The following is a 50,954-nucleotide window of genomic DNA, read 5'->3' on the forward strand; positions in this document are numbered from 1 at the left end:
CGTCTTGACGAGCTGACTCGGCGGATTTTGCGTCAGGAAGGGCCGACTCGGCGTCTCAGGAGTCGGTGGGGGTCTCGCCGGTGACCACGAAGACGACCCGGTTGGCCACCGTGACGGCGTGGTCGGCGATGCGCTCGTAGTAGCGCCCCAGGAGGGCCACGTCGACGGCGGGCTCGACGCCGTGGGTCCATTCCTGGCCCAGCAGCTCGGCGAACGACTTGCGCCGCAGCCGGTCCATCTCGTCGTCGTCGGCGACCAGGTCGGCAGCGGCCGAGACATCGCGGCTGCGCAGGATCTCGCAGGTGCGCTCGACCATCTGCTGGGCGATCTCGGCCATCTTGGCGATGGTCTGCTGGGCCAGCTCGGGAACAGCCTTGTTCGGCATACGCAGCCTGGCGATCTTGGCAACGTGGACCGAGAGGTCGCCCATCCGCTCGAGGTCGGAGATCATCCGCAGTGCGGCCACGACGACGCGGAGGTCGCCGGCCACCGGGGACTGCAGACCGAGCAGCTCGAGGGCGTTCTCCTCGATGCGCTCGCGGGCGTCGTCGATCTCGACATCCTTGTCGATCACCTGCTCGGCGAGGTCGTTGCGGGCCTCGAGAAGAGCGATGGTGGCGTCGCGTACGGCCACCGACACCAGCTCACAGACACTGGTCAGATCGGTGAAGATGGCATCGAGGTCGTCGTGGAAAGCAGCGCGCATGAACCTGATCCTAGACACCCGACATGTACGGATCTTCATCGCGAGTGAACCCATGGTGAACGTTCGGCGCGAAGGCGTCCACAGGCGTAGTTTGGGTGTTTGATGGGATTACCCTGATCGTGTGGACTCGACGACGCAGGCTTTTCTTGCTGCGCTCCTCGGCGCCGTCGTCGCTGGAGCGGCGGTGCTTGCGTGGGCGATGAGCGAGCGTTCCCGGCAGCGGACCCCGGAGGTGGAGCCTCCCAAGGTTCCCTCCGAGGTGGCGGCTGTCCTCTCCGTGCTGCGCAGCAGCGCGGTCGTGGTGGACGAGGACGACACCGTCCTGAAGGCCAGCGCCCCGGCGTACGCCCTGGGCCTGGTTCGCGGCACCTCCCTGGTCTCCCCCGAGCTCACCGAGCTCGTCCACGGCGTGCGTCGTGACGGCCAGATCCGGGAGACGGAGCTGGTGATCTCGCGAGCCAACGGGGCCTCGCGCCACGTCACCGCCCGCGTCGCCCCGCTCGGCACCCACCTGACCCTCGCCCTGGTCGAGGACCGCACCCGCGAGCGCCGCGTCGAGGCCGTACGCCGCGACTTCGTCGCCAACGTCAGCCATGAGCTCAAGACCCCGGTCGGCGCCATCCGAGTGCTCGCCGACGCGGTCACCGAGGCCTCCGACGACCCCGAGGCCGTACGCCGCTTCTCCAACCGGATGATCACCGAGTCCGAGCGCCTGACCGAGCTCGTCCAGCAGATCATCGAGCTCTCCCGGCTCCAGGGCGACGAGCCGCTGGAGGCACCGGTCGCCGTCGACGTCGACAAGGTCATCGTCTCCGCGATCGACAGCTCGACCGTCGATGCCGACGCCAAGAACATCAACGTGGTCGGCGCCGGCACCGCCGGGCTGCACGTCTTCGGCAACGAGGAGCAGGTCTCGACCGCGGTCACCAACCTGGTCTCCAACGCGGTCGCCTACTCAGACCCCGGCTCGACCGTGACCGTCTCGACCCGCGCGACCGACGGCTCGGTCGAGATCTCCGTCGTCGACCAGGGCATCGGCATCCCGTCGACGGAGATCGACCGGATCTTCGAGCGCTTCTACCGCGTCGACCCGGCCCGCCACCGCTCCACCGGCGGCACCGGTCTCGGCCTTTCGATCGTCAAACACGTCGCCGCCACACATGGTGGCGAGGTCAAGGTGTGGTCGCAGGAGGGTCAGGGGTCCACCTTCACCCTCACCCTGCCCCAGCACCTACCAACTGCCGGGCAGTCCGGCACAAGCAAGGAGGAACGCCCGTGACCCGGGTACTCGTCGTCGAAGATGAAGCCAGCTACAGCGAGGCGCTGTCCTACATGCTCCGCAAGGAGGGCTTCGAGGTCGCCGTCGCCGAGGACGGCACCGACGCTCTGAAGGAGTTCGACCGCAACGGGGCAGACATCGTGCTGCTCGACCTGATGCTTCCCGGTCTCTCCGGGACCGAGGTGTGCCGGCAGATCCGGGCCACCTCGTCGGTCCCGGTCATCATGGTGACCGCCAAGGACGACGAGGTCGACAAGGTGGTCGGCCTCGAGCTCGGTGCCGACGACTACGTCACCAAGCCCTACTCGCCGCGCGAGCTCGTCGCCCGCATCCGCGCCGTCCTACGCCGTGGCACCGAGCCCGACGCCGCCCCTGCCACGCTCGAGGCCGGACCGGTCCGGATGGACGTGGAGCGCCACGTCGTGACCGTCGACGGCAACGAGCAGCGCCTGCCGCTCAAGGAGTTCGAGCTCCTCGAGATGTTCCTGCGCAACCCCGGCCGGGTGCTCACCCGCGGCCAGCTCATCGACCGCGTCTGGGGATCCGACTACGTCGGTGACACCAAGACCCTCGACGTACACGTCAAGCGTCTGCGCGCCAAGCTCGAGCCGGACCCGTCCGAGCCGAAGTTCCTGGTCACGGTGCGAGGGCTGGGCTACAAGCTCGATCTGTGAGGCCGGGTGGATGTTCGTCTAGGTATGCAGCCGAACCGTCGCTTCCCACGCGGAACTCCGCTTGGGAAGCGACGGTTTCTCTACATACCTTGCTGAACCGCGGCCGGCGCCCGCGGCACGACCAGCGACATCAGCGCGGCAGCGGCGCACATCGCGCCGGCGGCGTACCAGACCAGGTCGTAGGACCCGGTGACATCGCGTACGACGCCGCCGACCCAGGCGACCAGACCGGCGCCGACCTGGTGGGAGGCGAGGACCCAGCCGAAGACGATCGGGGCGTCCTCCGGCCAGATCTCGCGGCAGAGGGCGAGCGTGGGCGGCACGGTGGCGACCCAGTCGAGGCCGTAGAAGACGATGAAGAACACCATCGGGATGTGCACCTCGGGCGCGAGCAGCATCGGCAGGAAGATCAGCGAGATCCCGCGCAGCGAGTAGTAGACGCCGAGCAGCACCACCGGGTTGAAGCGGTCGGTGAGCCAGCCGGAGAAGATCGTGCCGGCGACGTCGAAGATGCCGATCACGGCGAGCAGCGAGGCAGCCGCGACCGTGGCCATGCCGTGGTCGTGTGCGGCAGGCACGAAGTGGGTCCTGATCAGCCCGTTCGTGGTGATGCCGCAGATCGCGAAGGCGCCGGCGAGGAGCCAGAAGGCCTTCGTACGCATCGCCATCCCGAGCACTCGCACGGTCCGTAGCGCGGCGCCGGTCGCAGGCGCGGGCCGCGGCACGATCTGCGAGGCGCCGTAGGGCGCCCGGCCGACGTCGGCCGGGTAGTCGCGGAGCAGCAGGAGCACGAACGGGATGACGGCGGCGGCGACCAGGGCGATCGTGACCGAGGCGGCCCGCCAGCCGAACTCCCCGATCAGCACCGCCAGCACCGGCAGGAAGATCAGCTGTCCCGAGGCGCCGCCGGCCGTCAGCAGGCCGCTGACCAAACCCTGCCGCTTGTCGAACCATCGGGTGGTGATCGTGGCGCCGAAGGCGAGCGCCATACAGCCGCTGCCCCCGCCGACCAGTACGCCCCAGCCGAGCACGAACTGCCACGACTCGCTCATCCAGACCGTGCCGAGCGAGCCGAGGGTGATCATGGTGAGCGCGACGGCGACCACCGGACGGATGCCGAAGCGGTCCATCAGCGCCGCGGCGAACGGCGCGGTCAGGCCGTAGAGCGCGAGCTGCAGCGTGATCCCGGCCCCGATCATCCCGCGCGACCAGCCGAACTCCTCGTGCAGCGGACCGACCAGGAGTCCGGGGGCCGCGGTGAAGGCCGCGGCTCCGACGATGGTCACGAACGCGATGCCGGCCACCCACCAGGCGGGGTGGATCCGGGGGCGGCGTGCAGAAGTACGGCCGGCAGGCGGCGGGGTCGTCGTCTGGGCATCGCCCTGAGCCTGTCGAAGGGTCATGGAGATGATCCTCCTCGGCGCGCGTCCAGACTGACAGTGGCCTGATTGACATCTATCGGTAAGATCCAGCCATGGGTGACGTACTGGTTCCTTCTCCGCACCGGGTCGCGGTGCTGATCCAGGACGGGTTCATCCCGTTCGAGATCGGCATCCCGCACCGGATCTTCGGCAAGGCTCGCGACAGCCAGGACCGGCTGCTCTACGAGGTCGTCACCTGCACCACCGACGGGCCCGGACCCGTGCAGTCCGACTCCGACCTGGTGGTCCTCGCCCCGCACGGACCCGAGGCCCTCGCCGAGGCCGACACCGTGGTGATCCCGAAGTTCGGCCGCGACTACCCGACGGTCTCCGACGGGGTGCTGACGGCGCCGCTGAAGGAGGCGCTGGACATGATCCGCCCCGGCACCCGGATCATGTCGATCTGCACCGGCGCCTTCGCACTCGCCGCCGCGGGACTCCTCGACGGTCGTCCCGCGACCACCCACTGGGCGCACACCGACGACTTCCGGGCCCTGTTTCCGCAGGTCAAGCTGGACCCTGACGTACTCTTCGTCGACGACGGCGACATCCTCACCTCGGCCGGCGTGGCCTCCGGCGTGGACCTCTGCCTGCATGTCGTACGCAGCGACCACGGCGCCGCCGTCGCCAACCGCGTCGCCCGCGTGACGGTCGTGCCTCCGCACCGCGACGGCGGCCAGGCGCAGTTCATCCGGCACCCCGCGCCTGCGCCGGGCAGCACCGGCATCTCGGCGGCGACCGCCTGGGCACTCGCTCATCTCGACCAGCCGCTCACCCTGGAGGCGCTGGCGTCCCAGGTCTCGATGTCGGTGCGTACCTTCACCAGGCGGTTCCGCGACGAGACCGGCGACTCCCCCGGTCGCTGGCTCCAACGCCAGCGCATCGAGCTCGCTCGCACCCTCCTCGAGACCACCGACCTGAGCATGGAGCAGGTTGCCGCCCGCTGCGGCCTCAACACCGCCCAGTCCCTCCGCCTCCACTTCCACGCCGCCCTCGGCATCACCCCGTCGGCGTACAGACGGACCTTCCGCGGCTGACACCCACCCGGGGCGTCACCCCCGTCGGCCGAGGCGTCACCCCGGTCGGCCGAGTGGGCGGCATCGGACGTCTCGGCCGACGCACTTGACGTCTCGGCCGACGCACCTGACGCCTCGGCGGGGACGAGATGGCGGGATGTCGGACATCGTTGGCCGATATCCGCTCGCCCGAATGCGCATGTGTCTCTAGCCTTTTACCGTGACGACGACGATCGACCCGGCCCCGGCCACGACCACACCGCTCTGGAAGCCGCTGGTGGCGTGCGGGGTCACGCTGGTGCTGTGGGCCTCGGCATTCGTCGGGATCCGGCACCTGGGCGACACCGTTCCGCCGGGAAGCCTGTCGCTGGGACGGCTGATCGTGATGGTCGCGGCGCTCGGTGCCTACCTCGCGCTGAAGGGCGGGTTCCGGCTGCCCACCAAGAAGGAGTGGCCGCTGATCGCGCTCGGCGGCGCGTCGTGGCTGGGCATCTACAACCTCGCGCTCAACGAGTCCGAGCGGCGCATCGACGCCGCCACCGCCGCCCTGATCATCCAGGTCGGACCGATCGTGGTCGCGCTCCTGGCCGGGCTCGTCCTCAAGGAGCGGATCCACCGCTGGATCCTGATCGGCACCGGCGTCGGGTTCGCGGGGGTCGTCCTGATCGGGCGCGCCTCGGCCAACGGCGACACCGGCGACTGGATCGGCGTCGTCCTCTCCCTGGTCGCGGCGATGACCTTCGCCGTCGGGGTGCTGACGCAGAAGAAGCTGCTGCCGACGATGAGCGCGCTGCTGCTGACGTTCTGGTACGCCGTCGCCGGCCTCGTCGTCTGCCTGCCCTGGTCGGGCGAGCTGGTCACCACGATCCCCGACATCAGCGTCGCCAACCTCGGCTGGATCGTCTACCTCGGCCTCTTCCCGAGCGCCCTGGCCTTCGTGACCTGGGCCTACGCGCTCTCGCACTCCGACGCGGGCAAGTTCGCGCAGTCGACGTTCCTGGTGCCGTTCATCACCGCGCTGATGGCGTGGCTGGTGCTCGGCGAGGTGCCGCCCGCGCTCGCCTTCGTCGGCGGCGCGATGTGCATCGCGGGTGTGCTGATCACCCGCCGCCAGCCGCGTTAGTCCTTCGCCTGATCCTCGCCGTCCTCGAGCCAGCCACGGAACGCCTCGAGGTTGGCGGTGGACTCACCGCGCAGCTTGCGCCACTCCCACTCCTTGCGGATCGAGGAGGCGAAGCCGAGCTCGAGGATGGTGTTGAAGGACTCGTCCGCGTACGTCAGGACCGAGCCGAGCAACCGGTCGAGCTCCGCGCTCGAGACCATCGCCAGCGGCAGCCGGCCGTCGAGATAGATGTCGCCGAGCCGGTCGATCCCGAAGGCGACCCCGTAGAGCCGCAGATTGCGCTCGAGCAGCCAGCGGTAGACGTTCTCGAAGTTCTCGTCGGGACGGCGGCAGACGAAGGCGTGCACGCCCAACGCGTGCTGGCCCAGGTCGAGCCGGACCGGCGTCTGCAGCTTGCGCTCCCCCGGGAGCGAGAACGAGAAGACCAGGTCCCCGCTCGGCAGCGCCGTCTCGTCCCAGGTCAGGTCGTTCGACTTCAGCCAGCCGCGTACGACATCTTCGCGTTCACCCTGCGCACCACTCACGCTGTCAGCTCCTCACGCATCAGCATCTTGGCCTCTTCGTAGACCTCGAGCGTATTGCGTGCGGTGAGATCCCAGGAGAAGTCCTGGGCGTGTTCGCGCGCGCCGTCGGCCAGCGCCGACCAGCGCGAGTGGGAGGCGACGGCGTTGGTGAGCGCGTCGGCCCACCGGGCCGGGTCGTGCCCGTCGACCAGGAGCCCGCTGCGACCGTGGTGCACCGCCGTGGTCAGGCCGCCGACCGCGGCCGCGACGACCGGGGTGCCGCAGGCCTGGGCCTCGACGGCGACCAGACCGAAGGACTCGTTGTAGGAGGGGACGGCGACGACGGAGGCGGCGGAGTACCAGAGCGCGAGCTCGTCCTGGCGCACCGGCGGGACGAACCGGACCACGTCGGATATCCCCAGCTCAGCGGCGAGATCGGCCAGCCCGGTCGGGTGCTCCAGCCCGGAGCCGGAGGGACCCCCGACGATCGGCACCACCAGCGAACGGCGCAGCGACGGGTCGCGGGCGAGCATGACGGCGGCCGCCCGCAGGAGTACGTCGGGAGCCTTGAGCGGCTGGATGCGACCGGCGAAGAGGAGCACGTGAGCCCGGGCCGGCAGTCCGAGCGCGGACCGCGCGGCGGCGCGCCCGCGCGGACGGAAGACGCGCAGATCGACCCCGGGATGGACGACGGCGACGCGACCTGGCTCCGCGTCGTACATGTTGATCAGCTGCTTTGCCTCGAGGTCGGTGTTGGCGATCAGCATGTCGGCCGCCTCGACGACCTGCTCCTCGCCGATCACCCGGGCCTCCGGCTCGGGGCTGTCGCCCTCGGCGAGCGCGTCGTTCTTCACCTTGGCCATGGTGTGCATCGAGTGGACCAGCGGCACACCCCAGCGGTCGCGGGAGAGCGCCCCGACCTGACCGGAGAGCCAGTAGTGGGAGTGCACGGCGTCGAAGTAGCCGGGCGGGTTGGACGCCTCGGCACGCAGCACCTCGCGCGCGAACGTGCACAGCTGCCCCGGCAGGTCGCCCTTGGCGAGTCCCTCGAAGGGACCGGCGTGGACGTGATGGACCGCCACCCCGTCGTACGCCTCCACGACCTGCGGCAGGCGCGAGGAGGTCGCGCGCGTGAAGATGTCGACGGCGATGCCCTGCGTGGCCAGCCGCCGGGAGAGCTCGAGGACGTAGACGTTCATGCCCCCGGCGTCGCCGGTGCCCGGCTGGTCCAGCGGAGAGGTGTGCAGACTGACCATCGCCACGCGGTGGATCATCCCTGCCCCTTTGTGTGTACGCCTGTGGTCTGGTCTCTCAACACGCGAGAGTCGGACATCATTCCCGGCGGCGGGAATCATCTTCGATCGTGGGACCCGGTGCCCGATGCCGAGCGACCCACGGGAGAATGGCTGCGTGCCTTCCAAGAACGCCGTCTCCAAGAACGCTGTCGTCACCGGCGCTTCGAGCGGGATCGGGGCCGCCACCGCCCGCCGGCTCGCCAAGGAGGGCTACCACGTCTTCCTCGCTGCTCGCCGGACCGACCGGATCGAGGCCCTGGCCGCGGAGATCGGCGGCACCGCGGTGGCGACGGACGTCACCTCCGAGGAGTCCGTCGCCGCGCTGGCCGAAGCGGTCGGTGACCGTCTCGACCTGTTGGTCAACAACGCCGGCGGCGCCTTCGGCGTGGACCAGGTGGCCGAGGCCGATCTGACCAAGTGGCAGGCGATGTTCGAGGTCAACGTGATCGGCCTGACCCGGGTGACCAAGGCGCTGCTCCCGGCACTGATCGCATCCGGTGCCGGAGCGGTCATCAACGTCGGCTCGATCGCCGGCCGACGCGCCTACGAGGGCGGTGCGGGCTACAACGCGGCCAAGTTCGGCACCCGTGCGGTCACCGAGGCGCTGCGTCTGGAGATCGTCGACAAGCCGGTGCGGATCATGGAGATCGCGCCAGGAATGGTCCAGACCGAGGAGTTCTCGCTCGTACGTCTCGGGGGCGACCAGGCCGCGGCCGACGCCGTCTACCGGGGCGTCACGGACCCGCTGGTGGCCGAGGACATCGCTGACGCGATCGTCTGGATGGCGACCCGCCCGGCTCACGTCAACATCGACGAGCTGGTCATCAAGCCGCGTGCCCAGGCCGCCCCGCACAAGGTGCACCGCGAGAGCTGAGCCCGACCTCCGATCCGGCCTCTGACCTGGTCTGGACCAGGTCAGAGGGGTGCCGAGGATTCAGTACGCGGCAGCCGACGGTGTCACACTCGAACAGTGCAGACGATCGGACTCATCGGCGGCATGAGCTGGGAAAGCACTGCCGCTTACTACGAGGGACTCAACAAGGGTGTCCAGGAGCGGCTCGGCGGCCTTCACTCCGCCAAGATCGTGCTGGCCTCTGTCGACCTGGCCGAGCTGACGGCGCTGCAGGAGAAGGAGGCCTGGGACCAGGTCGCCGACATCCTCGTCGCCGCTGCGCGCAGCGTCGTGGCAGGTGGCGCCGACTTCATCCTGCTGTGCACCACCACCTTCCACAAGGTCTACGACGAGGTGGCGGCCGCCGTCGACGTACCGGTGCTGCACCTGGCCGACGTGCTCGCCGCGAAGGCCAAGGAGCTCGGCATCACCAAGGCCGGCTTCCTCGCCACCCGTTACACCGTGGAGAACGACTTCTTCGCGCAGCGGATCTCCGACCACGGCGTCGACGTGAACCTGCCCGACACCCTCCACGTGGAGCTGCTCGACTCGATCATCTACGAGGAGCTCGTCCACCGGAACGTGGTGTCCGGGTCGCGCAAGCGGGTTCTCGAGGTCGTCCACGAACTGTGGGACGCCGGGTCCGACGGCGTCATCCTCGGTGCCTCCGAGCTCAGCCTTCTGGTGCGGCCCAGCGATGTCGACGTACCCATCCTCGACGCCATCACCGTGCACGTCGAGGCGGCCCTCAACCAGGCCCTCGGCGAGTAGCTCCGCCGGTCTACTGCTCGAGCATCCGGTTGGCGAGCTCGCGCAGCTCGGGAGTCATGTCTCCCTCGTGCACGACCGTACGCCGGCCGTCCACCTCGAACTCGTAGATGTAGCGGTCCGCGCCCTTCGGCTTCGACGGGACGGCGTTGGCCAGCAGGTCACGCACCGTGGCCGCCTGCGCGTCGCCGGGCGCAAGCTCGGCGACCCCCTCCTGCGTACGTCCGATGAAACCGCCGCTGCGGCGTAGCTTCACCACGGTCGGTGCCTCACCGCCGGGCGCGGGCGCGCCGGACGCCGGGGTGACCCCGACCTCGGACCAAGCCGTCGTGACCGCGTCCACGTGGTCGCCGGCCTCGGCGACGGTGGCCGCCGCGAACCCGGCGAAGTCGGTGTCGGTGGTGACGGAGCCGTTGGTGAGCGCGGCGTACCAGATCTTGCCGGCGCCCTCCCACGAGCTGCCGCCGATCGCCTTGGCGGCGAGGGCGAAGGCCCGGTTGGGGATGCCGGAGTTGATGTGGACTCCGCCGTTGTCGTCGGTGCCGTCGTAGATGTCGTCCATGTGGGCCGGCTGCGGGTCCTTGCCCAGCTCGGGGTCGTCGTAGGCGGTGCCTGGCTCGAGCATGTGCCGCAGGCCGACGCCCTGGACCGACTCGGTGAAGAGACCCTCGCCGATGATCCAGTCGGCCTCCTCGACGCTCTGACCGAGGAGACGCTGCTTGAGACAGGAGCCGAACACGTCCGACATCGACTCGTTGAGCGCGCCCGGCTGGCCCTGGTAGACGAGGCCGGCGGTGTGCTCGGTGACCGCGTGGGAGAGCTCGTGCCCGATCACGTCGACGGCCTTGGTGAACCGTTGGAAGACCTTGCCGTCACCGTCGCCGAAGACCAGCTGGGTGCCGTCCCAGAAGGCGTTGGCGTAGTCGCGGTCGTAGTGGACCGTCATCACGACCTCGATGCCCTGCCCGTCGTAGGAGTCGCGGCCGTAGACCTCCTCGAAGAGAGCCAGCGAGCCGGTGATGCCGACCGCGGCCTCGTCGACGCTCTCGTCGCCGGACTCGGGCTCGCCCGCGGCCCGGACCTTCTCGCCGGGGAGGTAGGTGCCGTTGCCGGCCGAGTAGACGGTCCAGTCGCCGGCCTCGGCGGCCGTGCTGCTCGCCTCCGGTGCGGGAAGCTCGGCGAGGACCCTGGTCAGGTGCTCGGCCCGAGCAGCTCGGAAACCGTTGTCCTGGTCGAGACGACCGGGATCGAGCCGCCGCATCAGGTAGGGGGGCACGATGTGGCAGACGTGATTCCGAGAGGTCATGGGTTCAGCCAACCGTCATCTCCGGATGCGGGTCAAGGAGGTCGCGGCGGATAAGATCAGGCGTCCCGTCCCGCGCCAGAAATCGAGCCGCTTCGCACATGTCCGAGATCCTCAAGGCCAATCTCCGCAACGTCGCCATCGTTGCGCACGTCGACCACGGCAAGACCACGCTGGTCGACGCCATGCTGAAGCAGGCCGGTGCCTTCTCCGAGCACGCCATGGAGTCGGTCGAGGACCGCGTCATGGACTCCGGTGACCTGGAGCGCGAGAAGGGCATCACCATCCTCGCGAAGAACACCGCCATCCACTACAACGGGCCGTCCGCGCCCGAGGGGATGACGATCAACATCATCGACACCCCCGGCCACGCCGACTTCGGTGGCGAGGTCGAGCGCGGCCTGTCGATGGTCGACGGGATCGTGCTGCTGGTGGACGCCTCCGAGGGCCCGCTCCCGCAGACCCGGTTCGTGCTGCGCAAGGCGCTCAACGCCGACATGCCGGTCGTGCTGGTGGTCAACAAGGTCGACCGTCCCGACGCCCGCATCGAGGAGGTCGTCGACGAGACGTACGAGCTCTTCATGGACCTGCTCGACGACTCCCACAGCCAGGACGCCCTCGACTTCCCGGTGATCTACGCCTCCGGCAAGGCGGGCGTGGCGAGCCTCGAGCAGCCGGAGAACGGCACCCTGCCCGACTCCAAGGACCTCGAGCCGCTCTTCTCCACGATCCTCGAGACCATCCCCGCCCCGACCTACGAGGCCGACGCGCCGCTGCAGGCCCACGTCACCAACCTCGACGCCTCCCCGTTCCTGGGCCGCCTCGCGCTGGTCCGCATCCACCAGGGCACCCTGAAGAAGGGCCAGAACGTCGCCTGGATGCAGCGCAACGGAGAGACCAAGAACGTACGCATCACCGAGCTGCTCATCACCGACGGCCTCGAGCGCAAGCCCGGCGAGGAGGCCGGCCCCGGTGACATCGTCGCCGTCGCAGGCATCCCGGAGATCATGATCGGCGAGACGCTGGCAGACCCGGAGAACCCGGTCGCGCTGCCGCTGATCCACGTCGACGACCCGGCCATCTCGATGACCATCGGCACCAACACCTCCCCGCTCGTGGGCAAGGTCAAGGGCGCCAAGGTGACCGCGCGCATGGTCAAGGACCGCCTCGACCAGGAGCTGATCGGCAACGTGTCGCTGCGCGTGCTGCCGACCGACCGCCCCGACGCCTGGGAGGTCCAGGGCCGCGGTGAGCTGGCGCTGGCGATCCTGGTCGAGCAGATGCGTCGCGAGGGCTACGAGCTGACCGTCGGCAAGCCGCAGGTGGTCACCCGCGAGGTCGACGGCAAGCTCCACGAGCCGTTCGAGCGCCTCACCATCGACGCCCCGGAAGAGTTCCTCGGCACGATCACCGAGCTGCTCGCCAACCGCAAGGGCCGCATGGAGGGCATGACCAACCACGGCACCGGCTGGGTCCGGATGGAGTTCATCGTCCCCTCCCGTGGCCTGATCGGCTTCCGCACCGACTTCCTCACCGAGACCCGCGGCACCGGTATCGCCCACCACATCTCCGAGGGCTACTTCCCGTGGGCCGGCGAGATCCGCTCGCGCAACAACGGCTCGCTGGTCGCCGACCGCGCCGGTGCTGCCTCGGCCTACGCGATGACCTCGCTCCAGGAGCGTGGCGTCCTCTTCGTCGAGCCCACCACCGAGGTCTACGAGGGCATGATCGTCGGCGAGAACTCCCGCCAGGACGACATGGACGTCAACATCACCAAGGAGAAGCAGCAGACCAACATCCGGTCCGCCACCTCCGACAACTTCGAGAAGCTGATCCCGCCGAAGAAGCTGTCCCTCGAGCAGTGCCTGGAGTTCTGCCGCGAGGACGAGTGCGTCGAGATCACCCCGGACCAGATCCGCATCCGCAAGGTCATCCTCGACCAGAACGAGCGGGCGAAGATCGCGAGCCGAGCGCGCAAGGCCAACAAGTAACAACGGCTCGTCCGACGGCCGCCGCCCCTCCGGGTCGGCGGCCGTTTCGTCGTGTTCAGCCTGCGACACTTCCACCATGATGCGTACGCAGGTCGCCGCACCGTCGAGCGTCCACAGGAGAGCCGAGTGACTCTCACGACCACCGCCGCGCTCATCGGCTCGGCCTATCAGGAGGGCGGCGGAGTCGCCGCCTTCAACGCGATCAACCTGGAGACCGTCGAGGCCATCGCGGCCGGGGCGGAGACAGCGAACCGGCCGGTGATCGTGCAGATCAGCGAGAACGCGGTGCGCTACCACGGTGGCCTGGCGCCGCTGGCGCAGGCTGCGATCGCCGTCGCCTCCGGCTCGACGATGCCGATCTCGCTCCACCTGGATCACGCGACCGATGAGCGCCTGGTCGGGATCGCGGTCGATCTCGGCTTCTCCTCGGTGATGTACGACGCCTCCCAGCTCACCTACGAGGAGAACCTCACCCGCACCGCCGCCGTCGTGCGCCGCTGCCACGACCGTGGCGCCCACGTCGAGGCCGAGCTGGGCGAGGTCGGCGGCAAGAGCGGCGTCCACGCACCCGGCGTACGCACCGACCCGGACGAGGCGGCCGCGTACGTCGCCGGCACGGGGGTCGACGCCCTCGCCGTCGCGGTCGGCTCGAGCCACAAGATGACCACCCGCGACGCCATTCTGGACGAGACGCTGATCTCGGCGATCCGGCGCACGGTCGACGTACCGCTGGTCCTGCACGGCTCCTCCGGAGTCAGCGACGACGGGCTCCGCACGGCCATCGCGGCCGGTATGACGAAGATCAACGTCGCCACCCAGCTCAACAAGGCCTTCACCGCCGCCGTGCGGGAGACCCTTGGCGCCGACCCTGCTCTGGTCGACCAACGGCGCTACCTCGGCGCGGGCCGAGACGCCATGGCCGCCGAGACCGCCCGCCTGCTGACGGTGATTTCTCACTAATAAAGTGGAAGCGCTCCCACCACAACAAAATCGTTACTCACGCGCCTCTTGACAGAGAGTTGTGAGCACACTCACACTCTCCCTAGTCCCGAGAGTGGAAGCGCTCTCACTCCCCACACAGACGTGCAGGAGCACTCCCGTGTCCAACAACTCCAAGCCCTGGCACCGCCGGCCCAGAACCGCCCTGGCCGCATGCGCCGTCGCCTCTCTCGTCGCCGGCCTGACGGCCTGCGGTGGCGGCGACGGCGACGAGCAGTCCTCTCTCGGTAAGGACGACACGCTCACCATCACCACCTTCAGCGAGTTCGGCTACGACGAGCAGATCGAGAAGTGGAACGCCGACCCCGAGCGTCCCTTCAAGATCAAGCAGACCAAGATCGCCGAATGGGACACCTGGAAGGAGTCGATGACCAAGGCCCTCCAGGCGGGCACCGAGCTGCCCGACGTGATCGCGGTCGAGGGCGACGCCATGGCGGCGCTGCTCGCCGAGGGCGCGAACGAGCAGTTCGCCGACATCTCCGACCCCGAGCTCGACGGCCGCTGGGTCGAATACGCCTACAAGGCCGGCCAGACCACCGACGGGAAGCAGATCGGCTACCCGACCGACATCGGCCCCGAGGCGATGTGCTACCGCGCCGACCTCTTCGAGAAGGCCGGCCTCCCCAGCGACCCGGCCGATGCCGCAGCCCTCTTCAAGGACTGGGACACCTACTTCAAGACCGGCGAGCAGTTCACCAAGAAGCTCCCCGAGACGAAGTGGTACGACGCCTCGGGCTCGGTCGCGCAGGCCATGCTCAACCAGGTCGAGTTCCCGTTCCAGACCGAGGACCAGAAGGTCAACGTCGAGAACGACGAGCTGAAGGCGGTCTACGACACGGTCACGAAGTACTCCCCGACCCTGTCCACCAAGGTCGTCCAGTGGGGCGAGGACTGGCAGGCGAACTTCACCAACGACGGTTTCGCGACGATGCCGTGCCCGGGCTGGATGTTCGCCAACATCAAGTCCTCCGCGCCGGATGTGAAGGGCTGGGCGATCGCTGACGCCTTCCCGGGTGGCGGCGGCAACTGGGGCGGCTCGTTCCTCGCCGTCCCGGCCAGCGGCGAGCACACCGAGGAGGCTCAGGAGGTCGCCGACTACCTGACCAACGCCGAGTCGCAGGTCTCCGCGTCCAAGGCCGCCGGCAACTTCCCGGGCAACCTCGAGGCGCAGAAGACCCTCCAGGCCGAGAACGCCGAGGACCCCTACTTCGGCAACGCCAAGACCACCGAGATCCTGACCAACCGGGCCGCCGCGGTCACCCCGGGCGTCCCGTTCAAGGGTGACAAGTACTCCGACGTACTCGGCCTCTTCCAGACCGCGATCCAGCGTGTCGACGAGGGTGAGGACCCGGAGAAGTCCTGGACGACCTTCGTCGGGGCCGTGGGCAACCTCTGATCTGAAGATGCACAACACATCTCCCCTGGCGAGCCGCTCGTCGCAGGGCCCCTCGGCCCTGCGGCAGCGGCTCAGCCGCTGGGACGTGAAGTACGCGCCGTACCTCTTCGTCGCGCCGTTCTTCATCGTCTTCGCGGCGATCGGCCTCTACCCGCTGCTCTACACGGGCTACCTGTCCTTCTTCTCCTGGCCACGCTTCGGCGGCTCTGTCGGTGACCCGGTCGGCTGGGCGAACTACGTCCACGTCATCACCGACCCGGTCTTCCACAAGGCCCTGGTCAACACCGTCGGGATCTTCCTGCTCTCCTCGGTGCCGCAGGTGATCGTCGCGACACTCATCGCGGCGCTCCTCGACACCAACCTGCGCGGACGCTCCTGGTGGCGGATGTCGGTCCTGCTGCCGTACGTCGTCGCCCCCGCCGCGGCCGCGCTCATCTGGAGCGCGATCTTCGCCGACAAGTCCGGGCTCGCCAACCAGCTGCTCGGCGCGATCGGGATCGACCCGATCGGCTGGCACACCGACCGATTCGCCAGCTGGACGGCGATCGCGACGATGGTCAACTGGCGCTGGACCGGCTACAACACGCTGATCATCCTGGCGGCGATGCAGGCGGTCCCCCGCGACCTCTACGAGTCGGCCTCCCTCGACGGGGCCAGCAGCACACGCCAGTTCTGGAACATCACGCTCCCGTCGATCCGCCCGACGATGATCTTCGTGATCGTCACCTCGACGATGGGCGGTCTGCAGATCTTCACCGAGCCGCGGCTCTTCGACACCAACCTGCAGCACCAGGGCGGAGCGAACTACCAGTTCCAGACCCTGACGATGTACGTCTTCAACACCGCCAACAGCGCGACCGACCCCTATCCCCGGGCGGCCGCCGCGGCCTGGCTGCTGTTCCTGCTCATCGTCGGGATCGCCCTGCTCAACTTCCTGGTCACCCGCGCGATCCAGAACAGAGGTGCCCGATGAGTGCCCGCACCAAGACGCACAGCATCAACAAGCCGGGTTTCCTGGTCTACGCGCTGCTCGCCGCGTTCGTCCTCGGCTCGCTCTTCCCCCTCTACTGGTCGTACGTCATGGGCACGGTCACCAAGGAGCGGACCCTCCAGTCGCCGCCCCCGCTGGTGCCCGGCGGTCACTTCATCGACAACGCCAAGCGGGTCTTCGACCAGATCGACTTCTGGTCGGCGCTGCTCAACTCGGTCATCGTCTCGAGCATCGGCGCGCTCTCGGTGGTGGCCTTCTCGACACTGGCGGGATACGCGTTCGCGAAGCTCCGCTTCAAGGGGTCCAACACGCTGATGGCGTTCATCGTCATGACGCTGGCGGTCCCGACCCAGCTGGCGCTGGTGCCGATGCTGAAGCAGTTCAGCAACCTCGGTCTCGACGGTACCCTCGCGGCGGTCACCCTGCCGTGGCTGGTGACCGCGTTCGGGGTGTTCTTCATGCGGCAGTACCTCGTCGACGCGATCCCCGACGAGCTGATCGACGCGGCCCGCGTCGACGGCTGCTCTCAGATTCGCATCGCCTGGACCGTTGCCGTCCCGGCAGCACGTCCGGCGATGGCGATCTTGGCGCTGTTCACGTTCATGAGCGTCTGGACGGACTTCATGTGGCCCCTGCTGGTGCTGCAGAACTCCGACGTCCAGACCCTCCAGACCGCGCTCGACAAGCTCAAGATCGCACCCGGGCAGGGGCTGAGCGACCTCGCTCTGCTCCAGGCCGGGACCATCATGGCGACGATCCCGTTGCTGCTGTTGTTCATCGCCACCGGCCGCCACCTGGTGTCCGGCATCATGCAAGGAGCCGTCAAGGGATGACCCTCTCGACAAACCCCGCCCGCACCTTCCCCGAGAACTTCCTCTGGGGCGCTGCCACCGCGTCCTACCAGATCGAGGGAGCGGTCGACGAGGACGGACGTACACCGAGCAACTGGGACACCTTCTCCAGGGTTCCCGGAGCGATCCTCAACGGCGACACCGGCGATGTGGCCTGCGACCACTACCACCGGATGCCCGAGGACGTCGCGCTGATGAAGCGCCTCAATCTGGCCTCGTACCGGTTCTCGACGGCGTGGCCGCGGATCCGGCCCGACGGAGGCAAGGTCAACGAGGCGGGGCTCGACTTCTACAGCCGTCTCGTCGACGAGCTGCTCGAGGCCGAGATCGCGCCGTGGATCACGCTCTACCACTGGGACCTGCCGCAGGCTCTGGAGGACCAGGGCGGCTGGACCAACCGGGACACCGCCTACCGGTTCGTGGAGTACGCCACGACCGTCTACGACGCGCTCTCCGACCGGGTCGACAACTGGACGACGCTGAACGAGCCGTGGTGCTCGGCGTTCCTCGGCTACTCCGGTGGCCAGCACGCGCCGGGCCGCCAGGAGGGTGTCGCCGGCATCGTCGCTGCGCACCACCTCATGCTCGGCCACGGCCTCGTCGTCAACGAGCTGCGCAGCCGCGGCGCGACGCCGGAGAACGGGAAGTCCCTCGGCATCACCCTCAACCCGACGGTCGTCGACCCCTACGACGCCGACCGTCCCGAGGACGTCGACATGACCCGGCGGATCGACGGCCTGCACAACCGGGTGTTCTTCGAGCCGCTGTTCCGAGGCAAGTACGCCGACGACCTCGCCGGCGACACCGACGGGCTGACCTTCCAGGGCCGTCCGTGGCAGGACTGGGTGCTCGAGGGCGACCTCGAGGTCATCTCCGCGCCGCTCGACGTGCTGGGGATCAACTTCTACTTCGGCAACGCCATCGCGGCAGAGCCGTTCGAGATCGACCCCGACGAGGTGCTGGGCAGCCGGCTCGTCCACTCCGACATGCCGCGCGGAAACCCCTACCCCGGCGCCGAGTTCGTCACCCCGCGCACAGGTCGCGCCACGACCGCCCGCGACTGGGAGATCGACCCGGTCTGGCTGACCCGGCTGCTGACCCGGCTCAGCGACGAATACGGTGCCCCGCCGATCTACATCACCGAGAACGGCGCCTACTATGACGACGTGGTCGAGGACGGGGCAGTGCACGACATCGCCCGTCTCGACTACATCGACGAGCACCTGCGTGCGACCCTCGACGCGATCGAGCAGGGTGCCGACGTACGCGGCTACTTCGCCTGGTCCCTGCTCGACAACTTCGAGTGGAGCTACGGCTACGCGCACCGCTTCGGGATCGTGCACGTGGACTTCGAGACCCAGGTGCGCACCCTGAAGGACAGTGGCCTCTGGTTCGCCGACGTCGCCGCCAACAACCGGGTGCCGGCCCGCCCGTGAACATGCCCACGCTCGACGAGGTCGCCCGGCTGGCTGGTGTCAGCCGGGCGACCGCGTCGCGCGCCATCAACGGCGGCTCGCGTGTCTCGGCGAAGGCCGCCCGGGCCGTGGCCGAGGCCGTGCAGACGCTGGGCTACGTCCCCAACCCGGCCGCCCGCTCCCTGGTGACGCGACGGACCGAGACCGTCGCGATGGTCGTGCCCGAGTCGGACGAGCGCGTCTTCGCCGACCCGTTCTTCGCCCGAACCCTGCACGTCGTGACCCGGGCTCTCGCCCAGCGCGACCTGCAGGTCGTGCTGCTGATCGCCCAGCCGGGGGACGAGATGCAGCGGACGCTGCGCTACCTGCGTGGTGGACACGTCGACGGCGCGATCGTCGTCTCCCACCACCGCAACGATGCGCTCGCCGACCACCTCGCGGCCATCGGGCTGCCGGTCGCGTTCATCGGCCGGCCGTTGACGGGCGCGGAGAAGGTCTTCTACACCGATCCCGACAACGTCGCCGGTGCCCGCGAGGTCACCAACATCCTGATCGAGCGCGGCTGCCGCCGCATCGGCACCATCACCGGCCCCATCGACATGAGCGCCGGCACCGACCGGGCCGCCGGATGGCGAGCCGCACTCGAGGCTGCCGGGCTCGCCACCGACGCGGTCGTCGAGGGCGACTTCACCGAGGACGGTGGCGAGGCCGCCTGCGAGATCCTGCTTCGAGACCATCCGGACATCGACGGCCTGATGGTCGCCTCCGACCTGATGGCCGCGGGCGCGCTCCGCGTGCTCGGCCGGGCCGGCCGCCGCGTACCCGAGGACATCGCGGTCGTCGGCTACGACGACCTCGGCATCGCCGAGCGCACCACTCCCCCGCTCACCACGGTCAAGAACCCGATAGGAGACATGGCGAGGGAGGCCGTCCGGCTCCTCCTCGCCCAGCTCGACGGCGGCACCACCATCCCGCGGCGGGTCGTCTTCGCGCCCGAGCTGGTGCGGCGTACGTCTGCCTGATCCGGCCCTGCGATCGGCTCGGTCAGGCCTTCCCCACGATCCGTCCACGCGCCTCGCCGAAGCCGATCCGGGCGCCGTCGGCGCCGGGCGCGGTGGCGCTCAGGACGATCTCGTCGCCGTCCTCCAGGAACGTGCGCGCGACGCCGTTGACGTCGACCGGCTCGGCGCCGCCCCAGGTCAGCTCGATGAACGCGCCTCGCTGGTCCCGCTCCGGGCCGGAGATCGTCCCGGAGGCGAACAGGTCACCGGTACGGCTGGGCGCGCCGTTGACGGTCTGGTGAGCGAGCATCTGAGCGGGCGACCAGTACATCGCTGCGTACGGCGGCCGGGACACGACCTGGCCGTTCCAGTCCACCTCGAACTCGATGTCCAGGCCCCACGGACGTCGCATCTGCAGGTAGGGCAGGACGGCGGGATCCTGCCCGGGTGTCGGGACCCGCGCGGCGTCCAGCGCGAGGAGTGGAACGACCCACGGCGAGACTGTCGAGGCGAAGGACTTGCCGAGGTTCGGGCCGAGCGGGACGTACTCCCAGGCCTGGATGTCGCGTGCGGACCAGTCGTTGAACAGAACCACACCGAAGATGTGCCGCTCGGCATCCTCGGCGGGGATGCTGGTCCCCATCGCGTTCCCGGTGCCGACGACGAATCCCAGCTCGGCCTCGATGTCGAGGCGGACGGACGGGCCGAAGACCGGGACCTCGTCGCCGGGACCCTTCCGCTGACCGGACGGGCGCACGATCTCGGTGCCGGAGACGACGATCGAGGAGGACCTACCGTGGTAGCCGACGGGCAGGTGCTTCCAGTTCGGCATCAGCGGCTCGGCGGCCTCCGGGCGGAACAGCCGGCCGAGGTTGGAGGCGTGATGCTCAGAGGCGTAGAAGTCGACGTAGTCCGCGACCTCGAACGGAAGGTGGAGCGTGACCGCCCCGAGGTCATGCACCGCCGCATCCGGCACGTCGCCCTGGATCCTCTCCGTGATCGACGCGCGGACCTCGACCCAGCGCTCGTGACCCTGCGCCATGAACGGGTTGAGACTGCCGGTGGCGAAGACGTCGTCGCCGAGCAGGAGCGCCAGGTCGACCACGTGGTCGCCCAGCCGGACACCGACCCGCGGGTCCTGTCCGGCGACGGAGTAGACGCCGTAGGGGAGGTTGGCCAGGCCGTAGAGCGAGCCCTCCGGAATGCTGATGGTGGTCACACGAGATCCTTGGGGTGTCGGGTGTCGAACAGGGACGCGGGGCAGCTCACCGGTTGCGCTCCCACGAGTAGGCGTAGGTGCCGTCATCGGTCGCGCGGCCGGCCTCACCCAGGAGGAGCGGCCGGAAGGTGTCGACCATGACGGCGAGCTCGTCGAAGAACTCGGCACCGATGCTGCGCTCGTACGCACCCGGCTGCGGGCCGTGCGGATGGCCGCCCGGGTGCAACGAGATCGAGCCCTGCCCGATGCCGGAGCCCTTGCGCGCCTCGTAGTCGCCGCCGCAGTAGAACATCACCTCGTCGGAGTCGACGTTGGAGTGGTAGTAGGGCACCGGGATCGCGAGCGGGTGGTAGTCGACCTTGCGCGGCACGAAGTTGCAGATGACGAAGTTGTTGCCCTCGAAGACCTGGTGCACGGGCGGCGGCTGGTGGATCCGGCCGGTGATCGGCTCGAAGTCGCGGATGTTGAACACGTACGGGTACAGGCAGCCGTCCCAACCGACCACGTCGAACGGGTGGTGCGGCAGCACGTGCACGGTCCCGGCGATCCCATGCGGTCCGCGGTGCTTGATGTAGACCTCGACGTCCTCGCCCTCGACCACCTTCGGCCCCTCCGGCAGCCGGAAGTCCCGTTCGCAGAAAGGAGCGTGCTCGAGGAGCTGCCCGTGCTTCGAGAGGTAGTTGCGCGCCGGACCGATGTGGGAGTTGGCCTCGATGGCGTAGATCCGCAGCACACCGTCCGGAACGACGCGGTATGTGGTCGCCCGAGGAATGATCACGTAGTCGCCGTCCGCCACCTCGAGGTCGCCGAACACGGTCTCGACCCGGCCGGCGCCGGCCTCGACGTAGAGGCACTCGTCGCCGAGCGCGTTGCGGTAGTAGGGGCTCACCGCGTCGGCCACGACATAGGCCAGCCGTACGTCGTCGTTGCCGAGCAGCAGGCGACGACCGGTCACGGCGTCGATGCCGGTGGCACCCTCCGCGAAGATCTTGTGCGTCGACAGGTGCCGCGGGATGAGCGGGTGGTTGGGCACGAGGGACTGGTCGTTCAGCTCCCAGGTGCGGTACTCGCGCACGGCCGACGGGATGTTCTGGTGGTAGAGCAGCGAGGAGTCGGAGGAGAAGCCCTCCTCCCCCATGAGCTCCTCGAAGTAGAGGTTCCCGGCCTCGTCGCGGTGCTGGGTGTGCCGCTTCGGGGGAACGGCGCCGACGGAGTGGTAGTACGGCATGAGTGCTCCTTGTGCGTTGAACGCACATTTATGTGCGCTCCAAGCGCAAAAGTAAGACGTCGGCCGACTCGCCGTCAAGCATGCGCCGACTCAGCCGACGCCGAGGTCGGCCAGCCGCCGAGCGGCGGCATCCACCAGCGGCCCGACCTCGGCCGGGTCGATGTCGTCCATCGTGACGATGCCGACGGACGCCCGCAGGTGCCCGGGCGCCTCGAAGCCGACGGCGATCCCCACAGCGCCGCGCTGCAGCTCGCCCGCAGTGTGGCTGTATCCGAGCTCGCGGGCCTCCCGCACCGCCGATGAGTCCCCCGGCTGCGGCTCGGCGAGCGCAAGGATCGCGATCCCGCTCGCACCCCTGTCCAACGGGTAGCGCAACCCGATCCGGTAACCCACGCGCACCGGCCCCTGCCCCATCTTCGGGTCGGCCTCCAGCACCGGGACGCACTCGTCCTCGCCATGAGCGACCGTCAGGAACGCCGGAGCCCCCACCTCGTCGGCGAGATCCTGCAGGGACGGCTCGGCCGCCTGGATCAGCTGCGACGAGAAGCGGCCGGCCATCGCGATCACGCCGGCGCCGAGACGCAGCCTCTTGTTGCGCCCCTGGGTGACAAGTGCACGAGCCTCGAGCGTGGCGACGATGCGATAGGCGATCGCGCGGTCGACGCCGAGATGAGCAGCGACGTCGGCCACCGTGACGCCGGCCGGGTTCTGGGAGACGAAATCCAGCGCCGCCAACCCACGATCCAAGCCCTGCAGCGTGGCCATCCTCATCCTCTCCATCAGGTCGTCAACTGAGCACATCAGCCCCAGCCGCACACTAGAGCACGCCCCCGCGCACAACCATCGCCGCCGACCCCGAGCGCCGACGTCGAGCGCCGACGTCGAGCGCCGACGTCGAGTGCCGACGTCGAGTGCCGAGCAGGGACGCCGATCCACCGAAGGGTGTTGCGCCCATCACACATTGATGGTTATCGTGACGCATAATTGAACGCTTCGTTCGTTATTTGAACGTCCGAGAGGCAAAGATGACCCACTCCGTCACCACAGGCAGCAGCCCGTCCGGGACCAGCCGCCCCACCCAGTCCACCGTCAAAGTGATCCGGGCCGCCGTGCTCGGCACCGTCGTCGAGTACTACGACTTCGCGATCTACGGCTACATGGCGACGATGATCGCCAGCCACTTCTTCATCGAGAGCGACCCGACCACCGCGCTGCTGAACACCTTCGCCGCCTTCGCGGTCGCGTTCTTCCTGCGCGTGCCGGGCGGGATCTTCTTCGGGCACATCGGTGACAAGTACGGCCGCAAGCGCTCCCTGACCTACACGATCCTGCTGATGGCGATCGCCACGGCGGGAATCGGCATCCTGCCGACGTACGCCACGCTCGGCATCTGGGCGACCGCCGTCCTCGTGCTGTGTCGCTGCCTGCAGGGCTTCGCCGCCGGGGGCGAGCTCAGCGGCGCCAACGCCTTCGTCGCGGAGAACGCACCGGCCAGGCACCGCGCCTTCCAGACTTCGTTCGTCAACACGGGCACCTACCTCGGATCGCTGCTGGCGGCGCTCGTCGCCCTGGGGGTCAACGCGGCCTTCAGCGAGGAGACCGTCAGCGAGTGGGCCTGGCGGGTGCCGTTCCTGATCAGCCTGGTGATCGGCCTGATCGGCCTCTACATCCGTAGCCAGCTCCACGAGACGGACCAGTTCGAGGCCGTCCAGGAGTCCGAAGAGATCGAGCAGTCGAACTACCCGATCACCGATGTGCTCCGGCACGCGTGGCGCCAGGTTCTCCTCGTGGTCGGGCTCGGCGCGCTGATCGTGGGCGGCTACTACATCTGCTCCGTCTACGCCGCCAGCTACCTGCAGACCGAGGGCGGACACTCCGCGGACGTCGCCTTCACCTCCACGTGCATCGCGATGATCGCCGCGGTCATCAGCCTGCCGATCGCCGGCCACCTGGGCGACCGGTTCGGACGCCGACCGGTCTTCTTCACCAGCTCCGGCCTCGTCGCCGTCCTCACCATCCCGGCCTTCCTGCTGATGCGCGACGGCTCGGTGGCGGCCGCGATCGCGGCCCAGGCGACCCTCGCCTTCGTGATCGGCTGCAACAACGGCGTCTCGTTCTCCACGTACGCCGAGATCTTCCGCGCCCGCTACCGCTACAGCGGCATCGCGCTGGCCAACAACTTCACCAACATGACGCTGGGCGGGACGGCGCCGTTCATCGCCACCCTCCTGATCAGCCTGACCGGCAACAACCTCGCGCCCGCGGGATTCCTGCTGTTCACCGCCGTGCTGTCGTTCGTCGCCACGTTCTTCCTCCCAGAGACCCGCGGCAAGGAACTTGAGCTGTGACCGATCGCGACTTCGTGGGCCGGTCCGTCTTCATCACCGGCGCCGCCGGCGGTCTGGGACGCGCCTACTGCCTCGCGCTCGCGTCCCGCGGCGCCCACGTGTGGGTCGCCGACCTGGACGAGGACGGCGCCCGAGGTGTGGCTGAGGACGTCACGGCCGCCGGTGGCTCGGCGCGGGCGGTCACCCTCGACGTGGCCGACCCGGAGTCGTGGTCGCGGGTCTCGCGGGAGGTCGAGCGGGAGGGTCCCCTGCACGGTCTCGTGAACAACGCCGGGGTGAGCCTTCGCTTGGGCATCGACGAGACCAGCGTCGAGCAGTGGAACCAGGTCATGGCGATCAACCTGTCCAGCGTCTTCTACGGGATGAAGTTTCTCGCCCCCGCTCTCACCAGCGCCAACGGCGCGTCGGTAGTCAACGTCTCCTCCATCGCCGGGATGGTCGGCTACTTCTCCGCGACGTACGGCACCAGCAAGTGGGGCGTACGCGGCCTGTCGAAGGTCGGCGCCCTCGAGTATGCGGAGCGTAGGGTGCGGGTCAACTCGCTGCACCCCGGCCTGACCGGTACGCCGCTGCTGCACCAGGCCGCCGACAGCAGCTTCGTGGACGCGAGTCTGCGCGCCGTGCCGGAGGGACGGCTCGCCTCGACCGAGGAGATCGCCTCCGTGGTCTGCTTCCTGCTCTCCGACGCCTCCTCCTACATCAACGGGGCGGAGCTGGTCGCCGACGGCGGGCTGACATCGGGTGGTCTCTACCACCGGATCCTGGCCGACCTGGGGGCCGAGTGATGAGCCCCGTGCTCGAAGCCTTCGTCGAGGTGCAGCACTTCTACGGACAACAGTCGCTGGCGATCGACCGGGGTGATGCCGCCGGCTGGGCCGCGATGTTCACACCCGACGGCGTCTTCGACTCACCCACCTACGCAGAGCCGGTCACCGGCACCTCCGCCCTGGAGACCTTCGCCCGGACGGTGCACGAGAGCAGCCCGCACCTGCACCACGTCGTGACGAACGTGGCGCTCGACGACGCCACCGACGACGCGGTCACCGTGCGGGCCAACCTCCTCATCGTCACGACCGGCGACATCACCACCGGCGAGGCGCGCATCGACCGCGTCACCACCATCCATGACCAGTTCCGGCGCCTGCCGAGGCTGCGGCTTCACCACCGTCTGGTTGTCCGAGACGGACAACCAGACCCGACCCAAGAAGGAGCAATCCATGACTGACGACCGTTCCACCACGAATCCCGGCCGCGTCGACTTCTCCCCCGTACCTGCGCTCAACCCCGAGCTCAGCGGGCGGACCGTCGTCGTCACGGGGGCCGGCCGAGGAATGGGCGCACTCTTCGTCGAGGAACTCGCCCGTCGCGGCGTGAACGCGGTCGGGGGCGACCTCGACGGCGAGGCGATGGCCGTGGTGGCGGAGAAGATCAACGCCAATCTGTCCGGCGTCGCCGACGCCGGCCGGGTCTGCGGGGTCGGCGCCGACGTGACCGACCCCGCAGCACACGACGCGTTGGCAGAGAAGGCACTCGCCGAGTTCGGCCGCCTCGACATGTGGGTCAACAACGCCGGCGTCTTCCCGCAGGCCGAGTTCACCGACATCTCCCCGGATCAACTCGCCACGACCTATGGCGTCAACGTCAACGGCGTGGTCTACGGGGGTCAGGCCGCGGCTCGCCATTTCCGCACCGTCGGCGGCGGTGTCATCGTCAACATGGGCTCGGTGGCGGCCGTGCGGGCTCGCGTCACGCGTGCGGCGTACAACTCGTCCAAGGCTGCGGTCAAGCACCTGACGACCTGCATGTCCGTCGAGCTCGGTCCGGACAACATCCGGGTGAACTCGATCGCCCCGGGGTTCATCGACACCGAGATGACCCGCTGGGTCCAGGAGGACCCGGTCGCCCTTGACCGCGCGCTCAACACCGTGCCGCTGCGGCGTCTGGGCGCCCCGATGGAGGTCTTCGCCGCCCTCTACTTCCTGCTCTCGGACAGCGCCCGGTACATCACCGGCGCCAACATCCCGGTGGACGGTGGCTCGCAGCATGTCTGAGCCGTACGACTACGACCTCATCGTCGTCGGCGCGGGCGGCGCCGGCCTGGCCGCAGCCATCTCGGCCGCCCAGGACGGTGCCCGGGTTCTCCTCCTCGAGTCCGAGACCGAGGTCGGCGGATCGACCCAGCTCTCGGCGGGCCTTCTCACCGCGGCCGGCACGGGCGTCCAGGCGGCGCTCGGGGTGGAGGACTCCCCCGCCCGGATGTTCCAGCACTACATGGACCTGAACCAGTGGCGGGTCCTGCCCGGCCCGGTCCGGATGTTCTGCGAGGAGTCCAGCACGATCGTCGACTGGGTGACCGAGCTCGGCGTCGAGATCCCCGCCCAGATCTCCCACAGCGCTCACGTGCCGGGGCTGTCCCGCGCCGGTGTCGAAGACGTGTGGCGCGGCCACGTACCGAAGGATCAGGGATACGGGCTCGTGCTCGCGCTCGACAAGGCACGCGCCCGGCTGGGCGTCGACCTGGCGCTCGGCAGCCGGGTGGACGACGTACTCATCCGCGACGGCGAGGTCGTCGGTGTGGTCGTCGAGGATACCGAGATCACCGCGCCGGGCGTCGTCATCGCCTCCGGCGGGCTCGCCGCCAACCCGGAGCTCGTGGCGAAGTACTTCCCCGAGACCTCGGTCGCCGGAGACGCCCTGTTCGTCGTCGCCGCACCTGGATCCCGCGGCGACCACGTCGGGATCGCCGAGCGGCACGGCCTGTCCCTGTTCGGCGACGGCTGGGGCCTGCTCCTGGTCACCGCCGAGTTCCAGCGCTTCCACCACTGGCAGAGCGGGTTCCCGCCGCCCTCCCGCATCCACATCAACACCGACGGCCGTCGGTGCATGGACGAGGACGCGCCGTACGCCGTGAGTCCGGGGATCCTGAAGGACCACGGCGGCTGGGTGTGGGCGGTCTTCGACGAACGAGCGCGTACGGCTCTGCCGGAAGGCTATGCCGACTGGACGCCCGACCGTGTGGCCGAGGAGGTCGACAAGGGCGTCGTCCGCCGCGCCGGCACCCTGGAAGAGCTCGCCGCCATGATCGAGGTCCCGGCCGCGAACCTGGCTGTCAGCGTCGAGCGGTTCAACGAGATGTTCGGCAACGGTCGCGACGAGGACTTCCTCCGGCACGAGACGCTGGCGGGCAAGGGCGCCGGACCCCATCTGGACCCGATCGGGTCCGGACCGTTCTACGCCGTCCGGATGATGCCGGCGGAGCTCGTCTGCACCCACACCGGACTCCAGATCGACGCCCACACGCGGGTGGTGAGAACCGACGGCCGCGTCGTTCCGGGACTGTTCGCGGCGGGCGAGGCCGCGGGCGGGATCCTCGGCGAGCGCTACGTCGGCGGCGGGAACTCCGTCGCCCACGCACTGGTGCTCGGCCGGGTGGCCGGACGCGAGGGCGCCCGACGCGCGGCAGAGATGACCCCGAGGCAGACGGAGGGCGCGGACGCATGACCCGCATCGAGGACAGGTTCGAGATCCAGGACGTGCTGTTCCGGTACGCACGCGCCGTCGACCGGCTGGACTACGACGCGATCGCGGCGTGCTACTTCGACGACGCGATCGACGTCCACGGTGGCTACACCGGGAACGCGGCCGGGCTCGTCGAGGACATCCGGCAGCGACACCGGACGATCGACTCCTCGCAGCATTTCATCAGCAACGTACTGATCGACTTCATCGATGACGACACGGCCGACGTCGAGTCGTACTGCCTGTGCTTCCTGCGTCAGCAGCCGGCGGAGGGAGCGACCGAGCAGGACCTCGCGATCATCCGCTGCCGCTACGTCGACCGGTTCGAACGTCGCGACGGCCGGTGGGCGATCGCCGACCGGGTCGTGGTCTTCGACGAGTCCCGCACCGTGGCCGTGCTCGACCAGCTCGACTCCGCCTGGGTGGCCTCCCAGCGCGACCGGAACGATCCCGTCTACTCCTGAGAACGGGGCGATCCCGGATCGGATCCGGGTCTCGAGGCACGTCGCCCGAGGCCCCGGATCCGGCGTCTCTCAGCGCTGGCCGCCGTGCAGGACCAGCAGCGACCTGAGCTCCTCCGCCGCCTTCACCACCAGCGGGGCCGCTCGATCCGCCGCGTTGCGATCCACCAGCGAGATCCCGAGGCACGCCTCCGGCATCTTCGAAGGGGTGGGTACCGGCACCGACACCCCCGCAACACCTGGGATGATCTGCTCGAACGACAACGCGTAGCCGAGCCGCCTGGCCTCGCGCACCTCCTCGGAGTCGTCCTCGCTCGGCGGCCTCCCGGCGAGGATCGCGATCCCACCCGAGCCTCGGTCGATCTGGTGGCGATGTCCGGTCCGGAACGACAGGTGGACCGCCGCGTTGCGTGGCTCCACGACGGCGATCGCCTGGACCTCGTTGTCACTGACCGGGACCATGATGTGCGCCGTCCCCCCGGTCGCGTCGGCCAGCTCCGCGAGCACCGGATAGGCGATCCGGTGCAGGTCGCTGTCGACGTGCGAGGCGAGCTGCACGAGTCCGTAGGACAGGTGGAAGCACTTGTTCTCGTCGCGACGGACGATGTCGTGGGCCTGGAACGTCTCCATCAGCCGGTGAAGTGCCGTGCGGTTCATCCCCAGGTCCCGGCTCAACGACGCGAGAGTGACTCCCAGGGGATGCTCGGCCAGGTACCACAGCACCCGCAGACCGCGATCGATCGTTTGCGCACCGGCCGGCGGCGCGGAATCAAGCATCTGGAGACGACCCCTTCTGACATGTGCGTTATATGAACACCCTACCCGTATTTCGTAGTGCGGACTCCTCCCGGGCCTTACGTCCCGCATCCTGTTAGCGTCGCGAGGCGATGCCACATCGCAATTCGACTGGCAGCGTGCCCCGCCCGAAGTCGGCTACCCGAGTCGACTTCCGCTCACCGGACCTCGCGGACGGTCAGCATCTGTGGCGGATGGCACGGGAATCTCGGGTACTCGACGTCAACACCTCGTACGCCTACCTGCTGTGGGCGCGCGACTTCGCGGCGACATCGATCGTCGCGACCGTCGATGACGATCCAGGAGGATTCGTCATCGGCTACCGCCGGCCGGACGAGCCGGAGACCCTGATGATCTGGCAGGTCGCCGTCGACGAACGGCACCGCGGCCAGGGTCTGGCCCGTCGCATGCTCGACGAGCTCGTCGACAGCCTCTCCGGCCCCGCAGAAGGTCGCCTCTCCGGAGACCCGGCAGTACGCCGCCTGGAGACGACCATCACCGCGGACAACAGCGCCTCCATCGCGCTGTTCACCTCGTTCGCGAACGCACGCAGCGCCTCGATCGAGCGCACGCCGCTCTTCGAGGCGGAGATGTTCCCCGACGGGCACGACGCGGAGCTGCTGTTCCGCATCGGCCCGTTCTCGACCGCACGACCCGACGGGAACGCCCCCTCGGGATCGACGACACACGGAGGTGTCATGTCCATGACGACGACCGCCGAACCCACCACCGCGATCTTCGACTCCCTCGAGTCGCAGGTCCGCAGCTACTGCCGCAGCTGGCCGGCGGTGATGACCCACTCCCAGGGGTCCACCGTCACCAGCGAGGACGGGCGAGAGTTTCTGGACTTCTTCGCCGGAGCCGGCGCGCTCAACTACGGACACAACAACCCCGCGCTGCTGGACCCGCTCCTCGACTATCTGCGCGAGGGCCGCATCGTGCACTCGCTGGACATGCACACCAGCGCCAAGCGGGACTTCCTGCAGGCCTTCTCGGACCTGATCCTCGAGCCGCGCAACCTCGACTACAAGGTGATGTTCCCGGGACCGACCGGGACAAACTCCGTCGAGGCCGCTCTCAAGCTGGCCCGCAAGGCGACGGGACGCCAGCACGTGCTGTCCTTCACCAACGCCTTCCACGGGATGACGCTCGGCTCGCTGGCGGTGACCGGAAACTCGATGAAGCGCAGGGGCGCGGGCATCCCGCTGACCAACAGCTCGAAGATCCCGTACGACGACTACTTCAACGGTGCCGTCGACGACTTCATGTGGCTGGAGCGGGTGCTCCAGGACAGCGGCTCCGGCGTCGACAAGCCGGCCGCGATCATCGTGGAGTCCGTCCAGGGCGAGGGCGGCCTCAGCGCCGCCCGGCTGGAGTGGCTCAAGGCGCTCTCGGACCTGTGCCGCGAGCACGACATCATCCTGATCGTCGACGACGTGCAGGCCGGCTGCGGCCGTACGGGCACCTTCTTCAGCTTCGAGGAGGCCGGGTTCACCCCTGACATCGTCTGCCTGTCGAAGTCGATCTCCGGCTTCGGCCTGCCGATGGCGCTGACCCTGATCCGGCCCGATCTCGACCAGTTCGAGCCCGGCGAGCACAACGGCACCTTCCGCGGTCACAACCTCGCCTTCGTCACCGCCCGGGTGGCCTTGGAGACGTACTGGGCCGACGACTCCTTCCAGAAGGACGTCCAGGCGAAGGCCGCCGAGCTGCGCACGGGACTGACGAAGATCGCCGAGCGCTACGAGGGTGCGGCCGTCCGCGGCCGCGGTCTCCTGACCGGCATCGCCTTCCCGGACGCCAGCTCGGCCGGGAAGATCGCGGCGGCTGCGTACGAGCAGGGCCTGCTGGTCGAGACCTCCGGGCCTGAGGACGAGGTGCTCAAGACGATGCCTCCGCTGACCATCAGCTCCGAGGAGCTCGCCCGCGGTCTCGCCGTCCTCGAGAAGGCGACCGCATCGGTCCTCGGCGACGCCAGCGCGGCCTGACCTGCCCCGACACCTGAATCGAGACAACATGCGCGTCACCTATCTGGAAGACCTCGACGACACCGACCGCGACGTACGCGTCGAGTCCGAGCACGGGACCTGGCGCAGCCGCCGGATCGTCCTGGCCCGCGAGGGCGTCGGTTTCTCCTTCCACGAGACCAACATCCCTGCCGGGACGACGAACGAGTTCTGGTACGCCAACCACATCGAGTGCGTCTACTGCGTCGGCGGCGAGGGCGAGCTCCTCGACCGCGAGACGGGAAAGACGTACGAGATCCGCGACGGGATGTGCTACCTGCTCGACAAGCATGACAAGCACACCGTCACCGCCACGACCGACCTACGTCTGATCTGCACCTTCAACCCGCCTGTCACCGGTCGCGAGGTGCACGACGCCGACGGCGTCTACCCGCTTCTCACCGAACCCGCCGAACCCGCCGAAACCGAGGAGGTAACTGCATGACCGCTACCACCGAACACGCCGAGGACCTCTACCCCACCCGCCTCGGGGAGGGCTACTCCACGCTCCCCCGGCACGACCAGGTCGTCTGGGGCACGGCGGCCGACGGGCCGATCGACCAGGAGACGCTCGACTCCTACGACGAGCGCGGCTACCTGACCGTGCCCGACCTCATCACTCCCGAGGAGGTCGAGGAGCTCCGCGCCGAGCTGCGCCGGCTGAGCAATGACCCGGAGACCCGGGCAGACGAGCGCACCATCATCGAGTCCGCCTCCCAGGAGGTGCGCTCGATCTTCGAGGTGCACCGGACCAGCGACCTCGTCGCCAGGCTGGCGGCCGACCCGCGCGTGGTCGGCCGCGCCCGGCAGATCCTCGGCTCGGACGTCTACATCCACCAGAGCCGGATCAACCTCAAACCCGGCTTCGGCGGCGGGGACTTCTACTGGCACTCCGACTTCGAGACCTGGCACGCCGAGGACGGACTGCCCCGGATGCGGACGGTCAGCATCTCCATCTCGCTGACCGACAACCACTCCTTCAACGGGCCGCTGATGATCATGCCCGGCACGCACCGGACGTACGTCTCGTGCGGTGGCGCCACACCCGAGGACAACTACAAGTCCTCGCTGGTGATGCAGGGCGCGGGCACTCCCGACCAGGAGACGATCACGAAGCTGGCCGACACCTACGGGATCGACGTGCTGGCCGGTGCTGCCGGCAGCGCGGTCATGTTCGACTGCAATTGCATGCACGGCTCCAACGGCAACATCACGCCGTACCCGCGCTCGAACGTCTTCCTGGTGTTCAACAGCGTGGAGAACGCCGCGGTCGAGCCGTTCTCGGCGCCGAGTCCCCGGCCCTCGTTCATCGGGGCGCGCGACTTCACCCCGGTGGGCTGACCGCCCGCGGCGCCCGAGCTGGTGCGGCGTACGTCTGTCTGGTCTTTGCCTACCCCTAGGCTGAGCCCCATGACACGCACCCGCGCCTTCTCGGGCGCCCTGACCGGCGCGGCTCTCCTGGCGCTGCCGCTCGCGCTGACGGCCTGCGGCTCGAGCGAGGACTACGTGCAGGAGAAGACGGTCGAGCGGATCGCGACCGAACAGCTCACCAACGCCATCGGCGTCACGCCCGAGGACCTCGACTGCCCCGGTGACCTCGAGGGCAAGGTCGGCACCGAGATGACCTGCGTCCTCACCTCCGAGGGCGAGAAGTACGACGCGATCATCACCGTCGACGACGTCGACGGTGGCCGGGTCCACTTCAACATCGACGTGCCACCGAACGCCACGGAGTGAGCCCACGGAGTCCTCGGAACCGATAGCCTGTTGAGTCGTGTCCCCTCATACGAGGCCTTTCTTCGACCATGTCGCGCGCGTGTGCGACGGCACGCCCTACAAGGCGACCGAGACGGCGCGCGGGTTCGACGTCGAGCTCGACCTGGCCGACGAGCGCTGGCACCCCCTGCTCCTGGGCGCCAAGCTGAACTGGGTCTTCACCTATCACGTGTCGATGCCGACACGGGGGTCCTACGCGATCATCGAGGACACCCGCAGCATCGTCTGGTTCGGCGACGTGCCCCACACCCAGAAGACCGGCGTACGCCGCATCGAGGCCGACGACGAGCAGACCGACCAGGGCGTGTGGACCGTGCACGACCCCGAGGCGGTCCCGGACGAGGACCAGTACCGTTTCGACGCCGAGGAGGGGCGCACGCTGATCACCAGCGTCGCGCGGCTCTACGCGCTGCAGCAGCGCGGCACCCGGCACGAGGGAACGGGCTTCTCGGTCGCCGTCGGCCTGGTCGTGACGCTCTCGGTGATCGCGACGGTCATCGGCGTCGCCGTGATCCTCAACCTGCTCGGCACGTTCGGCGCACCGTCGTAAAGAGTTCTGTGTGATGCTGGCCCGCATGGATCCGATCCGCGAGGCGACCCGGCAGTGGATCGCGCACGGCTGGGCCGACGCCGCCGACGGGATGGCGCTGGTCACCTCACTCGTGCGTGTGCACCAGCTCGTCATGGAGCGCGTCGACGCCGCACTGCGCCCCCATGACCTCTCCTTCGCCCGCTACGAGGTGCTCCGCCTCCTCTCCTTCACCCAGGAGGGCCAGCTACCGATGGCCAAGCTCGGCTCCCGCCTCCAGGTCCATCCCGCCTCGGTGACCAGCGCCGTCGCCCGCCTGGAGAAGCAGGGCTTCGTACGCCGCGGCCGCTCCGACGTCGACGGGCGGGTGGTCCTCGCCGCGATCACCGACGCCGGACGCGAGGTGGTCGAGGCGGCCACGGTCTCGCTCAACACCGAGGTCTTCGAGAAGCCGGGGATCGAGGACGTACCCGGTGTGACCGCGCTGCTCACCCAGCTCCGGGCAGCCTCCGGGGACACCGTCGACTAGGACGTGGCGTCGCTGCGGAGTCGGCTATCGCCAGAGCACGAAGTAGTAGACGAGCAGCGGGATCACGGGCGCGAGGAGAAACCAGGCCGTGGCCAGCGAAAGCTTGTTGATCAGGCGCACGCCGGCCACAGCCATCACGCCGAGAAGCACCGAGATCACGAAGAGCCCCTCCCTCGCCCCGCCCTTGTCGGCACCGGTGGCACCCAGCGCGGCCATCGCCAGGGAGTGCAGGAGCACGACCGCGCAGAGCAGCGACGATGCGACGTACTTCTTGACCTGCTCGATGTGCACGGCTCTCAGCTCTTCTTGACGTAGGTGGTCGGTGTCAGTCGTCGGCGACGGTGAGCTCGTCCTCGAACTCGCTGCGGGTCTCGGCGAGGCTGACCAGGATGGTGCGGGCGGAGAACAGGAGGTCGCGGACCTCGGGGATGCTGATGGAGTAGACCACCTCGCTTCCCTGTCGGTAGGAGGTCACCAGCGAGGTGCGTCGCAGCACCGAGAGCTGCTGCGACAGGTTGCTGGGCTCGATCGCGATCCGCTCCAACAGCTCGTGGACGGCATGGTCGCGCTCGGCGAGGAGCTCGAGGATGCGGATCCGTGCCGGATGGCCGAGGGTGCGGAAGAACTGCGCTTTGGCCTGGTAGAGCGGGACGCTCATCGAGGCCTCCGTCGAGCAGAGGTGAAGAAGAATTCCAGCATGGGGTTATGATACATACATGACTTGAAGATGTCTTCATGTCTTGAATCCTTCGCTCGACCTTCAGGAGCACATAGTGGCCAACGTGAGCGCCAGTCGGATCGAGATCGGCGACGTCATCACGATTCCCGGAACACCGATGCGTCGGTGCCGTGTACGCCTGATCCGATCAGCGGCGCCGGGAGTCGTGTGGCTGTACCTGACCGATTCCACCGGCGAGCGGCTCCGTCGTCACGTCGCGCTCCCACTGGACCAGAGCATCCTGCGCCACCACACGACCCCGTTCGACCCCGATCAGATCCCGGAAGACGGCTAGGTGTTCGACATGTCATCGGTGGCGCTCCCGCAGCTGAGAGAACGTGTCGCCGCTCTGTTGCCGGGCAAGGAAGACTGGGAGGCGGCCAGACGGGATCCGAAGAGGGACCTGCTCGCCGGGGTCACGGTCGCCGTCGTGGCGCTGCCGCTGGCGCTCGCGTTCGGGGTGTCCTCCGGGATGGGAGCACCGGCGGGGATCGTGACGGCCGTGATCGCAGGCGTCGTCGCGGCAGTGTTCGGCGGCTCGAACCTGCAGGTCTCGGGGCCGACCGGGGCGATGACGGTCGTGCTGGTGCCGATCATCCACGACTTCGGCCGCGACGGTGTGCTGATGGTCGGACTGCTGGCCGGGATCATGCTGCTGATCGCCGCCGGGCTCGGTCTCGGGAAGCTGGTGCGCTACCTGCCGGTGCCCGTGATCGAGGGATTCACCGTGGGCATCGCCGTGGTGATCGGGCTGCAGCAGGTGCCCGCGATGTTCGGGATCGACGGTCGCGAGTTCGAGCACACCTGGCAGGTCGCTCTCGACGTGGCCCACCGCTGGCTCGGGCAGCCACAGTGGGCACCCGTGGTGATGGCACTGCTGGTGGCGACGTTCATCCTGGTCGCGCAGCGGTGGCGTCCGGCGGTTCCGTGGTCCCTGGTGGCGATCGTGCTGGCCACCGTCGCCGGACTGTGGCTGCCCGTCCAGGGGATCGGCGAGCTGCCACCCGGTCTGCCAGCACCGAGCACCGGATTCCTCTCGCTGTCCGGGCTGACCGCCCTGGTCCCGGCGGCTGCCGCGGTCGCCGCACTGTCCGCGCTGGAGAGCCTGCTGTGCGCGACCGTGGCCGACTCGATGACCGTCGACGAGTCCCACGATCCCGACCGCGAGCTCGTCGGCCAGGGTCTGGCGAACCTCGCGGTGCCGTTCTTCGGTGGCGTACCCGCGACGGCGGCGATCGCGCGCACCGCCGTCAACGTGCGCGCCGGGGCGGGCTCCAAGCTGGCCGCTGTCACCCATGCGGTGGTCCTGCTGGTGATCGTGAGCGCGTTGTCCGGTCTTGTCGCCCACATCCCGCTCGCGGCGCTCGCCGGCGTGCTGTTGGCCACCTGCGTACGCATGATCGAGGTCGCCTCCGTCCTCGCGCTGCTGCGCTCCACCCGTGGCGACGCGGTCGTCCTCGTGCTCACCTTCGTGGTGACGGTCGCCTTCGACCTCGTCGATGCGGTGATCGCGGGGCTCCTGGTCTCGATCCTGTACGCACTGCGACAGGTCGCCCGCAGCGCGGTCGTCGAGCGGGTCGAGCCGTTCGAGCCCGCCCGCGGACTGCATTCCGAGGAGGAGCACGAGCTGCTGAAGAAGCACATCGTCGTCTACCGCTTCGACGGCCCGCTGTTCTTCGCCGCCGCCCACCGCTTCCTGCTCGAGCTCTCCGAGGTCGCCGATGTCCGGGTGGTGGTGCTGAGGATGTCCCGGGTGACCACGATCGACGCGACTGGCGCGAAGGTCCTCGACGAGGTCGTCTCCCGCCTCGAGCGACGCGGCAAGGTCGTCATGATCTCGGGCATCTCTCCAGAGCACGCCGAGGTCCTGGCCCGCCTCGGCGTCGCCGACCACCTGCGCCGGGACAACCGCATCCACAGCACGACCCCGGAGGCCATCTCCCGCGCGCTGGAGCTGGTGGCCGAGCACACCGTGACCTGAGGCAGCAGACCCACCAAAGAAGGTATCCCGACCACACCCGGAGCCGTGTACTGGCGAGTATGTGATCCACGACCTATCCTGGAAATACTTGGACGTCCAACTATTCCCTGGGAGCACCGCCCATGTCCGACCTCCACATCCCCCAGAACCACGTGCGGATCGTGACCGCGAGCAGCCTCTTCGACGGCCACGACGCCGCGATCAACATCATGCGCCGGATCTTCCAGGCGCAGGGCTGCGAGGTGATCCACCTCGGTCACAACCGCTCGGTGACCGAGATCGCCGACGCCGCCGTCCAGGAGGACGCCCACTGCGTCGCGGTCTCCTCCTACCAGGGCGGCCACGTGGAGTTCTTCGAGTATCTGGTCAGCGCGCTCAAGGACCGCGGTGCCGGCCACATCAAGGTCGTCGGCGGTGGCGGCGGCGTCATCGTCCCCTACGAGATCGAGCGGCTGGCCAACTCCGGCGTCAAGATCTTCTCCCCCGAGGACGGCCAGCGGCTGGGCCTTCCGGGGATGATCAACTCGGTCGTACGCGACATCGACCGCGATCTGTGGCCCACCTTCAACATCACCCCCTGCGGCGTGATCGAGGGCTACGGGCTCTCCATCGGCCGCGCCATCACCGGAGCCGAGCAGGCGCGGCTGCCCGAGGAGTTCCTGGCGCAGCTGCGTGAGACCGACCAGGCGGTCGTCCTCGGCATCACCGGCACCGGCGGCTCCGGCAAGTCCTCGCTCACCGACGAGCTGGTCCGGCGCCTGCGCACCGACCAGGAGGACAAGATCCGCATCGGCGTGCTCGCGATCGACCCGTCCAGGCGGCGCGGTGGCGGTGCGCTGCTGGGCGACCGGATCCGGATGAACTCGCTGGCCGCGATGCACGATGGCGGCTCGACGACGTTCTACCGATCGCTGGCCACGCGCGGTGGCCACGAGGTGCCCGAGCACTTCGCCGAGGTCCTCGCCGTGATGAAGGCCGCCGTCGACCTGGTGATCGTCGAGACGCCCGGCATCGGCCAGGGCGACACCGGGATCAGCGACTTCGTCGACGTGTCGCTCTACGTCATGACACCTGAGTTCGGCGCCGCGAGCCAGCTGGAGAAGATCGACATGCTCGACTTCGCCGACGTCGTGGCGATCAACAAGTTCGAGCGGCGCGGGGCCGAGGACGCGCTGCGCGACGTATCCCGCCAGCTCGTCCGCAACCGCGAGGCGTTCACCTCCTCCCCCGAGGACATGCCGGTCTTCGGCACCTCGGCGGCCGCCTTCGACGACGACGGCGTCACCGCGCTCTACCAGCACATCAAGGGCCTCCTCGTCGAGGCCGGCCTGCCGCTGAGCGAGGGCACGCTCCGCCGCGTCGACACCCGCCACTCCACCGGGCTGCACCCGATCATCCCCGAGAAGCGGGTGCGCTACCTGGCCGAGATCGCCGGCGACGTACGCGACTACCACGCACGCACCGGCGAGCTCATCGCCGCGGCGCGCAAGGAGCAGGCCTACGAGATCGTGGCCGCGGACCACCCCGAGCTCGAGATCCCCGCCTCCGAACTGCCCGAGGACCTGCGCACGCAGCTGGACTCGTGGGAGGAGACGAAGGCGACGTACGCCGCCGACGAGGGTGGCCGGACGTCGCTGTCGGGCAACTACATCCCGCGAGTGGCGACTCCCCGTTTCACCGACCGCGGCGAGCTGACCCGGTTCGCGCGCAACGAGAACCTGCCCGGGTTCTTCCCGTTCACCGCGGGCGTCTTCCCCCACAAGCGGGCCAACGAGGACCCGGCGCGGATGTTCGCGGGCGAGGGTGACCCGTTCCGCACGAACCGCCGCTTCAAGCTGCTCTCCGAAGGCCAGCCGGCCACTCGGCTCTCGACCGCGTTCGACTCGGTGACCCTCTACGGCCGCGACCCCGACGTACGCCCCGACATCTACGGCAAGGTCGGCACCTCCGGCGTCTCGGTGGCCACGCTGGAGGACATGAAGGCGCTCTACGACGGGTTCGACCTGCTCGCCCCGACGACCTCGGTGTCGATGACGATCAACGGGCCGGCGCCGACGATCCTGGCGTTCTTCCTCAACACCGTGATCGACCAGGCGCGCGAGCGCGGCGTCGACCCGGCGAAGGCACTGCAGACCGTCCGCGGCACGGTGCAGGCCGACATCCTCAAGGAGGACCAGGGCCAGAACACCTGCCTGTTCTCCACCGAGTTCTCGCTGCGCTGCATGGCCGACATCCAGGAGTGGTTCATCGAGAACGGCGTACGCAACTTCTACTCCGTCTCGATCTCCGGCTACCACATCGCCGAGGCCGGGGCGAACCCCATCTCCCAGCTCGCCTTCACGCTGGCCAACGGGTTCACCTACGTGGAGTCCTACCTCGCGCGCGGGATGGACATCGACGACTTCGCCCCGAACCTGTCCTTCTTCTTCTCCAACGGGATGGACCCGGAGTACTCGGTCATCGGCCGCGTCGCCCGGCGGATCTGGGCGATCGCGATGCGGGACCGCTACGGCGCCTCGGAGCGCTCGCAGAAGCTGAAGTACCACATCCAGACCTCGGGACGGTCCCTGCACGCGCAGGAGATGGACTTCAACGACATCCGCACCACGCTGCAGGCGCTGATCGCGATCTACGACAACGCCCAGTCGCTGCACACCAACGCCTTCGACGAGGCCGTGACCACCCCGTCGGAGGAGTCGGTGCGGCGCGCGCTGGCGATCCAGCTGATCATCAACCGCGAGTGGGGCATGGCGTTCAACGAGAACCCGCTCCAGGGCTCCTTCATCATCGACGAGCTCACCGACCTCGTCGAGGAGGCGGTGCTGAAGGAGTTCGACCGGATCTCCGAGCGCGGCGGCGTGCTCGGCGCCATGGAGACCGGCTACCAGCGCGGCAAGATCCAGGACGAGTCCATGCTCTACGAGCACCGCAAGCACGACGGCACCCTGCCGATCGTCGGCGTCAACACCTTCGTCCGCGACACCAACGGGGCCCCCGCCGGCCCGGTGGAGCTCGCCCGTGCGACCGAGACCGAGAAGAAGTCCCAGCTCGACCGCGTCCACGCCTTCCAAGCCGCCCACTCTCGTGAGGCCGAAGAGGCGATCGCCCGGCTCAAGCAGGCCGCAACGTCCGACGAGAACATCTTCGCCGCGCTCATGGACGCAGCCCGGGTCTGCTCGCTCGGGCAGGTCACCGAGGCGTTCTTCGAGGTCGGGGGCCAGTATCGGCGGAACGTCTGATGGATGTTCGTCTAGGTATGCAGCCGAACCGTCACTCCCCGTGCGGAGTTCCGCACGGGAAGTGACAACCGACCTGCATACCTTGATGAACATGCGCGACGACCTAGGCACCCCGTACGACGGCCCGCACCCGGCGACCCGAGTGATCTCGCTGGTCCCGTCGCTAACCGAGGCGCTCGCCTCGGTCGCGGCGGACCGGCTGGTCGGAGCCACCGACTGGTGCACGCACCCGGCGGAACTGGAGGTGCCACGAGTGCGCGGCACCAAGAACCCGGACCTGGCCGCGATCGCGGCGCTGGCACCGGACGTCGTGGTGGCCAACAAGGAGGAGAACCGGGAGCTGGACGTACGCCGCCTGCGGGAGCGCGGCGTCCGGGTCTGGGTGACAGACATCGAGACGGTTCCCCAGGCGGTCGCGTCGATGGAGAGCCTCCTCGACGGCATCGGCTGGGAGCGCCCCGACTGGCTCGCGGAGGCCCGTCGGCTGTGGTGCGGACCGCTCCCCCAGGTCAGCCGCCGGGTGGCGGTGCCGATCTGGCGCGATCCGTGGATGGTGGTCGGGTCACGTACGTTCACCGGCGACCTGCTGCGGCGGCTGGGCTGGGAGAACGTCTACGGCCACCACGCGGATCGCTATCCGCACGTCGACCTGGCCGACATCGATGGGGCCGGGCCCGATGCCGTGCTGCTCCCCGACGAGCCGTACGTCTTCACCCTCCAGGACGGACCGGAGGCCTTCACCCGGACGCCGACGGAGCTGGTCAGCGGCCGGCTGATCACGTGGTACGGGCCGAGTCTCCTCGAGGCACATCAGTGGGCAAGCGGCTGATCGCGGGAAGCAGAGCCAGTGCGTTGATCACGACCGAGAAGACCAGCAGGGCCAGGGCCCATCCCGGATGACCGGCGTCGAGGAGTGCCAGCGAGGCGAGTCCGAAGACGATCACCTTGGCGACCGGCCGGATCACCGGTCCGCTCCGAGTCGCCTTGGGCGAGGCGAACATGCCCCAGGCGAACGCAGCCGCCACGGGGAGCAACCACACCAGCAGCCACCGAGGCTCGTGCTGCCAGCCCCACACCCCGAAAGCAGCCATCGCCAGCAGCTCGTCGATGAACACCAGAGTCAGCACGAACCAACCGAAGACCGCCACGGCGGCATCGTAGGGACATCTCTCCGCCTCAGCCAGCGGTTAAGACCGTCAGGTCACGCAGCGCATATCGGTGATGCTCGGCCTCCTCGGCGAGCACGACCTTGAGGCAGCGGCGTACGGAGAACTCGGCGTCGGTGTAGCCGCCGACCGGGCGCCGTCGGCAGAGCCGGTCGAGATCCTCGTCGGTGAGGCCCGCGACGTAGCCACGGATCGTCGCCATCCGCGCGAGCCGAGCCTCCAGCACCTCGTCGAGGCCCGCCTCGACGCTGGTGTCGATCCCGGTGCCTTCGTCGGACCCCGCCGGACCGTAGCCGAGCGGGTGGTAGGGCGAGTCCTCCTCGAGCACACAGTTGCCGAACCACTTGTCACTGGCGAAGAGCAGGTGTCGCAGCGTCTCCACGAACGACCACTCGTCGTCGACGCGCTCGCGCTGCTTCTCCTCGGGCATCGCCCGGACCCGCTCGATCGTCGCCGCCCACTCTTCCTCGAGCAGATTCCAGACCGAGCGGATCTCGTCGGCAGTCTCCGCCTCACGCGCGAGGCGGCGTGACGGGTGGATGCGGTCGAGCTCGGACTCGACGTACGCCGTCACGTCGACGTCGTTGACCACGACCCGCCCGAAGTCGCCGCCGAGATAGACGTCGCGGCCCCAGCAGTCGACGATCTTGAGCCGCTCCTCGAACCAGCAGTCGCGGATCTCCAGACCGCCGAGATCGCTCTGCGAGATCAGCGCGTCGCGGAACTGGTCGGTCTCGGCGTACGTCTTCTGCTCAGAGGGCATACGCCATCGTCGGCCGACCCGGCGAACCCGTCAACGGACTAAACGACCTAACGGAAGGCCGGCTTCTCCTTGGCCAGGAACGCGCGGACGCCCTCCTTGAAGTCGGCGCCGGTGTAGACCTCGCGCAGCAGGTCCTCGTCACCTTCGGGCGAGGCCTCGGTGCGGGCGGCGTACACAGCGAGCTGACTCTTGGTGGCCCGGACGGTGACGCCGGAGAGCGCCAGGATGCCCTCGACCAGCGCGTCCACCTCGTCGGCCAGCGATTCCGTGACCGCCGTCAGCGCGCCGGTGGCGTAGGCGCGGTCGGCGTTGATCAGCCGGGCGGCGAGGAGCATCTCCCGCACGATCGGCTCACCGAAGACCGCGGCCGCGCGGTAGACGATGGAGGCCGCGAGCGCATTGCCGAGCGTCTTCGCGATCGGGTAGCCGAAGCGCGAGTGGGGCGTCGCGACCCGCAGGTCGCAGTGGGTCGCGACCGCGAGCCCGCCCCCGACACAGACCCCGTCGACCGCGGCGATGGTGACCTGCGGGAGGGCGAAGAGCTTCTCGAGCAGCGCCCGGATCCAGTCCTCGTAGTCCACCGCGTCGCGGGAGAGGAAGTCGGAGATCTCGTTGCCGGCCGCGAACGCCCGCCCGCCGGTGCCGGTCAGCACCAGCACCTTCACCGACTCGTCCGCCGCGAGCTCGTCGCACAGATCGTGCAGCGCGCCGTACATCGCATGCGTGAAGGCGTTGTGCTTCTGCGGTCGGTTGAAGGTCACCTGTACGACGCCTGGGCGCCGCTCCACTACCAAGTCCTCGCTCACGAGAACCGAGCGTAGGGCACCCTCGCGGGTGCCCTACGGTGGCGTTCGTCACAGGCGCGGCTTCACCTGGTCGGTGTAGATCTTCTCCAGCGCCGCCTTGAGGCTGTCCATCTCGGTCTGGACGTCCTTGTCCTCGGTGAGGACGGCGGCCATGTGGTTGGCCATCTCCAGGTCGCCGCCGGGCAGGAAGACGCGGGCGTAGTCCTGCGAGCGGGTGTTGGGGAGCTGGTCGATCGCGACCTGGGCCTGCGGGGTCTTCTTCAGGATCGCGGCGGGGTCGGCGGACTTACGGATCGGCACGTAGCCGGTCGCCTCGGAGAACTTGATCGCCTGCTCGGGCTCGGTGAGGAACTTGATGAAGGTGCCGGCCGCGAGCTGCCGCTCCGGGCTGATGTCCTTCGGGATGCCGACGCCGGAGCCGCCGGTCGGGCAGATCTTCTCGGTCTCCGCCGGCCCGGCCGGCAGCGGGGCGACGCCGACCTCGAACTTCGCCGAGGTGATCGCGGTGATCAGGTCGCCGGTCGAGCCGACGGTGGCGCTGGCGACACCCGCCGCGAAGTCCTGGATCTGGTCGACCCCGGCGACGCCGGCGACCTTGTCCTTGTAGACCCAGTCCTTGAGGAAGGAGAGCGCCTCGACCGACTCGGCCGAGTCACAGGTGATGTCGAAGGACTCCTCCTTGGACCAGCCGCCGCCCCAGCCCCACAGGTTGTTCTGCAGGGTCCAGCCTGCGTAGCCCGCCAGGGCCGGGAACTGGAAGGCGAACTTCGCGCCGCTGGCCTGGGCGAGCTCGGTCTTCCACTCGCCGAACTCCTCCCAGGTCTGCGGGCCCTGGTCGGGCAGCCCGGCCTTTGTCCAGTGGTCCTTGTTGTAGTAGAAGAGCGGCGTCGAGCGCGCCCAGGGGACCGCCCAGTGGGCGTCGTCGTAGAGGTAGTCGCCCAGCAGCGAGTCGACGTAGTCGTCGGTGTCGAATTCGAGCGCCTCGAAGAGGGAGTCGAGCGGGATGATCTGGTCGTTCATCTTGTAGCGGAACCACCACACGTCCGACAGGTTGATGATGTCGGGCAGGTCGCCGCCGGTCTGTGCGGTCTGGAACTTCTGCGCGATCTCCTCGTAGTCGGCGCCGGCCGTGACCAGCTTGACCGTGATGTCGGACTGCGAGGCGTTGAAGGCGTTGACGATCTCGGTGCTGATCTTGATCGAGTCACCGGGGTTGGAGGTCCAGAAGGTGATCTCCTTGGCCGGCTTCACACCGCTGAAGTCGACCTGCTCGACGGCGCTTGCGCCGCCTCCGCCGCCGCTGGTCGAGGGGCCGCCGCCGCAGGCGGAGAGCGCCGCCGCGGAGATACCCAGGGCGCTGAGGCCGAGGAACCGTCGTCGGTCCAGGATCAGGCCCGAGCGATGCAGGTTGGACGAGGTGTTCATGAAGCATCCTTTCCCTGTTGTGCCAACTGTGGGCTGAGAACGTCAGCCTTTGACGCCGCCTTGGGTGAAGCCGTTGACGATGTGACGCTGCAGGAGCGCGAAGACAGCGAGGATCGGGAGCAGCACCATCACGGTGCCGGCCATCAGGACGCCGAACGAGCTGGCCGCGGACTCGCTGTTCTGCAGCAGCGTCAGGCCGCGCGGCAAGGTCATCATCTCGGGCTCGGAGATGATGATCAGCGGCCACAGGTAGTCGTTCCACTCGTAGACCACGTTGACCAGCGCCACGGTCGCGATGCTCGGCAGAGCCATCGGCACGACGTGGTGCCACAGCCGCTTCCAGTGGCCGGCGCCGTCGAGGTGGGCCGCCTCGATCACCTCGTAGGGCAGCTGCAGGAAGGCCTGGCGGAGCAGGAACGTACCGAAGCCGGTGCCGAGGCCCGGCAGGATCAGGCCCCAGTAGGTGTTCTCGCCGCCGAGGCTGCTGATGAAGACGTAGTTGGGCAGCGCGGTGACCTGAGGCGGCACCATCATTGTGGCGAGCACGCCCCAGAAGAGGTACTTCTTGCCGGGGAACTCGCAGAAGACCAGGCCGTACGCCGTCAGGATCGCGAGCAGGACCTTCAGTCCGGCACCGACGACCGTGACGATGCCGGAGTTGAGGAAGAGCCGCCCGAAGGGGACCTTCTGCGCAGCCTCGGAATAGTTCTCCGGCTGCCAGACCTCGGGGAAGACGACCAGGTCGGTGGTCGCCAGATCGCCAGGGCCCTTGAAGGAGGCCAGGATCATGTAGCCGAGCGGCAGCACGACGACGAGCACCGCGAGCAGCAGCACCAGGTAGTCGCGTACGGTCAGCGGCGTCAGCCGCACTCTGCGTGAGGGAGCGCTCATCGGTAGTGGACCCGCCTCTCCACGACGATCAGCTGGACGAGCGTGAGCACCACGAGGATCGCGAAGAGCACCGTGGACAGCATCGCGGAGTAGCCCGCCTGGCTCTGCTCCTTGAAGCCGGTCAGGTAGGCGTCGAAGATCAGGGTGCGGGCGCCGCGACCGAGCTTGTCCATCGCGATCAGCAGGTCGAAGGCCTGCAGGCTGTTGAGGATCGTGGTGACCATCAGGAAGAACGTGGTCGGCGACAGCAGCGGCAGGGTCACTGTGAAGAACCGCCGCACCGGCCCGGCACCGTCGAGGTCGGCCGCCTCCAGCAGGTCGCCCGGGACGGCCTGGAGACCGGCGAGGTAGACGACCGCGGCGTAGCCCAGGTTCTTCCAGACGTAGACGATGATCACCATCGTCAGCGTCCACGGCGGCGAGTTGATCCACTCCGGGCTGTTCAGGCCGACGTCGCGCAGGATCGCGGAGAGCGCTCCGATGTTGGGGTCGAAGATGTAGAGCCAGGCGAGTCCGACGCCGTAGCCGGAGAGGATGTACGGCGCGAACACCGTCGCCTGTGCGAACCCGGCGCCCGGGAGCCTGCGGTTGAGCGCCAGCGCGACGCCGAGGCCCAGCGCGAGGGTGAGGCCGACGGTCGCGACGGTGAAGATCGCCGTCGTGGTGAGCACCTTGCTCGCCTCGCCGGAGGAGAAGAAGTCGCGGTAGTTGCCCAGCCCGACCGGCGTCGCGAACTTCGAGCCGAGAGTCCAGTTGAGCGTGGAGTAGTAGATGTTCTGGAAGAGCGGGCGGTAGATGAAGACCGCGATCAGGGCGACGTTGGGCAGCACGAACGCCAGAAAGATCAGCCACTCCCGTACGCGTCTTCCCGAGAGTGCCTGACGTGGTCGCTTGGTCGTGACGGCCGTCATACCTGGCACGATCGGTGAGTCAAGCGGCTGGGTCGGACCCCGTCAAGAGTAAAACTCTCGGTCTCAAGATTTCGTTACCGGAAACTGATGGTGAACGTCATCTGGTTACCAACCAACGTCCGAGCAACGTGCCGTCGTGCTCGATGAGCGATCCCAAGGACACCGGTACGTCGGTCGGCGGGCCGGTCACGATCCGTCGGCCTTCGCCGGCGAGGAGCTTGGGCGTGATCGTGTGGCAGAGCTCGTCGACCATCCCGGCCCCGAGCAGCGAGCCGAGGAGGCTCGGCCCGCCTTCGCAGAGCACATGGCGCATGCCCTCCTCGTGGAGCCTGCGCATCAGCGCGGGCAGGTCGACCTCGGAGGCGCCGACGACGTAGACGTTCTCCTCGCCGATCTCGTCACGGGCGGCGTCCAGGCCGGGCGCGCCGGCCACCGTGGCGAGCCGCACCACGCCGGGCTCGGACCCGCGGAGCTCGTCGGGCACCCGGCCCCGACGGGAGACGATGACGATCGGCGCGCCCTTGGCCGTGTAGGTCTCGGCGGTGGCGGTCCCCGCCCCGACCAGGACCACGTCGGCGAGCTCGCGCAGGACGTGGAAGACATCGACGTCGACGGCGTTGTTGACCGTGCCGGAGAGGCCGTCGGAGCCGGTCGCCGCGCCGTCCAGGGAGCTGACCATGTTGACCCGCAGCCAGGGCAGGCGGGGAGGGGTGTAGATGGCCCGCAGGCCTTCGCGGGTCGTCGGGTCGCCGTCACCGTGCAGGAGGATCACCCTGCCAACGTTAGGCGCTGGCACCTGCCGCTATCTTCTTCGCATGAGTTGGTTGGTTACCGGAGGCGCGGGCTACATCGGATCGCACGTCGTGCAGGCGCTGCTCGACGCAGGCCTCGAGCCGGTCGTCATCGACGACCTGTCCTCGGGGTTCGCGAAGTTCGTGCCCGACAACGTCACGTTCGTCGAGGCGACGCTGCTGGACAAGGCGGCGATCGAGCAGGCGATCACCGACAACGGCGTCGAGGGGGTCATCCACCTCGCCGGCTTCAAGTACGCAGGCGTCTCGGTGCAGCGGCCGCTGCACACGTACGCCCAGAACGTCACCGGCACCGCCAACCTCCTCGAGGCGATGGTGGCCACCGGTGTCGACAAGCTGGTCTTCTCCTCCTCCGCCGCCTGTTTCGGCACCCCCGACGTCGACCTGGTCACCGAGACCACGCCGACCAACCCGGAGAGCCCCTACGGCGAGTCGAAGCTGATCGGCGAGTGGCTGATCGCCGACGTGGCGCGCGCCGAGGGCCTCGCGCACACGTCGCTCCGCTACTTCAACGTGGTGGGCTCCGGCAGCAAGGACCTCTACGACACCAGCCCCCACAACCTCTTCCCGCTGGTCTTCGACGCGCTGGCCAAGGGCAAGACGCCGCAGATCAACGGCGACGACTACCCGACCCCCGACGGCACCTGCGTACGCGACTACGTGCATGTCGCCGACCTCGCCCACTCCCACGTCGTGGCCGCCAAGCGGCTCGCCTCGGGTGCGGATCTGGAGGCCGTCTACAACCTGGGCTCCGGCGACGGCTCCTCGGTGCGGCAGATCATGGATGCCATCCGCGAGGTGACCGGCATCGACTTCGAGCCTGTCATCAAGCCGCGCCGTGCCGGCGACCCCGCCCGCATCGTCGCCACCGGCGAGCTCGCCCGGCGCGACCTCGAGTGGGAGATGCGCCACGACCTGCGCTCCATGGTCGCCACCGCCTGGGAGGCTCGCCAGGCCGCGGGAGCGGACTACCCCAGCTGACCTCGGGCGCGATGTTCACCGAGGTCCACGAAATAAGCGACGGCTCACCGAGTCAACTCGGTGAGCCGTCGGGCGTGCTGGACCAGGATCAGGCCTTCTTGGCAGCCGTCTTCTTGGCCGGAGCCTTCTTGGCGGGAGCCTTCTTGGCGGGAGCCGGCTTCGCGGCCGGAGCGGCCTCGGCAGCCGGGGCCTCGGCCTTGGGCACCTCAGCCTTGGGAGCCTCGGCCGGGGTCTCGGCGGTCTCGGACTTCTTGAACTTCGCGACGAAGGTCTCACCGCGGGTGGCGAGCTTGTCGTAGGTGCCGGTGGCGGAGCCGGTGGTCTCGTCGAGCTTGGCCTTGACGGTGGTCTTCAGCTTCTCGGGAAGGACGGTGTACTGCTCCTTGGCGAGGGCCGGGAGGGCCTTCGGGTCGAAGCCGGTCACGGTGGCCTTGGCGGCGGTCGCCCGCTCGGTCGCCTGAGTGCGGTAGGCGGTGGCCTTCTCGGTCGCCTTGGTGCGGGCGTCGGTCAGCTTCGTGGTCGCCTCGGAGCGGTAGCCGTCGACACGCTTCTGCAGGTCGGTGGCGAGGTCCTTGACGGTCTCGTAGGCCAGGTCAGCAACGCCGGCGACGGCGTTGAGGGGCTTGGTGGTCTCAATCTTGGGCAGCGTGGGCATCTGGGTTCTCCTCGTGATGGGGTTCTTCGTCGGTTTCATCGGCGGCCGGCGCATCGTCGGTGACACGACTGTTGAGAGCAAGGAACGAGTGGTAGACGTCGAGCAGCGAGTGCTTCTGCCGCTCGGTCAGACTCGGATCGGCGAGCACCGCGAGCTCCACGGATCCTCCGACGTTGGAGTCGGGGCTGAGGATCCCGGCACGGACGTAAACCTGCTCCGCCGAGATACGCAGCGCCTTCGCGATCTGCTGGAGGACCTCAGCCGATGGCTTGCGCAGACCGCGCTCGATCTGACTGAGGTAGGGGTTGGACACGCCTGCTTGGTCGGCGAGCTGACGCAGAGACATCTCGGCAGAGATCCTCTGTTCCTTCAGATACTCGCCGAGCGAGCCGACCGCACTCGTGACCTTGCTCTTGACCATGACTCCAGTGTGCTAACAATTGCTAGCAAACACAAGTCCTGAGCAACCGAAGTGACACGCATCACCCACTAGTTGCTACGTCAACTGGCGGGAAAACGCGGAACGCCCACTCCTCAGGATCGCTAGCGGCGCGCTAGCACTCACAGCAACGCGCGGATCTCGCCCACCGGGCGGCCACCGCCGAGGATCAGCGCCTCCCCCGTCGCCCGCAAGGCGTCGGCGTCGACCCCGTCCAGGTCACCGACCCCGTCGCGCAGCAGCGCGGCGGCCATCACGACCGCGCGCGCCCGGTCACCACCGTCGTCGGCCTTCAGTGCCCACGCACGGCCGTCGGGCAGGGCGACCGCGTAGACGGCCTCGGCCCCCAGCTTGCCGATCAGACCCGGCACCGCCCGGTGCAGCGCGACCTCGTCGCGCGTGGTCCCCGAGACGTACGCGGGGTGCGACCGCATCGCCTCGGCGACCCGCGCACCCGGCCCGTCCACCGCCGAGGCGATGGTCGAGAACGCCCGCGCCAGCCCGGTCAGCGACGTCGACAGCGCCGGTGCGCCGCAACCGTCGACCGTGACGTACGCAGCCTCGCCGGTGCACGCCTCGAGGATCTCCTGGATCCCCTCCTGCAGCGGGTGCTTGGGGTCCAGATAGTTCTCCAGCGGCCAGCCGGCAGCGACGCAGGTGGCGAGCATCGCGGCATGCTTGCCGGAGCAGTTCATCGCCAGCCGGGTCTTCGGCTCGTCGCGGCGGAGCGCCTCCTCCCGGGCCTCGACGCCGAACGGGTGGTCCTCGATGTTGCCGAGCGCGGACTCGTCGAGGCCGACGGTGGCGAGGATGCGGCGTACGCCTTCCTGGTGGAACGCCTCCCCCGAGTGGGAAGCGCAGGCGAGGGCGAGCAGGTCGGGTGGCAGGTCGAGGCCGAGGATCACCATCGCCAGGGCTTGCACCGGCTTGTTCGACGACCGCGGGAGTATCGGCGAGTCGACGTCGCCGAGCGACCACTCCACGGTGCCGTCGGCCGAGAGGGAGAGGACGGATCCGTAGTGGTGTCCCTCGACGAAGTCGGAGCGGATGATCTCGGCGAACGGCACAGGTGCTGGCATGGGGGCGAGACTATGTGAGAGTTGCCCCGTGTTCGCCGACCTCCTCACCCAAGAAGCGCTCAGCGTGCTCGTGGTCAGCTTCGGCATCGGCATCGTCGTCGGACTGACCGGCATGGGCGGTGGCGCCCTGATGACGCCCGCGCTGATCTTCCTCGGGGTGCCCCCCACGACCGCGGTCGCCAACGACCTCGTCGCCGCCTCGGTCAACAAGTCGGTCGGCGCCGCGGTGCACTGGCGCCACGGCTCGCCCAACATCCGGCTGGCGACCTACCTGATCATCGGCTCGGTGCCGTGCGCGTTCCTGGGCACCTTCGTCCACAAGCTCGCACCGGGCGACACCGACCACTTCCTCAAGATGATCCTCGGCGGAGCGCTGCTGTTCGCCGCGGCGTCCTACATGTTCCGGATGTATCTCCAGCTGCGCCAGGTCGCTTCCGGCAACGTCGCTCCCGAGGACGACCCCGACCTGAAGCCGGTGCTCACCATCGTCATCGGCGCGCTCGGCGGCCTCCTGGTCGGCATCACCTCGGTCGGCTCCGGCTCGGTCATCATGATCGCGCTGCTGCTGCTCTACCCGACGCTCTCGGCGGTCAAGCTGGTCGGCACCGACCTGCTCCAGGCCGTGCCGCTCGTGCTCGCCGCCGCGATCGGTCAGGTGATCAACCACGGCGTCGACTGGGCGGTGCTGATCCCGCTCATCCTCGGCGGCACCCCCGGCACCTTCCTCGGCTCCCGGATGGCGCGCTGGGTCTCGCAGTCGGTCATCCGGCGCGGCATCGTCATCATGCTGACCCTCTCGGGCGCCAAGATGCTCGGCGCGGACGCCACCTTCCTGCTGCTCCTCGGCGGCGCGATGCTGCTCCTCGGTCCGCTCCTGTGGGGCTTCATCCGCCAGTCGCGCGGCCTGGCCCCCTTCGACAACAACGCCGCCGCCTGGCGGCTGCCCGAACGCTCGGAGAAGTAGCCCCCGCCGAGTCGGCTCATCTGTCTCACCACAAAGCATCGAGTCGGCGCGTCTGTCCCACTTTCCTGGGACAGACCCGCCGACTCGGCG

Annotated in this window: 52 protein-coding genes; 31 read left to right on the forward strand and 21 right to left on the reverse strand. The window is 68.7% G+C overall.

Annotated features, from left to right (window positions below):
- Positions 1-55: 55 nt before the first annotated feature.
- Positions 56-706, reverse strand: a complete 651-nt coding sequence (phoU, locus tag ACFVDI_RS19805) for a phosphate signaling complex protein PhoU (protein ID WP_378908717.1) — start codon at positions 704-706, stop codon at positions 56-58.
- Positions 707-827: 121 nt separating this feature from the next.
- Here phoU and ACFVDI_RS19810 point away from each other — a divergent pair, with 121 nt between their 5' ends.
- Positions 828-1,985, forward strand: a complete 1,158-nt coding sequence (locus ACFVDI_RS19810; protein ID WP_378908720.1) for a sensor histidine kinase — start codon at positions 828-830, stop codon at positions 1,983-1,985.
- Entirely contained in the window at positions 1,982-2,659 is a 678-nt protein-coding gene (locus ACFVDI_RS19815; protein ID WP_008360778.1) for a response regulator transcription factor, read from the forward strand. The genes ACFVDI_RS19810 and ACFVDI_RS19815 overlap by 4 nt, the downstream gene beginning before the upstream one ends.
- A gap of 80 nt (positions 2,660-2,739) precedes the next feature.
- Here ACFVDI_RS19815 and ACFVDI_RS19820 read toward each other — a convergent pair whose 3' ends face one another.
- Positions 2,740-4,062: an MFS transporter gene (locus tag ACFVDI_RS19820; RefSeq protein WP_378908725.1), complete on the reverse strand. Its 1,323-nt coding sequence runs from the start codon at positions 4,060-4,062 to the stop codon at positions 2,740-2,742.
- Between the two features lie 71 nt (positions 4,063-4,133).
- On the opposite strand from ACFVDI_RS19820, the gene ACFVDI_RS19825 reads away from it, so the two are divergent.
- Together ACFVDI_RS19825 and ACFVDI_RS19830 are read left to right on the forward strand one after the other, a co-directional pair.
- Positions 4,134-5,117, forward strand: a complete 984-nt coding sequence (locus ACFVDI_RS19825; RefSeq protein WP_378908730.1) for a GlxA family transcriptional regulator — start codon at positions 4,134-4,136, stop codon at positions 5,115-5,117.
- 199 nt (positions 5,118-5,316) lie between these two features.
- Complete coding sequence (locus ACFVDI_RS19830; RefSeq protein WP_378908738.1) at positions 5,317-6,219, forward strand: DMT family transporter; 903 nt, start codon at positions 5,317-5,319, stop codon at positions 6,217-6,219.
- On the opposite strand, the gene ACFVDI_RS19835 is transcribed toward ACFVDI_RS19830, so the two are convergent.
- On the reverse strand, positions 6,216-6,743 hold the full coding sequence (locus ACFVDI_RS19835; RefSeq protein ID WP_378908744.1) for a YbjN domain-containing protein: 528 nt from the start codon (positions 6,741-6,743) through the stop codon (positions 6,216-6,218). The genes ACFVDI_RS19830 and ACFVDI_RS19835 overlap by 4 nt on opposite strands.
- Positions 6,740-7,996 carry a D-inositol-3-phosphate glycosyltransferase gene (mshA, locus tag ACFVDI_RS19840; protein WP_378908753.1) on the reverse strand — a complete coding sequence of 419 codons (1,257 nt, stop codon included), beginning with the start codon at positions 7,994-7,996 and terminating at the stop codon, positions 6,740-6,742. The genes ACFVDI_RS19835 and mshA overlap by 4 nt, the downstream gene beginning before the upstream one ends.
- Positions 7,997-8,102: 106 nt before the next feature.
- Between mshA and ACFVDI_RS19845 the strand changes: the two genes are divergently transcribed.
- Both ACFVDI_RS19845 and ACFVDI_RS19850 read left to right on the forward strand, forming a co-directional pair.
- A complete protein-coding gene (locus ACFVDI_RS19845; protein WP_378908757.1) occupies positions 8,103-8,891 on the forward strand; it encodes an SDR family NAD(P)-dependent oxidoreductase in 789 nt (262 codons plus the stop codon).
- Between the two features lie 96 nt (positions 8,892-8,987).
- Complete coding sequence (locus ACFVDI_RS19850; protein WP_378908761.1) at positions 8,988-9,680, forward strand: aspartate/glutamate racemase family protein; 693 nt, start codon at positions 8,988-8,990, stop codon at positions 9,678-9,680.
- A gap of 10 nt (positions 9,681-9,690) precedes the next feature.
- On the opposite strand, the gene ACFVDI_RS19855 is transcribed toward ACFVDI_RS19850, so the two are convergent.
- A complete protein-coding gene (locus tag ACFVDI_RS19855) occupies positions 9,691-10,983 on the reverse strand; it encodes a M4 family metallopeptidase (RefSeq protein ID WP_378908765.1) in 1,293 nt (430 codons plus the stop codon).
- Between the two features lie 98 nt (positions 10,984-11,081).
- On the opposite strand from ACFVDI_RS19855, the gene typA reads away from it, so the two are divergent.
- From typA to ACFVDI_RS19890, 7 genes are all read left to right on the forward strand, one after another.
- On the forward strand, positions 11,082-12,971 hold the full coding sequence (gene typA / locus ACFVDI_RS19860; RefSeq protein WP_378908770.1) for a translational GTPase TypA: 1,890 nt from the start codon (positions 11,082-11,084) through the stop codon (positions 12,969-12,971).
- Positions 12,972-13,097: 126 nt separating this feature from the next.
- Positions 13,098-13,931, forward strand: a complete 834-nt coding sequence (locus ACFVDI_RS19865; RefSeq protein WP_378908774.1) for a ketose-bisphosphate aldolase — start codon at positions 13,098-13,100, stop codon at positions 13,929-13,931.
- Between the two features lie 139 nt (positions 13,932-14,070).
- Positions 14,071-15,366, forward strand: coding sequence for an extracellular solute-binding protein (locus tag ACFVDI_RS19870; protein WP_378908776.1), 1,296 nt, complete (start codon positions 14,071-14,073; stop codon positions 15,364-15,366).
- 7 nt (positions 15,367-15,373) lie between these two features.
- On the forward strand, positions 15,374-16,339 hold the full coding sequence (locus tag ACFVDI_RS19875) for a carbohydrate ABC transporter permease (RefSeq protein ID WP_378908779.1): 966 nt from the start codon (positions 15,374-15,376) through the stop codon (positions 16,337-16,339).
- Positions 16,336-17,190: a carbohydrate ABC transporter permease gene (locus ACFVDI_RS19880; RefSeq protein ID WP_378908784.1), complete on the forward strand. Its 855-nt coding sequence runs from the start codon at positions 16,336-16,338 to the stop codon at positions 17,188-17,190. Before ACFVDI_RS19875 ends, ACFVDI_RS19880 begins: the two co-directional genes overlap by 4 nt.
- Positions 17,187-18,644 (forward strand): glycoside hydrolase family 1 protein, encoded by a 1,458-nt coding sequence (locus ACFVDI_RS19885; protein WP_378908787.1) that lies wholly within the window; start codon positions 17,187-17,189, stop codon positions 18,642-18,644. The genes ACFVDI_RS19880 and ACFVDI_RS19885 overlap by 4 nt, the downstream gene beginning before the upstream one ends.
- A 2-nt stretch (positions 18,645-18,646) precedes the next feature.
- Complete coding sequence (locus tag ACFVDI_RS19890; RefSeq protein ID WP_378908917.1) at positions 18,647-19,645, forward strand: LacI family DNA-binding transcriptional regulator; 999 nt, start codon at positions 18,647-18,649, stop codon at positions 19,643-19,645.
- A 22-nt stretch (positions 19,646-19,667) separates the two neighbouring features.
- Here the strand turns inward: ACFVDI_RS19890 and fahA are convergent, their stop codons facing one another.
- From fahA to ACFVDI_RS19905, 3 genes are all read right to left on the reverse strand, one after another.
- A complete protein-coding gene (fahA, locus tag ACFVDI_RS19895) occupies positions 19,668-20,843 on the reverse strand; it encodes a fumarylacetoacetase (RefSeq protein WP_378908789.1) in 1,176 nt (391 codons plus the stop codon).
- 46 nt (positions 20,844-20,889) lie between these two features.
- A complete protein-coding gene (locus ACFVDI_RS19900; RefSeq protein ID WP_378908792.1) occupies positions 20,890-22,071 on the reverse strand; it encodes a homogentisate 1,2-dioxygenase in 1,182 nt (393 codons plus the stop codon).
- Positions 22,072-22,161: 90 nt separating this feature from the next.
- Positions 22,162-22,836 carry an IclR family transcriptional regulator gene (locus tag ACFVDI_RS19905; RefSeq protein ID WP_378908796.1) on the reverse strand — a complete coding sequence of 225 codons (675 nt, stop codon included), beginning with the start codon at positions 22,834-22,836 and terminating at the stop codon, positions 22,162-22,164.
- A gap of 260 nt (positions 22,837-23,096) precedes the next feature.
- Between ACFVDI_RS19905 and ACFVDI_RS19910 the strand changes: the two genes are divergently transcribed.
- Genes ACFVDI_RS19910 through ACFVDI_RS19935 form a run of 6 tightly spaced genes read left to right on the forward strand, consistent with a single transcriptional unit; the run spans position 23,097 to position 28,402 of the window.
- Positions 23,097-24,419 (forward strand): MFS transporter, encoded by a 1,323-nt coding sequence (locus ACFVDI_RS19910; RefSeq protein WP_378908800.1) that lies wholly within the window; start codon positions 23,097-23,099, stop codon positions 24,417-24,419.
- A complete protein-coding gene (locus ACFVDI_RS19915; protein ID WP_378908807.1) occupies positions 24,416-25,204 on the forward strand; it encodes an SDR family NAD(P)-dependent oxidoreductase in 789 nt (262 codons plus the stop codon). The genes ACFVDI_RS19910 and ACFVDI_RS19915 overlap by 4 nt, the downstream gene beginning before the upstream one ends.
- Positions 25,204-25,644, forward strand: coding sequence for a nuclear transport factor 2 family protein (locus ACFVDI_RS19920; protein WP_378908812.1), 441 nt, complete (start codon positions 25,204-25,206; stop codon positions 25,642-25,644). Before ACFVDI_RS19915 ends, ACFVDI_RS19920 begins: the two co-directional genes overlap by 1 nt.
- Positions 25,637-26,470 (forward strand): SDR family NAD(P)-dependent oxidoreductase, encoded by an 834-nt coding sequence (locus tag ACFVDI_RS19925; protein ID WP_378908817.1) that lies wholly within the window; start codon positions 25,637-25,639, stop codon positions 26,468-26,470. Before ACFVDI_RS19920 ends, ACFVDI_RS19925 begins: the two co-directional genes overlap by 8 nt.
- The gene (locus tag ACFVDI_RS19930) at positions 26,463-27,920 is read left to right on the forward strand and encodes an FAD-dependent oxidoreductase (protein ID WP_378908822.1); all 1,458 of its coding nucleotides are present in this window, start codon (positions 26,463-26,465) and stop codon (positions 27,918-27,920) included. Before ACFVDI_RS19925 ends, ACFVDI_RS19930 begins: the two co-directional genes overlap by 8 nt.
- Positions 27,917-28,402 (forward strand): nuclear transport factor 2 family protein, encoded by a 486-nt coding sequence (locus tag ACFVDI_RS19935; protein WP_378908826.1) that lies wholly within the window; start codon positions 27,917-27,919, stop codon positions 28,400-28,402. The genes ACFVDI_RS19930 and ACFVDI_RS19935 overlap by 4 nt, the downstream gene beginning before the upstream one ends.
- Positions 28,403-28,471: 69 nt before the next feature.
- On the opposite strand, the gene ACFVDI_RS19940 is transcribed toward ACFVDI_RS19935, so the two are convergent.
- A complete protein-coding gene (locus ACFVDI_RS19940) occupies positions 28,472-29,176 on the reverse strand; it encodes an IclR family transcriptional regulator (RefSeq protein WP_378908830.1) in 705 nt (234 codons plus the stop codon).
- 110 nt (positions 29,177-29,286) lie between these two features.
- Between ACFVDI_RS19940 and ectB the strand changes: the two genes are divergently transcribed.
- The 6 genes from ectB (at position 29,287) to ACFVDI_RS19970 (ending at position 34,034) form a co-directional block, all read left to right on the forward strand.
- The gene (gene ectB, locus ACFVDI_RS19945) at positions 29,287-31,182 is read left to right on the forward strand and encodes a diaminobutyrate--2-oxoglutarate transaminase (RefSeq protein WP_378908835.1); all 1,896 of its coding nucleotides are present in this window, start codon (positions 29,287-29,289) and stop codon (positions 31,180-31,182) included.
- A 28-nt stretch (positions 31,183-31,210) separates the two neighbouring features.
- Positions 31,211-31,645, forward strand: a complete 435-nt coding sequence (locus ACFVDI_RS19950; protein WP_378908838.1) for an ectoine synthase — start codon at positions 31,211-31,213, stop codon at positions 31,643-31,645.
- The gene (gene thpD, locus ACFVDI_RS19955) at positions 31,642-32,541 is read left to right on the forward strand and encodes an ectoine hydroxylase (RefSeq protein ID WP_378908841.1); all 900 of its coding nucleotides are present in this window, start codon (positions 31,642-31,644) and stop codon (positions 32,539-32,541) included. The genes ACFVDI_RS19950 and thpD overlap by 4 nt, the downstream gene beginning before the upstream one ends.
- Positions 32,542-32,610: 69 nt before the next feature.
- Positions 32,611-32,937, forward strand: a complete 327-nt coding sequence (locus tag ACFVDI_RS19960; RefSeq protein WP_378908845.1) for a DUF4333 domain-containing protein — start codon at positions 32,611-32,613, stop codon at positions 32,935-32,937.
- A 37-nt stretch (positions 32,938-32,974) separates the two neighbouring features.
- Positions 32,975-33,526: a hypothetical protein gene (locus ACFVDI_RS19965; protein WP_378908848.1), complete on the forward strand. Its 552-nt coding sequence runs from the start codon at positions 32,975-32,977 to the stop codon at positions 33,524-33,526.
- 25 nt (positions 33,527-33,551) lie between these two features.
- Complete coding sequence (locus ACFVDI_RS19970) at positions 33,552-34,034, forward strand: MarR family winged helix-turn-helix transcriptional regulator (protein ID WP_378908851.1); 483 nt, start codon at positions 33,552-33,554, stop codon at positions 34,032-34,034.
- Positions 34,035-34,058: 24 nt separating this feature from the next.
- Here ACFVDI_RS19970 and ACFVDI_RS19975 read toward each other — a convergent pair whose 3' ends face one another.
- Both ACFVDI_RS19975 and ACFVDI_RS19980 read right to left on the reverse strand, forming a co-directional pair.
- Positions 34,059-34,325 (reverse strand): transcriptional regulator, encoded by a 267-nt coding sequence (locus ACFVDI_RS19975; RefSeq protein ID WP_378908855.1) that lies wholly within the window; start codon positions 34,323-34,325, stop codon positions 34,059-34,061.
- A 34-nt stretch (positions 34,326-34,359) separates the two neighbouring features.
- Positions 34,360-34,692, reverse strand: coding sequence for an ArsR/SmtB family transcription factor (locus tag ACFVDI_RS19980; RefSeq protein WP_378908858.1), 333 nt, complete (start codon positions 34,690-34,692; stop codon positions 34,360-34,362).
- 115 nt (positions 34,693-34,807) lie between these two features.
- On the opposite strand from ACFVDI_RS19980, the gene ACFVDI_RS19985 reads away from it, so the two are divergent.
- The 4 genes from ACFVDI_RS19985 (at position 34,808) to ACFVDI_RS20000 (ending at position 40,801) form a co-directional block, all read left to right on the forward strand.
- Complete coding sequence (locus ACFVDI_RS19985) at positions 34,808-35,047, forward strand: hypothetical protein (RefSeq protein ID WP_378908862.1); 240 nt, start codon at positions 34,808-34,810, stop codon at positions 35,045-35,047.
- A gap of 9 nt (positions 35,048-35,056) precedes the next feature.
- The gene (locus ACFVDI_RS19990) at positions 35,057-36,733 is read left to right on the forward strand and encodes a SulP family inorganic anion transporter (protein WP_378908866.1); all 1,677 of its coding nucleotides are present in this window, start codon (positions 35,057-35,059) and stop codon (positions 36,731-36,733) included.
- Positions 36,734-36,855: 122 nt separating this feature from the next.
- Complete coding sequence (gene icmF, locus ACFVDI_RS19995; RefSeq protein ID WP_378908870.1) at positions 36,856-39,972, forward strand: fused isobutyryl-CoA mutase/GTPase IcmF; 3,117 nt, start codon at positions 36,856-36,858, stop codon at positions 39,970-39,972.
- Positions 39,973-40,063: 91 nt separating this feature from the next.
- Positions 40,064-40,801, forward strand: a complete 738-nt coding sequence (locus tag ACFVDI_RS20000; RefSeq protein ID WP_378908873.1) for a helical backbone metal receptor — start codon at positions 40,064-40,066, stop codon at positions 40,799-40,801.
- Here ACFVDI_RS20000 and ACFVDI_RS20005 read toward each other — a convergent pair.
- From ACFVDI_RS20005 to ACFVDI_RS20035, 7 genes are all read right to left on the reverse strand, one after another.
- Complete coding sequence (locus tag ACFVDI_RS20005) at positions 40,749-41,120, reverse strand: YrdB family protein (protein ID WP_378908875.1); 372 nt, start codon at positions 41,118-41,120, stop codon at positions 40,749-40,751. The two genes, ACFVDI_RS20000 and ACFVDI_RS20005, sit on opposite strands and share 53 nt — an antisense overlap.
- A 28-nt stretch (positions 41,121-41,148) precedes the next feature.
- Positions 41,149-41,901, reverse strand: a complete 753-nt coding sequence (locus tag ACFVDI_RS20010; protein ID WP_378908879.1) for a DinB family protein — start codon at positions 41,899-41,901, stop codon at positions 41,149-41,151.
- Positions 41,902-41,948: 47 nt separating this feature from the next.
- Positions 41,949-42,707 (reverse strand): enoyl-CoA hydratase-related protein, encoded by a 759-nt coding sequence (locus tag ACFVDI_RS20015; protein ID WP_378908882.1) that lies wholly within the window; start codon positions 42,705-42,707, stop codon positions 41,949-41,951.
- A gap of 48 nt (positions 42,708-42,755) precedes the next feature.
- Entirely contained in the window at positions 42,756-44,132 is a 1,377-nt protein-coding gene (locus tag ACFVDI_RS20020) for an ABC transporter substrate-binding protein (RefSeq protein ID WP_378908884.1), read from the reverse strand.
- Between the two features lie 42 nt (positions 44,133-44,174).
- A complete protein-coding gene (locus ACFVDI_RS20025; protein WP_378908889.1) occupies positions 44,175-45,023 on the reverse strand; it encodes a carbohydrate ABC transporter permease in 849 nt (282 codons plus the stop codon).
- Positions 45,020-45,934, reverse strand: coding sequence for a carbohydrate ABC transporter permease (locus ACFVDI_RS20030; protein WP_378908894.1), 915 nt, complete (start codon positions 45,932-45,934; stop codon positions 45,020-45,022). The genes ACFVDI_RS20025 and ACFVDI_RS20030 overlap by 4 nt, the downstream gene beginning before the upstream one ends.
- A gap of 97 nt (positions 45,935-46,031) precedes the next feature.
- On the reverse strand, positions 46,032-46,706 hold the full coding sequence (locus tag ACFVDI_RS20035; RefSeq protein WP_378908897.1) for a dihydrofolate reductase family protein: 675 nt from the start codon (positions 46,704-46,706) through the stop codon (positions 46,032-46,034).
- 43 nt (positions 46,707-46,749) lie between these two features.
- Here ACFVDI_RS20035 and galE point away from each other — a divergent pair, with 43 nt between their 5' ends.
- Positions 46,750-47,727: a UDP-glucose 4-epimerase GalE gene (gene galE, locus ACFVDI_RS20040; RefSeq protein ID WP_378908900.1), complete on the forward strand. Its 978-nt coding sequence runs from the start codon at positions 46,750-46,752 to the stop codon at positions 47,725-47,727.
- 88 nt (positions 47,728-47,815) lie between these two features.
- On the opposite strand, the gene ACFVDI_RS20045 is transcribed toward galE, so the two are convergent.
- From ACFVDI_RS20045 to ACFVDI_RS20055, 3 genes are all read right to left on the reverse strand, one after another.
- Entirely contained in the window at positions 47,816-48,382 is a 567-nt protein-coding gene (locus ACFVDI_RS20045; protein WP_378908905.1) for a hypothetical protein, read from the reverse strand.
- Positions 48,360-48,803, reverse strand: a complete 444-nt coding sequence (locus ACFVDI_RS20050; RefSeq protein ID WP_328528790.1) for a helix-turn-helix transcriptional regulator — start codon at positions 48,801-48,803, stop codon at positions 48,360-48,362. The genes ACFVDI_RS20045 and ACFVDI_RS20050 overlap by 23 nt, the downstream gene beginning before the upstream one ends.
- Positions 48,804-48,943: 140 nt before the next feature.
- Positions 48,944-49,900 (reverse strand): asparaginase, encoded by a 957-nt coding sequence (locus ACFVDI_RS20055; protein ID WP_378908910.1) that lies wholly within the window; start codon positions 49,898-49,900, stop codon positions 48,944-48,946.
- 28 nt (positions 49,901-49,928) lie between these two features.
- Between ACFVDI_RS20055 and ACFVDI_RS20060 the strand changes: the two genes are divergently transcribed.
- Positions 49,929-50,864, forward strand: a complete 936-nt coding sequence (locus ACFVDI_RS20060; RefSeq protein ID WP_378908912.1) for a sulfite exporter TauE/SafE family protein — start codon at positions 49,929-49,931, stop codon at positions 50,862-50,864.
- Positions 50,865-50,954: the final 90 nt, after the last annotated feature.

The organism is Nocardioides sp. NPDC057767 (assembly GCF_042798275.1).
Lineage (GTDB): Bacteria > Actinomycetota > Actinomycetes > Propionibacteriales > Nocardioidaceae > Nocardioides.

Bases quoted from the DNA above. Each gene is read 5' to 3' on its own strand.
- phoU (WP_378908717.1), bottom strand. From the start codon at position 706: ATGCGCGCTGCTTTCCACGACGACCTCGATGCCATCTTCACCGATCTG.
- ACFVDI_RS19820 (WP_378908725.1), bottom strand. From the start codon at position 4,062: ATGACCCTTCGACAGGCTCAGGGCGATGCCCAGACGACGACCCCGCCG.
- ACFVDI_RS19825 (WP_378908730.1), top strand. From the start codon at position 4,134: ATGGGTGACGTACTGGTTCCTTCTCCGCACCGGGTCGCGGTGCTGATC.
- mshA (WP_378908753.1), bottom strand. From the start codon at position 7,996: ATGATCCACCGCGTGGCGATGGTCAGTCTGCACACCTCTCCGCTGGAC.
- ACFVDI_RS19845 (WP_378908757.1), top strand. From the start codon at position 8,103: ATGCCGAGCGACCCACGGGAGAATGGCTGCGTGCCTTCCAAGAACGCC.
- ACFVDI_RS19855 (WP_378908765.1), bottom strand. From the start codon at position 10,983: ATGACCTCTCGGAATCACGTCTGCCACATCGTGCCCCCCTACCTGATG.
- typA (WP_378908770.1), top strand. From the start codon at position 11,082: ATGTCCGAGATCCTCAAGGCCAATCTCCGCAACGTCGCCATCGTTGCG.
- ACFVDI_RS19875 (WP_378908779.1), top strand. From the start codon at position 15,374: ATGCACAACACATCTCCCCTGGCGAGCCGCTCGTCGCAGGGCCCCTCG.
- ACFVDI_RS19880 (WP_378908784.1), top strand. From the start codon at position 16,336: ATGAGTGCCCGCACCAAGACGCACAGCATCAACAAGCCGGGTTTCCTG.
- ACFVDI_RS19885 (WP_378908787.1), top strand. From the start codon at position 17,187: ATGACCCTCTCGACAAACCCCGCCCGCACCTTCCCCGAGAACTTCCTC.
- ACFVDI_RS19890 (WP_378908917.1), top strand. From the start codon at position 18,647: ATGCCCACGCTCGACGAGGTCGCCCGGCTGGCTGGTGTCAGCCGGGCG.
- ACFVDI_RS19900 (WP_378908792.1), bottom strand. From the start codon at position 22,071: ATGCCGTACTACCACTCCGTCGGCGCCGTTCCCCCGAAGCGGCACACC.
- ACFVDI_RS19905 (WP_378908796.1), bottom strand. From the start codon at position 22,836: ATGGCCACGCTGCAGGGCTTGGATCGTGGGTTGGCGGCGCTGGATTTC.
- ACFVDI_RS19910 (WP_378908800.1), top strand. From the start codon at position 23,097: ATGACCCACTCCGTCACCACAGGCAGCAGCCCGTCCGGGACCAGCCGC.
- ACFVDI_RS19920 (WP_378908812.1), top strand. From the start codon at position 25,204: ATGAGCCCCGTGCTCGAAGCCTTCGTCGAGGTGCAGCACTTCTACGGA.
- ACFVDI_RS19925 (WP_378908817.1), top strand. From the start codon at position 25,637: ATGACTGACGACCGTTCCACCACGAATCCCGGCCGCGTCGACTTCTCC.
- ACFVDI_RS19930 (WP_378908822.1), top strand. From the start codon at position 26,463: ATGTCTGAGCCGTACGACTACGACCTCATCGTCGTCGGCGCGGGCGGC.
- ACFVDI_RS19935 (WP_378908826.1), top strand. From the start codon at position 27,917: ATGACCCGCATCGAGGACAGGTTCGAGATCCAGGACGTGCTGTTCCGG.
- ACFVDI_RS19940 (WP_378908830.1), bottom strand. From the start codon at position 29,176: ATGCTTGATTCCGCGCCGCCGGCCGGTGCGCAAACGATCGATCGCGGT.
- ectB (WP_378908835.1), top strand. From the start codon at position 29,287: ATGCCACATCGCAATTCGACTGGCAGCGTGCCCCGCCCGAAGTCGGCT.
- ACFVDI_RS19950 (WP_378908838.1), top strand. From the start codon at position 31,211: ATGCGCGTCACCTATCTGGAAGACCTCGACGACACCGACCGCGACGTA.
- thpD (WP_378908841.1), top strand. From the start codon at position 31,642: ATGACCGCTACCACCGAACACGCCGAGGACCTCTACCCCACCCGCCTC.
- ACFVDI_RS19960 (WP_378908845.1), top strand. From the start codon at position 32,611: ATGACACGCACCCGCGCCTTCTCGGGCGCCCTGACCGGCGCGGCTCTC.
- ACFVDI_RS19970 (WP_378908851.1), top strand. From the start codon at position 33,552: ATGGATCCGATCCGCGAGGCGACCCGGCAGTGGATCGCGCACGGCTGG.
- ACFVDI_RS19980 (WP_378908858.1), bottom strand. From the start codon at position 34,692: ATGAGCGTCCCGCTCTACCAGGCCAAAGCGCAGTTCTTCCGCACCCTC.
- ACFVDI_RS19990 (WP_378908866.1), top strand. From the start codon at position 35,057: ATGTCATCGGTGGCGCTCCCGCAGCTGAGAGAACGTGTCGCCGCTCTG.
- icmF (WP_378908870.1), top strand. From the start codon at position 36,856: ATGTCCGACCTCCACATCCCCCAGAACCACGTGCGGATCGTGACCGCG.
- ACFVDI_RS20000 (WP_378908873.1), top strand. From the start codon at position 40,064: ATGCGCGACGACCTAGGCACCCCGTACGACGGCCCGCACCCGGCGACC.
- ACFVDI_RS20010 (WP_378908879.1), bottom strand. From the start codon at position 41,901: ATGCCCTCTGAGCAGAAGACGTACGCCGAGACCGACCAGTTCCGCGAC.
- ACFVDI_RS20020 (WP_378908884.1), bottom strand. From the start codon at position 44,132: ATGAACACCTCGTCCAACCTGCATCGCTCGGGCCTGATCCTGGACCGA.
- ACFVDI_RS20025 (WP_378908889.1), bottom strand. From the start codon at position 45,023: ATGAGCGCTCCCTCACGCAGAGTGCGGCTGACGCCGCTGACCGTACGC.
- ACFVDI_RS20030 (WP_378908894.1), bottom strand. From the start codon at position 45,934: ATGACGGCCGTCACGACCAAGCGACCACGTCAGGCACTCTCGGGAAGA.
- galE (WP_378908900.1), top strand. From the start codon at position 46,750: ATGAGTTGGTTGGTTACCGGAGGCGCGGGCTACATCGGATCGCACGTC.
- ACFVDI_RS20045 (WP_378908905.1), bottom strand. From the start codon at position 48,382: ATGCCCACGCTGCCCAAGATTGAGACCACCAAGCCCCTCAACGCCGTC.
- ACFVDI_RS20050 (WP_328528790.1), bottom strand. From the start codon at position 48,803: ATGGTCAAGAGCAAGGTCACGAGTGCGGTCGGCTCGCTCGGCGAGTAT.
- ACFVDI_RS20055 (WP_378908910.1), bottom strand. From the start codon at position 49,900: ATGCCAGCACCTGTGCCGTTCGCCGAGATCATCCGCTCCGACTTCGTC.